Raw genomic sequence first — 57,671 nt, 5'->3', positions numbered from 1 at the left:
ATCGGTGTCTGCAAACATGATTGTACTACCGGCAATTATGATTTCAGCGTGCATGATCAGATCAGGCCGTTCATCCCGCATTTCCTTCATGCCCTCAGTCGCATTGAATACATTTCTGGTAAATTCAATAAATCCTTTGGCATCGTTTAACATCAGGTAGGTCATCACGCCTTGATGGTTTTCAGGTATCCTCATAACTAAAGTTCTTAATACATCATAAGTTAACCAATTGGCATGCAAAAAAGTCCCAAAAACGAAAAAAGCAGCCTCACAGCTGCTTCTTCAACCTAATAAAACATCTTACTTAATAAAAAGACTGGCAATTGCATTGACATCAGCCATAGTTAAAGTTTCATCGAAAGCCTCTGTGGCAACTTTTTCGGAATAACCGAGATTTCTGATGTTCACACCCCCTTGGGTAGTATTCTCTTCTCCTTTGTAAACGGCATCGACCTGTGGTACACCGCTGTCATTGCCACCGGTGATCCAGGGTTTCATTGCCGTTAACCCACCGCCAGCAGGTGCCCGGCGCATCTGACGAATATGTGAAGCATGCCGTGCTTCTACCGAATGAATCTGCAAAGCTGTTTGAAGTACCCCAGGACTGGACATCAAATTGCCGGCCTGCCCCTTGTAAGCCCTTACTCCAGTATCTTCCAAAGCCTGTGCGACAGCCAGGAAAGTCTTGTAGTCCGAAAATACATTTGGGAAAGTACCTTTAGCAGTATAATCAAAATCGGTCGCCGTGAAGACCACCGGCTTTTTACCCATACCTGCTATTGCACCTTTTAACAAGTTGGCATGTTGCCACTCATGTTCACGGATTGTGGCAATCGCGCCAACACCCGGGCCTGCAGGAATTAGCCCGTTGGTTGCTGAGCCAGTTTTATAAAAGAAGTACTCCAAGTATTCCAGGGTAAGCGCAAAATTCAATACTTGCTCCACAGCTACGGGCGCAGTCTGTCCGTAAGCTTTGTTGAACATGGAACCCAAGGAAAGGGGAATAGCTGCAGCCGCAACTTTTGCACCGAAGCCGTAGAACTGCTTCATTGCTGCACGGCGTGGACTCAGTCGTTCATAGATTTCACCATCTACTTTTTCTATCTCTGATAATAAATTTACAATATTCATGGTTGTTGGTTAAGAAGGTAAATTGTTTGCGTTAATTTCAGTTTTGATGTAGGTTTTTGCTATGGCAAGCACCTCTTTAGGACTTCGCGCTACATCAAGGCCAGTAGCATCTACAACTTCCATATTAGCAAAGCTGCCATTTTCGATCAGGTCACGTATCAATGCGGCATGCCTCGCTTCAACAGAAACAATCTTGCCGGCAAGGGTTAGATAATCGGGCGATTGGATCAATCTGCCAGCACCATTATAGGCCGATACACCCAGATCTTCAAAGGCTTTTGCAGTCCCAAGTACCGAGGTACGGTCGCTAAAGTTAATGGAGGAAAAATCTACTTCTAAGGCAGGGATTGCTTGATCACCTAAGGCCGCCTTGAAGAAATCACGATGGGCCAACTCATGGTCCCTGATGTCTGTTAAAAATACCTTCTCCGTTTCAGTCATCCCACCAAAGGGTGTTTTTACCACTGCCTCATAAAAGGCGGCCTCTAGCTGCTCCAGTGCATAAGCATAATTTAAAATGCCGATGTCGCCAGAGCCAAGGTCAACAGCCCCAGTTACCGGATCTACCATGCCATCGTTATCCTTCTTGCAGCCTGCCGCAGTTAATGCAACTGCAGCCATTCCTGCACCTGCATAGCGCAGAAAGGACCGGCGCTGAATCCCTGATTCTAAAATGTTTTGATTTTCCATCGTCTGATTTTTGATTGGTTATGCAGAGACTTACGCAGCAATCCTTAGCTCGGATTTTTGAAAAGGAATTTATTTTTAGAATATGGTTTTTCTTGTAAATGGCTGAAGATTTGCCACAACTTAAATCCATAACAAACATGCCATGAACCTTCTTGAAGCGCAATACAAACTTGTACAATCCTCCCGTGAGGTTTTGCTTAACTATTGTTGCAGTATAGAACAGGCTGACTTTATCAAAGAGCATACGACTTTCGGACCTGGAAGCATCCGAAATCTGCTGGTCCACATTGCAAACACTTACGAGCAATGGATCGGCATCGATGCGCTTGAAAAGGATATGCAACTAACCAGATACGAACCTGTTCATACAGCCGTTGATGCTATTGAACTTTTCCAGCATACCGATCAGCTGATGCAGGAATTTTTCAGGGTTATGGACAGCCGGATAATGGAGCCTAAGGAGCTACGATTCAATGACCAGACGAGGTTCATCGATGGACTAACATTTTTCAGTCACGTCATTACACATGAATTTCACCACAAAGGTCAGATCATGTCACTTTCAAGACATCTGGGCTATCTACCCGTTGACGCCGACATATTGCGTTAGCAACTGCTATTCCGCAAACAAGTACCCGCTAAGCGCCAGGCCGTTTGCGACACTCTTGAAATTGTCACCTGAATTCAGGTTTACCTGCGGAAAACGTTGTTTGAACAGTTTCTGAATGCTACCTACCATGGAGGTTCCGCCAGTTAAGAACAAACTGTCGATCCTGGCTGGATCGATATTATGCAGCTCCATAAAATGGTCCAGATATGCAGCAATCTGATTGACGTTTTTAGAAATGATCTCATCATAAAGCGCAAGCGAAATCTCCTCTTCAATGTTAATGTCCATCTGATGGTAACTGAAGCGAGAAGATTCTACAGCAGAAAGTTCAATTTTGGTTTGTTCAATTGACCTGAACACGGAATAACCCAGATTATTGTCAATAAGGGTAATCAGGTTCTTAAACATCCTGTCCTTGCCAGAGAAATAGTAATAATCTTCAATGTCTTTTCTAATTCTCGGACCATTGAAAAAGTTCATCTGTTCCCAGGAGCAGATGTTTGCAAACAACGATTTGGGAACCGTAAGACGCTTACCGGAAGTCGCTTCATATTCGGTGTACTTACCGAAGTACGGTGTACCACGCTCCCACATAAACGCAGCATCCAGACTATCACCACCAATGTAAATACCGCCAGTGGCCATCATGTCATTCTTACGATCTTTGCTACCCACCTTCTCCGGATCCAGTACAAGGTAGGTGAAATCCGTAGTACCGCCGCCAAGATCGGCAACAAGTACATGTTCTGCTTTTGTTAAGCTACGCTCATAAGCAAACGCTGCACCGATAGGCTCAAACTGGAAACGAACCTCCGAAAATCCGGCCAACTCAGCAGCTTTACTAAGCCGTGTTTGCGCCAGCGTATCCTTTTGAACGTTATGATCATCAAAGAAAACCGGCCTTCCAATGACCGCTTTACCGCAGTCCTCACCCACCAGCTTATCAGCCCGCGCTTTAAGCGCACTGATGATGATGGCTACAAGCTGTGATGCATTGTAACGTGTTTGCTGAATACGAGTTTCAATGAAACTACTGCGCGATAAGATTTGCTTTACTGACTTGATGAAGCGGCCTTTCATACCTTCGCTCAGGTAAGCGGAAATGGCTTCCTCGCCCACCACAAAGTTCGGACTGCCATCAGCCTTACGATGTTCAAAAAAGTATATCAGCGATGGAATGATGATCGTGTGCTCAATTGCTCCAGTTTCTTCGTTGTAAACTGCTAAGGCAGAATTGGTGGTTCCGAAATCAATTCCATACATATACTTTCCCATAACGCGCAGCCTTAAAATTTTCAGGGGGCGAAAGTATCAAAAATTATTGCGGTTCCCGCAGCGAATTGTCAGTGAACAGTTCGTTTTTCACTTCAGAAGATAATTGGATGAAACGTTCATACTGTTTTAAGGCATCTGCAATCACTTCCCTCTGGTTAAAATATTCAATGTTATAGCCAACTCTGTTGTCGCCGAAATAAGTCTTGGGGATATAGGTCTTATTTCCCTCAACTCCAGGAACATTATCTTCATTAACCAGAAATTCTGATATCAACTTTGACTCACTTCTTACCCCATAGGTAAAGTCCTCTATAAGATCGTGTTTAATGGTTAATGCGACATCTGTAGGTTTTTCATTAACGGTCACCGTGGCGGTGATCCCTTTGTTATTAAATTCCGTAGCAAGCTCCTGCAGTGCGACCAATACCGTCTCCCGCATAAACTTATCCACAGCATCCCGATTCTTAAAGGACAGAATTTTCTGCAGCCTTTCTTTCCAGAATTCTCCGGACCAGTTGTTGGCCGCATGCGAGTAAGACCTGGAATAATAAATATCATCTACAATTAATCCTTGAACAAGGCTGTAGCAGAACATGCATATCAGCAAGGAAAAAGGAAGGGCTGTAATAAGCGTCATGGTTTGCAGCGACTGTAGCCCACCTGCATTGAGTAATACTAAAGATAGAAGGGCCAATAAAATTCCCCAGAATACCATCTGCCATTTTGGAGACTTAACGGCATTATTCGTTGCAATGCTATTCATCACGAAAATCCCGGAATCTGCAGAGGTGACGAAAAAGACAAAGATGATAAAGATGGCAAGACCGCTACTCAAATTTGAAGCTGGAAGAAGGTCTAAGAATCTAAACAACATTTCATCTGTCTTATCTGCAATTCCGCTTAAAACACCCTTTGCAGTATTACGATCCAGCCAGGTTGCGCTATTCCCAAGCACGGTCATCCAGAGAAAATTGAAAGCTGTAGGAATAATTAGTACCGCACCGATAAACTCCCGGATGGTACGCCCACGGGAAATTTTAGCGATAAACAATCCTACAAAAGGTGACCATGAAATCCACCATGCCCAGTACAAGATGGTCCAATTGAAAAACCATGGCTGACTTTCAGGCTCGTAGGCATGCGTATTAAACGTGAGATTGAAAAATTGGGTAATGTAGTAGCCTATACCTTCGGAAAGTGAGCCCAGCAGGAAAACGGTAGGACCACAGATGAGGATAAAAAACAAGAACAGGATCGCAGCAACAATATTCAACTGGCTCAGGAACTTAACACCTTTATTTACCCCTGAGGTTGCGGAAAAGGTAGAGATGGCCATGATCACGGTTACGATGGCCACTTGGTACCGGAAGCCAGTTTCCTCCATTAAACCGAGTTCTACTAAGCCGGCATTTAGTTGCACGACCCCAAACCCGAGTGTAGTTGTAATACCAAAAAAGGTACTGCAAAGGGCAAAAGTATCGATCACATCACCAGAAGGACCATTGATCCTGTTCTTTAAAATGGGATAGAAGCAACTGCGAAGTGAAAGGGGCAACCTGTATCGATAGGTAAAATATGCCAGTGATAAACCTACCAGGCCGTAAATTGCCCAGGCATGGATCCCCCAATGGAAGAAGGTATAGAGTTGCGCATTTTTTGCGCGTCTGATCTCATCCAACCCCGAGAAAGTAGGGTCCGAGAAATGTGAAACTGGCTCCGCCACCCCAAAATACATCAGTCCGATGCCCATTCCAGCAGCAAAGAGCATGGACACCCAAGAGAAAAAGGAATACTCGGGTTCAGAATCATTATCCCCCAGGCGAATGGCACCATAGCGACTAAAAAACAAGAATATCAGAAACAGAACAAAGATCGTTACGGACCAAACATAAACCCAGTTCAGATTGATGAAAATCCAGTCCTGTACAATCCCTAAATATAAAGCAGCCTCCCGCGGAAAAATGCTGGAAATGAAGGTGATCGACAGTATGAAGATCAGGCTGGGAATTATGATGCCCTTTTTGAAAGTCGTATTCGAAAATAAACTACCGCTCCTATTTGTATTCATGTGCTTCCTCCTGTTGTAAGGCAAATATAACCTTTCTTTGCTGGGTTAGTTTTGAACCGAGATTTTGAACAACATTAACACCCATGTTTGCGGTATTTTAGCTAAATTAAAGAAACTACAATGCCATGAAAAGGAATACATTTATCACCTCCATCTTTACCCTGCTCGCGACACCAGGATGGACGACTCCACTACGCACAATAAAGGTCGCTTTAGACAAAGGCTTTAAGGTCTCTGCTGGTGAGGGACGAAAACATGGACATCTAAAGCTGAAAGGCGTCAATGCAAATGTGCTGGACGTTAAAATATCGGGTACTGATACCAAGGGCGACCTGGCTGTTTTTGAACAAACGTCACTCAGCCAGGGCCGTGGAACCCCATTACACGTACATCCTCTACAAGATGAGATATTCTATGTGGTTCAAGGTGCCTATCGCTTTAAGGTTGGTGAGGAGCAATTCGCATTGGCGGCTGGGGAGACGATTTTTCTGCCAAGACAAGTCCCACATGCCTGGATTCAGGATTCAGCAACGGGGAAAATGTTGGTTATCCTCCAGCCCGCTGGTAAACTTGAGGACTTCTTTGTCTCTATGGCAGGTCTTGATCATGAACCCACTGCCGAAGAGGTTAAACGTTTGTTTGCCGAAAATGAAATGCAGGTGGTCGGGCCTCCGCTAGAACCGCTGAATAAGTCTGTTTAGAAATCCAGGGTCATCTTCTTTTCAGACGCGCAGAGCTCCAGCGGAAAGACAGTTCCATCCAGCTTTATGAACTCTATTTTGTAGGATTGCTCACCATATAACGATATAAGGTACTGCGCTTTTTTGAACTTAATGTCCGGCTGCAACCCTTTGAAATTCGCAGGATTGATATCCTGTGTAGCCGTTATCGAGATCTGCATGGTATTCTCTATGGTCTGGTAAGTAACCTTGTAATATTCACCTGCAGAATAGTCTTCTTTTTTGCAGGCAATAATGATCACAGCAAATAGTAGGAGCGTTAATAGTCTTTTCATACCTGCTAATATAATTGATCTTTTTTTCTCGATGCAAAAATCAGTGTCATTTCCGCCCCTATCCTATTTGGCCCGTTAATATTTCTTAAATTCAGCTATTGTTTCACAGATCTTAGAAAGACATGCTTGAACTCGTAATTGATTCCCGGATAGCAGCCATCAGTGCTGAAATGAAGGTCAAACGAATCCTTCCTTTTCGGCTGCGCCGGATGATCGGCCCATTCATCTTTATGGATCATGCCGGTCCCGTAGAAAACATCGCTGCACAATCCTCCAGCCTTGATGTACTCCCGCACCCACATATTGGATTATCAACGGTGAGCTACCTGTTTGGTGGTGAGGTTACCCATCGCGACAGCCTTGGTATAGAGCAAATTATCCGTCCAGGAGAAGTAAACTGGATGACTGCCGGCAGCGGCATTGCACATTCGGAGCGATTTGAGAGTCCCGCAGCACTCGCCGGTGGTCTGGAAATGATACAAACCTGGGTAGCTTTACCTGAAAAAGACGAGGAGGCTGCGCCATCCTTTCTGAACTATAAACCAGCAGATCTGCCGGTATACACAGATAAAGGCGTTTGGATGCGACTAATTGCCGGAGACGCTTACGGTCTAAAAAGCAGCGTATATACCAACTCACCATTGTTTTACCTGCATGTGGTATTGCAGTCAGGTGCAACCTTTGCACTCCCTAAGGAACATTCCGAACGCGGATTCTACATTGTAAAAGGCAGCATTGAAATTGGGGCCTCAACCTATCATGCAGGACAAATGCTTGTTTTTACCAAAGGTGTAGATCCGGTTATACTGGCTAAACAAGATACAACCCTGATGCTGCTTGGAGGCGAACCTTTGGGAGAACGATTCATCTGGTGGAACTTTGTATCCTCGAGAAAGGAGCGCATTGAACAAGCTAAAGAAGATTGGAAGCAGGGCCGCTTTACCTTGCCGCCTACCGACGATCAGGAGTTTATTCCCCTACCTGATGACCGGTCCAGGCCGGCAGGCAGTTCACCTAAACCCGAGCCGCTATCTTAGCCCGCGGGTACCTGTATCATAGATCTGTGTAAGAGAATTTTACATAAGCAGAAATTCACTCAATAGATTACGTGAGGCCCAGGTGTACCGTTAATGTAATACAGATTTGTAGTTAAGTTTAAACCACAAGCATTTCTTTGCATTAAAATTTAGCAGCTAAATCATGAAAAATTCAATAAGCCCAGACCTTCAAAAATTCATCGACAAATTTGAGCCATCTAAATACAAATTAATCGAAAAAGGACTTGAGATAAGAGGAGTGCGGGACATGCACCGTAACCTCACGCAAGCTAAAGAACTGATCGCCCGGTTGGAGCTTAATTTAACAGTATTCCATGATGCCGAAATGCTAAGCTATGGCGGCTTTGAGGTACTTCCCCGTTCGCGGTAGCCTTTGCTCTGATGATCATACATTTTTATCACGCAAAGGCCGCGACCCCAGATTTAAAAACGCCCTATTACATTTAAAATCTTGATTTACGATTTAATTTGATTTACTTCGTTCATATTAACGTAGTATGAACGAAGGATTAAGATTAGCAGCACTGAGGGCATTCGGTCAACTTCGATTAGAAGACAACACGGAGCTTCAGGATGCCTTGCTTATCGCAAAAAGCATATTCGAGACCCCAGTTGCCGCACTTACGCTGTTCGATGAGGATAAACATACGATCAGGTTAAATATTGGACTTTCGAACACCAACCGCACTGACGTTATTTCTCTCTGCAACAACACCAGTGCTCGAAGGGAAATTTTTGTAGTAGAGGATACTCAAGATCACGAGCATTTCGCTCCACTATCCCAGTTACCGAATCAAGAAACCATTCGATTTTATGCTGGCTCTCCCCTCATCACCAAGGAAGGCCTATGTATTGGCACCTTGTGTGTTATGGATCACGTTCCGCATGAAAGGTCCGGCAAAGATGATCTTAGCTTAACGTTGCTTGCTAAACACGTCATTAGTATTTTGGAGGCCAAGCTAAATCTTAGCAGGCTGGATCGTAGTTTCGCAGAACTTGAGCAGGCCAGAGCAAATGCAATCAGCAATGAAATCAAGTTACGTGCACTCTTCGAAAGCCTTACCGATGTTTATGTCTTTCTGGGCATGTCCGGAGAAATCCTGGACTTCAATCAAGCTGCATACGACTATATCCTGAGATTCAAGGGAAAGAAGATGATGAGGGGAGGCCACACCGCAGATTATCTAAACGAAGTTGACAACGCCGCCTTTATGGCCAACTTCCGGTCCGCACTAAATGGTGAGCGTATAAGTCAGGAAATGCTGAGTAACCCGGAAATTGCAGAAAGGGTCTGGTGGGATAGCATATTCGAACCTGTACGTAATAAAGATGGACAAATGATGGGCGTGTCTTATATCGCCCGGAACATCAATAAAAGAAAATTGGACTCCGAAAGGATTCTGAAGCAAAACAAAATCCTCAAGAAGATCGCCCATATTCATGCACATGATTATCGCGCACCCGTTTGCGCCATCCTTGGAATTATGAACTTAATTGAAGGCGATGGTTATATCGCCTCAAAAGACTATTTGTTGATGCTTCAGAAGGCCGTCAAAGAACTTGACGAGAAAACTCAAAGCGTCATTAGCCTGATCTCCGACCTTTCCATGGTTAGCGATACCGAAAAGACCAAATAGCTACTTTGTGGCCGTCGTATCTGCGCTGACCGGCTCCACCCGGTGCAGAACCTTCGATTTGTGATTAGAAATTCTTACCCGGACCTTGGCCTCCCTGCCTGATGCATTAACCAGACTTGCAGAAGCCTCTGGTTCAATGATCGCCTTAACACTTGCTTTTGTAATCATCAAATTGTCCAGGCCTTTTCTTTCCAATGCCAGCGTATCGTTGGACTGGTTTTCAATGTCCAGGTTGAAGCCGGATTTGTCCTCCAAGGCAATCATCATCTTAGAATGCGCGGCTATGGTTTGATTGATGGTGAATGCTTTGGAATCCTTGTTCAAAACACCACATCCAAGGCCCAAAAGTGGCAACAATAAGATTATTATTCCTTTAACCGGGTTAATTTTTCCTTCCATAAAGCGAAAAATGAATTGAGAAAATATAAATTAAATATAAGATAACTTGTTGGCATGATTGTTCGTAAGTCGAGTCTTGTAAAATCTACAATTCTAAATATCATCTATGCTTCTTGCACAAAATATTCGCATCAGTCGGATTTTAAAAGATACTTGGCAGGTAGATCTAATTATGATCGTATCCTGCACCGTTGCTTACATGATCCGCGAACACCTCATCGCCAACAACTATGTTATCCCTGCAATTATACCTACCCTGTTGGGAACGGCCATTGCGTTCTTCATTGGTTTTAACAACAATCAGGCCTACGATCGTTGGTGGGAAGCACGAAGGATCTGGGGATCGCTCGTAAACGACTCCCGCTCTTATGCCCGTAGCCTCCTGAATTATGTGGATGGTGACGAAAAGACCATCAAGCGAATGATTTACCGGCATATTGCCTTTCTGTATGCCTTGAAGACAAACTTGCGAGGCGGAACCAATGATTGTAACGTGCGATATTTGAATGATGCCGACAGGCTCGCCATACAGGGTGCCAGCAACTTACACAATGCAATTTTGAATCTGCAATCCGCAGATCTTCAAAGGCTATCAAAAAATGGCCATATTGATGGCTTCCGATTTATGGAGATCAATGCCATGCTGGTCAGATTTTCAGATAGCATGGGCATGAGTGAGCGCATTAAAAACACCGTGTTTCCTACTACCTATTCGTATATGACCAAAGTTTTTATCTGGCTTTTCGTTGTGACCTTTACGCTGGTCATCAGCGAAAGCGCAGGTGTGGTGTCTATTTTCCTGGGCTGGCTAATTGGATTTGTGTTTGTCTCTACGCAGATAAACGGAATGAACCTGGTTAATCCATTTGTAAATAACTCCGCCAGCATACCGTTAAACCAAATCACAAGAGGTATAGAAATCAACCTCTTGGAAATGATGGGTGCAGAAGAGGTACCAGAGCCGGTGAAGCCAATCAATGACGAGTATGTGTTATAGCAGCACAAACACAATGCTGATCGCTTATCGAACAAAGGTCTCCAGGTATTCCCTTCCGGAAACCCAGGCGATCTCTTGATAGCGCCCATTTGCCAGCTCAGCATGCTGCGTTGAAAACATGGAATACATATACTGACTTTGCTGCCATTTAGCATAGAGTTCATATTCTCCTGCAGGATCGTTCGCTCTTTGTTTCTCTATGTAAGCTGCAAAATCCTCTAATGAAGACATCATAATCATACTGAAATCACTACCTGTAATTTCCTGAACCTGAGTACGCAGCTCATCAGGACTAATCTGAAAACTTGCAATCTGCAAATCCCTTGGAGCGCTGTCATCAAGTGCCACAGCTGCAGTAAATGCAGCTGTATTGTCCATTGTTGTGAAGTCCAGTTTCAAGTGAGCCTTATCACCCCAATACCCAATGCTTTTATCCTTGAGATTCAAAACCGGTGTATTATATTTAAGAATGTCTGCAAATGCGCCGTTGAATATAGAGGATGCCTGGATCCCTGTACTATCAAGATAACTTTTAAAGGTTCTTCTTAAGTCAAAATTCCTGTTGTCACCAGGTTCGAGAAAGTTGTAATCCGTGCAGAAGTCAGAGGGAATAAACCTGGGAACGCCAGCCTTTAATGCAGCATCAAGCACACGAGTTTGTAAATCGACAATCATCTCGGCTAGTCCTGCAAGTGCTGACACGACACAATTAATTCCCACACATGACTCCGCAATGTCATCAACTCTGCTCAGATCCCGGACTTCAACTTCAACGCCCAAGCGTCGAAGTGTTTCAAGCTTTTCCTGGTCCGAAGAAGGTCTAACAATAGCGCGTACAGACGCCCCTTTTTTAATCAATTCACTGCAAATCCTGCTGCCAAGGTTCCCCGTTGCACCGGCTACTAAAACGTTGCTCTTCATATTTTAACTGTAGATTATTTAATTATCTCCCTAAAAAGCTTAGGACTGCCCTAAGCACCTGTTCAGGTTGTTCCTCATATAAGTAGTGTCCGCTATCGGAGATTTCAATCAGCTTAAGGTCAGACGCAACTGCCGGCAGCCCCATCTTCATATAGTTGTAGCTGATATAACTTCCAATCGCCAAAACGGGCATGCTGAGCTGCTGATAGCTTTTGGAATCTAAAATATCTTGCCCGAAAGTTTGATACCAGCCATTAGATGCCCTGATGCTATCTGCATCATTGTAAGCAGCAGCATATACCTCACGATCAAAACCCGACATCTTGCGATCATCAATCATTACATAGTTAAACAACCAGTCTAGCAAATGCTGAAACCTACCTTCCAGTAATTTTTCAGGTAAGCCTTTTACCTGGTTAAATCCCATCCACCATGCATAAGGCCGTGCTGCATCCATCTTAGCTCCAAAACTCCCGGGAGCAGGTACCAGTGGCATGTACAACATTCCTTCACCCGGATGTGATCCATCTAATACAACAAGCTTTTCAGTGTGTTGCGGATAATTGAAGGCAAAACTCATGGCGATCATCCCGCCAATGTCGTGCCCCATGATGTGTATCTTGTCATACCCGAGTTGTTGTATAAGCCTTAAAATGTCTGTCGCCATTGTTTTCTTATCATACCCTTCCAATGGCTTTTCAGAGCCTCCCATGCCCCGGATATCTACAATGATAACGCGGAAGGTTTTTGCGAGTTCTGAAGCAATTGGATGGTAAGAATACCAGGTCTGCGGCCATCCTGGCAAACAAATCAGTGGCATACCGCTCCCGCCTTCCACATAATGTAAGCTAACACCATTAATAGTGGAATAGTTATTTTTAAAACCGGGAAAGTTTTTAATTAATTCATCGTCATCAAAAGTGTTCTGCGTCGGGATTGATTTCTCATTCGGGTGAGTCATAATTTATGTCTTAGATTAGGACTCAAATGTAGCTCGAACTGGAAGGCTTGATTCTACCATCTGGTAGATAATGCAACTCACTTAATATTTTTCCGGATTCGGCTTAAAGCATTTGGTGTAATGCCCAGGATGGCTGCGAGTTGTTTTACAGGGATCTTCTTCAGAAATTCAGGATTGCTCATAAATTCCATATACCGTTCTTCAGCAGAAAGCGTCTGGAAGTTGATGATCTGATCAATCATTCTCACTGCAGTTGCCTCCCATATCTTTCGCCCAAACTCCTCCCATGCGGAAATATGGGCGTAAAGAAAATCCATGTCTTTCTTATCGATGATCACCAGTTCAGAATCTTCAATGGTTTCTATATTGAACCGGGAGGCTCTTTGTGGGTTTAAACTGGAGATCTCTGTAAAAAACTCATTTTTAAAAGAGATCCATGTCGTATTTTCCCGTCCATCCTGTTCATAAAAGAACCGGATTCCACCGGCAGCAATGAAAAAATACTGGTTTGCAATCTGCCCCTTTCGGAGAATGAGTTTTCCTTTTGGAACCTTGCGGCTTACACATCTGGAAAGCACCAGATCCAGATCTGAGTCGTGGATGCTTACAACAGACCTGATAAGTGACACGAATGCCTCGCTACTTTGCTCCACGATATTACTTCCTCATGCTACTTCTGATCTTCTCCCGGTGCTGCTCGCCCCATAAGCTTAACTCATGTAGTACCTTTCTTAGTGTCGCACTGTGTTCAGTTGCTTCGTAGATGATTGTCACTGGTGTAGTTGAATATACCTTCCGTTCTACAAATTCATTAAGTTCAAGGTTTTTCAGCTCGTTCGCCAGGATCTTAGGCGAAATGCCTTTAAGCTCATGTTGAATTTCATTGAAGCGCTTTGGCCCGTCTATGAGGCTTAAGATCACTGGGAGCTTCCACTTGCCTCCCAGCACGTACAATGCGTCAAGCACGTTTTTCATGGAGCCGGCACATTCTTGCCGACCCAGTACCAATTGCTGCTCCTTAATCATCGTTTCCATACCCAAAGCTACGTACTTTCCTCTAAGTAAGCGCTTTCCTTTAGGTAAGTACTATCTTTTTAGTAGTAGCATAAAATACCTTTGGTGACAAGAATTGCGGATGCAACAGGGTCTTAATACCAGCGCGGCATCCGCTTTTAATCACTAAACATAAAGAAACATGAAACGAATTCTTCATTTAATTTCCAGCATCCAGGGGGCACAATCCTACAGCATCAAATTAGGAAAAGCGGTCGTCGAAAAGATCATGGAGAAACATCCAGGCAGCATCGTTGAAGAGGTAAATCTTAACGATCTGGAGCTTCCACATCTGAATCTCCGGATTCTTCAATCAATGTTTACCCCAGGTGAGCAGTTGACGCCGGAAAACCGGGAATCATTACGCTACTCGGACGAAGCCATCAAGCAATTGACGGCAGCGGACATCATCGTTATTGGCGCGCCGCTTTATAACTTCAGCATCCACACCGCCTTGAAGGCCTGGCTGGACCTTATTACAAGAGCCGGAATAACCTTCAGCTATAATGAAAGCGGCCCGGTCGGACTCGTTCAGGGCAAGAAAGTCTACATCGCGATGTCGTCTGGAGGTGTATATTCTGAAGGACCTGCTCAGCAGAACGACTTTGTAGCACCATACCTGAAATCATTCCTCGGCTTCCTGGGCATGAAGGAAGTTGATGTCTTCCGCGTTGAAGGTGTGAAGATCCCTGGCATTATGGAGCATGCTTTAGAAAAAGGCATCGCGAGCATTCAGGTGGACTAACAGCAAACTGGCAGGTACCACGGTCCTACACCAAGGGTATCTGCCAATTTTAAATGCGCATTATTCTTGCTCTATTTTTCTAAAGATCTTCTTCATTCCCTCGGGATCGATGCTTTTCATATCCACCAGCTTTAGCGATTTTACCATCTTTTGAGTACTTGTTTTGTAATGCAGGAAATGCGGTGTTTTTAAATGGGACAGGTAGGCATCCTTATTGGCATACATTTCAACGATGCGTATCTGATTAGGATGTACTTTTTGATACATTGGAAAGATTGCCAGTACACCAGGTTCAAGCTCAACCGATGCAGCAGCCTCAGCCTTCAGTATTGCGAGGTATTCCTCCAGGTATTGCGGAAATATCTCAATTTCAGCAATGCGTAACATCATGCGCGCATCCGTTTTCTTTTTATCTGGATTTACCTGTGCCCAAGAGGTCTTAAAGCTGCCCATCAACAGCATTAAAAAAACGAAATTTATAATCTTGTATTTACCCATCTGTGAGGTGTTATTCTATTTTTTGGACAAATCCTGGAGTTCTATATTCCTGAAGTCAATTGGCTGACCTTCACTTTGCAGGGCGATGTATCCACGCTTTAGCAACTTTCCATCCTGTTTAATAGCCGGATCGTAGCGGTTTACCACGTCACCACCAATCTGAGGTTTTGAATACTTCATAACCGTGTCGCCATTGATGATGTGGGTGATGAGCGAGTCGCCTAGCACAATCAGCTCGGCCTTCACCCACTGGTCGCCATCGTAGGTTTTTGATTTCGAATTTATGCAGTGCCGTTCGTCCAATTTCCCTTCATAAATGATTTTTGTGCCCGGGGAACACATGTTTCCCGTAGTGCGCGGTTTACCGTCGCCCAGTCCACCAAGGAACTGGAACTCCACAGATATTGGCCAATCTTGTTCCTTAGGCATGGTCCGCGGATCTTGCGAATGGAACATCACACCACTATTCCGCAAGGTATAATCGGGCGCACCCTTTTGCAGCTCCCCTACAAAACGGTACTCCAGCTTAAGATGGTAATAGGAATAAGGCACCTTGTAATACAGATGTCCAAATTGATCATTGAAGTCTCCATATTGATCATAGCGAACCTTTATGATCCCATCCTCGACCCTGAAGGTATTTCCAAAATTCTTGCCAACTTCATGGTGGTGGATCTTCACAAACCAGTCTTGAATGTCTTTACCATTGAAGAGCTGCACCCAATCTTGCCCCCCTCTGGAAGGCTTAACCGATTTGCAACTATCTAATGCTAGGAGCAGCAGGAATGAGAATTTTAATAAACGCATAGTCAAGGTTTAAGGCTTAACCGTAATTTACAAATATTATCCTGCCAGCGAAAAAAACATTATAGAAGGTCACTGTTCTTAATTCATAGTAATGGTTGTCACAGAACGTGGCGCCAAGCTGAACGCTCCACTAAACTTCTGCTCCGCTGATGGTCTCAGATTAGCATTTACGTCAGCTGTCGTCACGTAAGTACGGTAGCTTTTAATCCCTTTAAAGTTCTTCAACTCCGGGAGGATCGTCCTTGGCTGATCCGTGTAGTTTACCAGTACCATAACCAGCTTATCAGCTCCGCCACTGAAAGCAGAAACCATTACATCCTGAGCAACTTCAACGGCATCACGTCCATCATTCCTGCTCGTCGTTAGACGCGTCATACCAGGGCGCACGAACAGACTGTAGTTCCCCATAGCCCAAAGATTTTTGGTGATGCTAAATTCACCATCTGTATACTCCGGATTAGCCGGATCTAAAGCAAGCAGATAGTAACGCGTGTCCCATTCAGCACTGCCTGGTTCCCACACATTCCAAAGCTGCCATGCTGCAGCATTACCAACCGTGAGATCCTGATTGATGATTTTTGCCAGAAATAATGCACAATCCATCTGTGTACGTTTTGCTTTCGTCCCCTCCCTAAATCCATCCCCTAACATGGAGTATTCCGACTGCCAGTATTCAAGTCCATATTTGGCTGCAGTGTCTGCTAAATGCTTGCGCACCGCCACCATACTACTGTCTCCATTATCCGTAAAGTAGCTATGGCCCGCAATTATGCGAGGTACATGTTTGACGTTTTGAAGACTGTATTTACTTTGCTCCCCGAAAAATTCCTGAATCTGGTTTGAAGCAGCAGATGTTCCACTATATAGGTAGGTAAGCATGCCTGCCTCCGGGGTCAGGATTTGAGCGCTTAGCTGTTTCTTTTGCAGAGAGGCATCCAAGGCACCTACAACTTGATGTATATCGGCATTGCTCCAGGGACTACCTTCCTGGCTGGCCTCACCAGGTTTGTTAGACCAGTCCCATTGCGGTTCATTTACAGGACTGATGTATTTGAAGTGTAGCCCCTGCTGATCGAAGTGTTTGAGCACTTCCGTCAGGAAATCAGCATAGTCGTCGTACTTGTCGGGTTTCAGATTCGTGGTATAATCTTTTTCGGTTTTGAAACCAAGTCCGTTCTTTGTAAACTGGACCGGAGGCGTATTCGAAAAAGCAATCAGGTTTTCCACGCCATAGTCCTGTGCCTTCTTAACAAACCAGATGTAGCCAGACTGTTTGTTCCAGTCATAGGCTCCATCAGGTGCAAAAAAGGATTCCACCCGCTTACGAAAATCCTTAATGCCACTGCTGTCGCCCTGTTCTGCCGTACCACCACCGATGTTGAAGCGCCATGCGGATAAACCAATGCCTTTGAAGCTGCCATCGGCGGCCTGCGCTTTGCTAAAAAGCAATTCAGCCATTCTTTCGCGTTTTTCAAGCGGCCAGTATTTACCCACTCCCTCAGAAAACCAGCAGCCAGACGCACCAAAGTTGTGGATGGTTTGCGCCTTGTTATTGGCGTCGATGGAGATCACCAGGGTCTTATCCGACCGGCTTTGACCATTGGAGCCGAGGGAGAAAAGCAATAGCATGGAAAGCGATAAGTATAGGTTAAAGTTTTTCATCTATGGGGATTTTCAACACCCAATATAATTAAAAACCTCATACATGTAGATCAATATCCAGCAATCGTCTGTGGTAATTAACCTGTCCAAGATGATAATTTAAATGCGTGGCAAGATGGACCAGAAAGTACTCGGTGGTCATTTTGTAATCAAACACTTGATCAGGGTATTCATCGCTCAGTTGCGCTTCCGTGATGCTCGGTAGTACAGCATCAATCATTTGAATCGTACGATCTAATTCGTTGAGCAGTGCTACCCTTGGGACATTCCTCCGGGAGAACTCCTCAGGTCTGTTTCGAACATAACCTGTGTGCCCCAGAACAGCGCCAATATAGGTGTTCAGGTTGCCAAGAAGATGAAGACAAAGGTTGCCTGTGGCATTGGAGATATTATTATCTACACGCCACAGGTTTTCTTCATGATTGTACAAGCTGAGTTCCGCTTTAAGTTTCAGAAGATCCCGCTTGAATATCAAAGTCAAAGTATCAGTAAGCATCGCCATATTTCTGGTAAATTAACAATTGTTAAATCCTATTCAAACCCAAGGACCGGATGTGGCTGATAAAGTTCTTCCAATCTTTGAATATCCGCTGCTGATAATTCAACCGATAATGCTGCTACAGCATCTTCCAGGTGACCAGGCTTGCTTGCACCAATGATCGGTGCTGTTGTTACGGCAGACTTGCTCAGCAACCAGGCCAGTGCAACCTGTGCATTTGGCAAGTCCCTTCCATCGGCTACTTCAGTCAACCTTTCTACAATTGCAAAATCAGCGTCCGCGCCGTACAGTTTTTTGCCAAAAGCATCTGTTTTCGCACGTTCCGTTTCGTTCCGCTCCTTGTTTCTTTTACCGGTTTAACAGTCCACGTGCGAGGGGCGACTATGGTATTACTGCAAGCTTCTGATCTACGCAGAAAGGGATCATCTCGCGTTCCCCTTCACGGTAAATCAGGTTATAATATGGCTGCATGAATACACCAAATCTTACATGTTCCATAGCTGGTGTTGTTAATTCTTAATGTTTGTTAAACTTAACAACACCGGCAGGTATCCGTTTGAAAATTCTGCGAAAGCTTAGCAGCAATCGTCCGTTTAAATTGTGGGCATGCCCGAGGTTGGAATTTTTCAAAGGCGTCTGTATGTGTAGCCGCCATACAAACAGGCAGGGTTGTTGGTGCATATAATAAATCATTAGATTTGTAATAGAATGAAGAAAATAGGATTCTTATCATTTGGACACTGGTCCAACCACCCTGCTTATGCAACCCGAACTGCAAGTGACACCTTGCTACAGTCTATAGATCTTGCAGTCGCTGCCGAAGAAATTGGTATAGATGGCGCCTACTTCCGCGTCCATCACTTTGCAGCGCAGCTCGCATCACCCTTCCCTTTATTATCTGCAATCGGTGCAAAGACCAGTAAAATAGAGATTGGTACTGGTGTAATCGATATGCGGTATGAAAATCCCTTGTATATGGTAGAAGATGCCGGCGCAGCCGATTTGATCTCTGGTGGGCGCTTACAACTCGGGGTAAGCCGCGGTTCGCCCGAGCAGGTGATTGATGGCTGGCGTTATTTTGGTTATGAACCTGCAGCGGGACAAAGTGAAGCAGACATGGGCCGTGCAAAAGCACTGGAGTTTTTGGATAAGATATCTGGAAAGGGCTTCGCTAAGCCAAACCCGAATCCAATGTTCCCGAATCCACCGGGTTTGTTACGCCTGGAACCCCATTCAGAAGGATTGCGGGAACGCATCTGGTGGGGCGCGGCAACGAACGCCACGGCCATCTGGGCAGCAGAAAACGGCATGCACCTGCAGAGCTCCACGTTAAAATTTGATGAAAGTGGTAAACCTTTCCATATCCAGCAGGCCGAACAGATCAGGGCTTACAGAGAAGCCTGGAAGAAAGCAGGACATCAAAGGGAAGCCCGGGTGTCGGTGAGCCGTTCCATTTTTGCGCTGGTAACCGATGAGGACCGGTATTATTTTGGACAGCAAGGTAAAGGATCTGATCATTTTGGTTATATAGAACCTGGTACACATGCAGTCTTCGGAAAAAGCTACGCTGCCGAGCCTGATAAGCTGATCGAGGAACTTGCCAAAGATGAGGCGCTGCAAGAAGCAGACACCATCCTGTTAACCATCCCCAACACCATAGGCGTTGAATACAACATACATCTTTTGTCTTCAATATTGGAGCACGTGGCACCTGGACTGGGCTGGCGTTAATTGCCGTTTTGAATGCAGATTAAAACTGCTGTGGGTTCTTTTAGCCCATAGCAGTTTTAATCTGCATTCACTAAGAATCCTCTTCTTACAATACCTTTCAGGCACCCTTACGAAATCTGGAAAGTATAATTGCAGATCTAAATAGTTGAGAGGTATTATTTTGATGGGATCAAAGACTTTTCGGAATCCGATTTTAAGGAAGACCTGAAAAGCATAGAGATCCCTGTATTGGTATTACACGGTGAAGATGATCAGATCGTACCTTCCAAATTAAAGTCATAGAAAAGAGGTCGATATAATTGACCTCTTTTTTTATGATCGTCCGTGTTCAAACCTTGACCTTGCAGTACCAATACTTGCTGACGGAAAACTGCTCCTTTCTCCTTCAGCAGTTTATGCCCGATCATCGTATCGTAACAGGCAAGTTGCTACTATTGTGCTGCTATTTTAGTTGGTGCCTGGCCAAATAATTTTTTAAATGCAAAAGAAAAATGCGACAGATTTTCAAATCCAACCTGAAGATAGACCTCTGAAGGACGTTGATTTTTCTTCGAGATTAAATAGTGGGCTTGCTCCAGGCGCTTGTGCTGTAACCATTTCTCCGGTGTTGTTCCGAATATTCTGGTGAAATCCCGCTTAAATGTCGAAAGACTACGTCCGGTGAGCTTGGCAAAGGAGGAGACCGGAATATTGAATTTGTAGTTATGGTTCATGTAGGCCTCCAGGTCAATCTTATGGTGTTCCTGGAAATCAAACAGGAAATTGTTCAGGATACCACCCGTTTGAAGCAGCAGCTCAATAGCTTCAGAAGTCTTTAGTTCGGCAAGCTTAGCGCTGAGCTTTCCCGGATGATCAATGTAGGGAGTTAAGGAGTCAAAAAAACCTTTTAAAAACACATTTCCAGACAGGTTGATCATGGGTAAACCTTGATAAGCATCTTGTTTGAAAATATGATGCTCCCTGGCGTATTCATGTAGCGCTTTCTGGTCCAGAAACAGGCTAATTAACGCAATTGGCTCCCCATTTTCGCCCAGCGTTTTCTTTTTTCTAAACAGATGATTTCTCCGCATCAAACATATACCACCTGCTTTCATCACAAATGTCCCTTCATTGGTATAGTACTGCGCATCGCCGGAAAGCATTATCCCTAAGGCATGCTCAGGAAAGTAATGTTCCGTACTCATAATATTTTGCTCGCTACGGGAATACACAATGTTATGCTGAAGATTGATGAAATTTTCCAATTATTTTAGTTGAATTGAATGGTCGAATGAACTTAGCAAAATATCCTGAATAAAACCTTGCTCGTACTGTTGAAAACAACCCGGAAAGGGATCAAGATAGGTTATTCCTTTTAATCATTTTGTCTGGCTCATGATCAATTGATCAAACACCCTGTCAGACAAAATGCCCCGCAATAACAATAATGGTTTTGCCATATTACCGCCAGCATATCGAGTTCTCGGCTTGCTTACTTCAATCGCTTTTTTAAACAGTCTTGCAATCACGATGGGCTCCGCGTTATTGGCTTCTGTCCGTCTGAAGCTTTTCTCTGCCCCTTTTGCCATGTCTTTATATGCAGCGTTTCCCGAAACACGAACCAGGTTTTCTATAGCGATGTCGCCCCATTCTGATTTTACACCACCCGGTTCGATAACGATTACATCTATACCGAATGGCTTTACTTCCATCCGGAGGGAGTCACTTAATCCCTCAATAGCAAATTTGCTGGCATGATACCAACCACCCAAAGGCAAAGCAATCTTACCACCTACTGAGGAGATGTTTATGATCTTGCCGTAGCTGTTTTGCCGCATTTTTGGTAAAACCAATTGGGTCAAATGCATGGCACCAAACACGTTTACTTCCATCTGGTATTTTGCATCTTGTTTGCTTACCTCTTCAATGGCGCCTTCAGAACCGAAGCCTGCATTGTTTACGAGAATGTCGATGCCGCCGGCCTCCTGAAATATCTGTTCGAGACAAGCCTCCACACTTTTGTCTTCTGTAATATCTAATGCAATGGGTTTAATACCATAAGCTTTAAGCTCTGCCAATTTCTCAACCCTGCGGGCAGCACCATAAACATTATAGCCGTTTTCTGCTAAGTAAATTGCGGTTGCTCTACCAATTCCGGCCGAAGCACCTGTGATTAAAACTGTCTTTTTCATCTTTGCGAATTTTGTATTACAAAGCTATCCCGTTCACAGTTGCTGTGTTTTGTTGAAAGGACCAAATTCTTTTGTTGAAAGGCTTAATGCTTATAACGAGCAGAATTGGTCGAGCATAATGAAGCGCAAAGAATGGATTAATATCGTTTGAAGATAAGCCTTTAGGAAGGTTTAAACCGATTATTATCTACCTTTAGGTTAAACAAACAGCAATATGAAAATTACATGTATTGTCACAATCCTCGCGCTGCTATCAATAGCTTCAAAAGCGCAAACGCAGGGAATAAACAAAAACTATAATGCACAATTGGCTAAGGCGCTGAATGCAGATGATTATGGGATGAAGAAATATGTACTCGTTATCCTAAAAACCGGGAGCAAATCAGACCTGCCGAAAGCAACCAGGGACAGCATTTTCCGGGGCCATATGGCAAATATCAACCGGTTGGCTGATGCCGGCAAATTGATCGTTGCTGGCCCGCTGGACAAAAATGCGCTAAACTATAGGGGTATTTTCATATTCGATGTAGAAGAGATCGAGCAAGCTAAGGCACTGGTCGAAACAGACCCTGTAATAAAAAGTAACCTGATGGCTGCTGAATATCTCAGCTGGTACGGCTCAGCCGCACTGAAAGAAACCCTGAAAATCCATAGTACCATTGAAAAAGTAAAGCCTTAACCGTAGCTAAGGGACGGCGCGACGATGGCAAGGATTCAGATGAAACAATATCGCTTGAAGATGAGCCTTCAGGTGTCAGTTCCGGTTGAACGATCGCCTGAATGCTAAAGGTGAAACATCGGTTTTCGCCTTAAACAGTTTGTTAAACGATTGCGGATGCCCGAAGCCTAAGGCATAAGCAACTTCACTAACCGACAAGGTTGTGGTTGATAGCTTTTCTTTAGCTTTCTCGATGACCTTATCCTGGATAAATTGCTGCGTATTCTGTCCGGTCAATGAACGAAGCAAGTCGCTTAAGTAACTTGGGGAAATATTTAGTCGTTCAGACAGGTAATGTACTGTTGGAATGCCGGATTTCAGCGTTTGCTCCGTATCAAAATACTCGTTTAGAACATCTTCAAGTTTTTGTAGCAAAGTATTGTTCACCACTTTTCTGGTGATAAACTGCCGTTTGTAGAAACGGTTTGCATAATTAAGCAATAACTCGATTTGGGATATGATCACATCCTGGCTAAAGTCATCTATCCTGCTATTCAATTCAACTTCAATATTCTTGAAAATGGAGAGGATTATTTCGCGTTCAGTATCTGAAAGATGTAAGCCTTCATTGGCCGAGTAGGAGAAAAAGCCATATTGCCTGATCTTTTTTGCCAAGGGATAGTTCCATAGGAAGTCGCGGTGGATCAACAAGGTGTACCTGGAACATACCTCCCCATCACTGCTGCTATCATGACCAATAATCTGGTTTGGCGCGGCAAACAATAATCCACCTTCATTGAAATCATAGTACGCCTGCCCATATTTAAGTTTACCGCTGAGGCTTGGCTTGTAAGAAATCTTGTAAAACTTCAATACGTGCGTCCGGGGCAACTTTGAAGTAACCACTTGGCTGCTCGCAGCATCTATCAGGCTGATAAGTGGATGGGCAGGTGCCGGTAAACCAGCTATAGCGTGTATATCAGAGAGTGAATCCATTCCAGCTGGCACTTCTTTTTTCATGATACATTAATTTAGTTCGATGTTACAGCCAGACATACGATATTCCTGAAATTGTATTAGGCCGTACAACGAAGATCCGTCGATTAAAATTAACAAATTGAACTGGCTAATGCATTCCATCAGCCAGCACAATCAGGTTTTTACAGGAAGATTATTTTGTGCTACCTTGAGCCTTCGCAGAGATGGCATCCCATTCCTCCCATACTGCTATCCTTTCTGCATAGGCTTTACGTACAGCTGGCAGGTTATGACTACCTAAATTAAGGCGCAAAGGTGGATTTTCTGAATCCACAACAGCAAAGATTGCTTCCGGCGTTGCATTAGGATCACCCCGTTCCGCTTGAACAAGTCCCTGGAAGAACTCTTCCTTAAAGGCCTTGTAGACATCCATCCCTCCAGCAAATTGTAAAGATTCCTGGCTGCCGAATTCAGTTGCATAAGCACCCGGTTCAATGATGGTCACTTTGATGCCAAAAGCTTGGACTTCTGCTGCCAGACTCTCATAAATAGCTTCGAAAGCCCATTTAGAAGAGCAATAATAACCAATTACGGGTACGGTTACATGGCCGAGATTACTCGATGTCCCAAGGATATGTCCCCCACCCTGCTTACGCAATAAAGGCATTGCGGCCTGGATCACCGATACAGGTCCAAGAATGTTCGTCTCATACAAGTTCCTGATGTCATCTGCAGTCGCTTCTTCTATCGTTCCGATCAATGAATAGCCAGCATTATTCAGCACAATGTCTAACCTACCGAAATGTGCATGCGCTTGCTCGACCGCAGCTTTAACCTGTTCCTTATCGGTTACGTCCAGCGCTAAAGTTAAGACGCTGTCTCCGTATTTTTCCTTCAGATGAGCAATGCTTTCTAGCCGGCGTGCTGTCGCTGCTACTTTGTCCCCGCGCTCGAGTGCTGCCTCGGTCCAAACTTTTCCGAATCCCCGGGAACTGCCGGTGATGAACCAAACTTTTGTTTTGCTTGAATTAGAATCTTGTTGTGCCATTGTCTTTGTTTTTTGTTTACAACACAAACTTCGATAAAGCACACACCGGAAATGTTGCCTAATTGAGGACATCTGTAGCCGGATGAAGAAAATCCTTTTTTGTCATTTGAACATTGGTCCAATCATCCTTCGCCCATTTACTTTTCTAGGTTCTATAATTTGGATTTACACAGTGAGGCTCATTGAGGAGCATTATATATCACCTTGGTACCTGGCGAACACTTGTTACCGGTGGGCTCAACTTACTAATTCCCATTCAGTGTTTTGCGGCTCCTCCACAAAGCGGTGCTCCAAGCATTCACATCAAATTATGTTTTATAGCGTACAATACAAGGCCTATCCTGCTCTTGGCATTCAACTTTTCCAGTAGATTGTCCCGGTAACTATCAACGGTTCTTGGGCTGACACACATGATGTCCGCAATCTCTTTATATGTTCGATCAGTGCACAAGTGGCGTAAGAATTGTCGTTCCCGTTCACTTAGATCACCTTTAATCTTTTGGCCATACTGAACGTCTCCCATTTTGTTAATGGAACTTATTAACCTACTACTAACCATATCATTGAAATAGTATCCTTTCGTAATAACAGCATTGAGCGCCTGCTTCAATTCCTGGGGTCGACAGTTTTTTAACAAATAACCCTTTGCACCACATTTCAGCATTCGAATTACAGCAAATTCATCGTCCATCACGGTTAGTGCGATAACTCTCGAATTGGGGTAGTGTATTTTAAGCCAGTTCGCAGTACTATAACCATCCATTTCAGGCATCGTAATGTCCATCAAAATGATGTCCGGGCAAGTCTCCTCATTTAGTTTATCAATCAACTGCCTGCCATCGTCTGATTCGAAAAGCACTTTGTAGTTGGGAAACGAGTTAATCAGCGATGCTAATCCTTCCCGAACCAAGATATGATCATCAACTAAGCTAATGGTATACATACTGGTGAATTTATAAAGAATTGAACAGTTTAGTAAAGTAAGAAGGCGATTTCGGTACCGTTACCTGGGCTACTTATGACTTTAACTTCAGTATTGATCATAGATGCACGTTTATGTAGGTTTTGGTGTCCAATACCGTTGTTCTGATTTTCTCCGATTTCAAATCCCTTTCCATTGTCACCGATCACGATGCTAAAACCATCTACAATTTTAGCCAGTCGAACATATACATGATTCGCCTCTGCATGCTTGATGATATTGTTTAGTACTTCTTGTGCCATTCGATAAAGAATTATTGTTTTTTCCGCATTCGGTTCCCGAAAGTCAACACCCACATGCATATCTACACTAAACTTGCCCGACTTCTCCAAATGGTGAAGTTCAACTTCTAAAGCTTCCTTTAACCCGACCTTCAATATTTGCTCCGGATTCAGGATTTTACTTAGCGTTCTTAGATCGTTGATGGCCTTCTCAACTAAGTTTGTTGTTGAATCAAGCCGGTCTACATCGGGCGATTTCAACAGGTTTAAATTAAGTGCAACTAAACTTAAGATTTGACCAATATTATCGTGTATTTCATGACTGATGTTCCGTAGCGTTTGTTCCTGTATCTCTAGTTGTGACTTCAATAGTTCCTCGGCAAACTGTATTTTCATCATTTCCTGCTCTCGTTCCAATAGCCGTTTCCTCTTTATAAAGGTTAGAAAAATCAATAAAGCAAATACAACAAGTACCACAATGATCAAGATTGCAAGCACAATTGCTACAACGATATCTCTTTGGAATTTTTCCATAATAGAAAGGACACACACAAGCAGCTATAAAGTATTGGGCTTAAAACCCTCGGTATAATATGATACAGGTATAGGTTAAAAATCCTTAGTTCGTTCTCTTTAATATAGCCATGAAGGGAAAAGCAGATCGACACTGCACTATAGAAAATGAGCAAGCCGGATGCCATCCATAAGCCACTATCCCAAGCTTTCATTTGCACTAAATCACTCGATGTAATATATTGATAAAAGAAGGTACAAGAGAAATAAACTTGCATCAATCCTCCGGATGCAATTAGGTAATAAAAGTAAGAATATTCAGCATCATCGTTGAAGCGGCAAAGGATGCAAATCAAACAGTAAATTGCTGCTAAGCGAATGAATATTCTTCGCTGCTTTTTGCTGGTTGCGTAGTTATAAAATATAAACGCGTAAAAGCAATGTGTTAGAGGATTTAGAATGGAGTAAAGCAAAACCGTATTGCTTGCATACCAGGCAATGATTTCGCTCAAGATCAGAATCACCAAAAAAGGAATGAAATAAACCATAAAAGTATTCTTAAGCCTTGGATAGCTAATAAAAGCTATCGTGAGGCTTAAGAATTCGAAACAGATATGGATCATTTCTAATATCATGGCTTAAGGCTGCCGAGATTGTAGGCCGGCATTGGTTTTTTTGTCTTTGGCACTAGTACCAAGCAATTGTCCCTATATGCTCTTAGAATTACTGTCAGACGAGATGATCTAAGGCCTAGTCTACCTTGCTCAGAGTGGCTGATGTAGTTGTTTTTTACAGCATAGTCTAAGGCCTCTTCCGTATAAAGCCCAAAACACACCCTGACTTCCGCCTTTTTCTTCAGACCACCAACTTTTTTCAGCCAATTCTTTAATTCTTTACCTTTAAATGCTACGGCTTCTGTAAAAGTGTCTTCTAATGTAGTCCTGTCAAGATTTCCCCTTTCGTAATACCAGTTTTCAAATCCAGTTATGCAATGGTCGGCGAAAACTTCGTCAACTTCACAATCCAGAATAGAACCGATTAACTCTTGCTCAGCATCAAAAACGTTAGTCCACGAAGTTGAATCAGCCCGTAAATCTCCCTCGGGTTTCTCTAGAGCAAGTTCCTTTTGATTGTCTTTGCTGCTGCCATTGATGGTGTTACCAGTTGCTAACATCATCACTAATGGTGTCAGGTTTTTTTGTTTTGATTTCATGCTTTTTTTTATTTAATGGTTGGTTGTTATTAAAGATAATCAACCCACCAGACATAAGGGAGACTACACAGAAAATTATATGTATAAAAAGTTAAAAATCAGTGTTTTAACGGATAGACCACCGTTAAAACACTGATTCAAGATTCCGTTGTTAGACCCCCATGTCTCCCCTTACTCCAGGGTAATTTTGGTCTGAATCAAATGCATGATTCACTAAACCATCAATTATGAAAACAAAACGATTATCGGCCCGGCCTCCAATGGTTGTCCTTGCCTGTTTTTTAATGTCAATTACCTTCTCCGTAAGGGCTCAAAATGAACCTGGAGCTTATCCGAGGAACTCCATCAAAATCAACCTATCGTCGCTAGCACTAAAGAACTACAATTTCACCTATGAACGTTCGATCGCACGAAAAATCACGGTGGTTGGTGGCTATCGCTTTATGCCGACATCTAATTTGGGTGGACTTTCAGCAGTGAGGAAGATTCTGGATAAAATCGATGATAGTGATATTGCTGATGATTTAAACAGCATTTCTGCTTCCAATAAAACCTACACCGGGGAAATTAGATTTTATAAAGGTAAACGCGACGGCAATGTAGGACTTTATACAGCCTTGTATGCTAGGTACGCCAAGTTCAACATTGATTATGATTACGACTATTCAACTGATTCCAGAACCTACAATATTCCGCTTCGAAGTGAGCTAAAGGGTTTCGGGGGCGGCATCATGTTCGGTGCCCAATGGCGGATTGCTAAAAGGTTGAACTTCGACTGGTACATCATCGGTGCCCACTACGGTTCTTTGAAAGGGAAAATTAATGGTTCAACAGATTTAAGTTCAATGACCAATGAGGAACGGGCAAACTTGAAAGATGATTTAGAGAGCGACCTTTCCATTGGAGATAAAAGTCTGGTAGAGGTAGATGTTCAGACAAATGGTGTCAAAGGTAAACCTTCTGCCCCTTTTCTGGGGGTTCGCGGACTTGGGTTCAATCTCGGATTTACGTTCTAACTCCACGAAAAGCAATCAAGAGATGCTGTCAATCGTGGAACCTTATTCAATTATTAAAAACCTTTCATTCTCAAAAAAATACAATCATGAAAAATATATTGTTTTTACTACTAGCCCTTAGCATACTATGCGGCTGTAAAAAAGATGGCAAAACTCCAGGTGTTCCTGACGAACCTATCGTTAATGATACCTTAGCGGTAAACTACTATAAACCATCTGTTACAACGGAAACCGATGTACCACAGTTTACAATCAAGAATAATAAGGTGCAGTTTACAGCACTCGGTTCAAACGAAAACGGTCGTCATAAAAAAATTAACCAGATCTATATTTCAGATGCTGATAGTAAAACGGAATGGGTTAGTCTATTGAATGGCCTTAATCAACCGGAGTTCTTTTATGCTGTAAATACCGATACACAAGAAAAGCTGCCTGAGCTCTATTGGATGGAACATAAAGACGGCGGCACGGTAATACTTAGGTACTACAAGTATGATTGGACTAACAGGCTTGGTACGCTGGTTTATGAAGCAGAAGTAGATGTAAACAATGAAGTCCGGGTTTTATTCGACAACACCGTTAACGCATCTGCCCCGAATACTACATCGTCGCTACGGACTTCTAGAAGCGCTGGAACTGCTGTGCGTTCTGGCGAAAAATCTGCTTTTTCTCCGAAGTCCTTTCCGAGTCCGGTACTGGCATTTGAAAGGTTCAGCAGCACAGATGATGATACATCCGTTGATGTCGATATCAATGATTTTATGGCCGAATTAAAAGAGTTAAAGGAGCAAGGCATAAAGGCGTCATGTACTGTAAGTTCACTCCTGAATACGCCAGATCGCGGTTTGGTATGCAAACTAGCGGACGTGCTCGACCGTTACGTTAACGCGCAATTGTTTAACGAAGTAGCCCGCCTCGATGAACAGCAGAGGAGCAGCGATCTATTCGACTTCCAGGGTGATGATACAGACTATAGTGTACAAAGCTTTATCGATTTTGAAGGTCTATCCAATCTCGGTGAGAGGCATTTCAATTCGATCAGATCAGCTATCCCTGATATCGGATCGTTCAGAGATTGGTTCACATCATTGCTAGCAACTTCAAATGCAACGGTCGATGATCTGGATGATTTAAGTGATTCAAATGGCGTAATTCAGGTTGGATTGAGCTGGGATACCGACCAGACTGATATTGACTTGCATGTAACAGATCCAAGTGGAGAAGAGATATTCTTTAGCCATCCAAATTCCGCCTCTGGTGGCTATCTAGATCGTGATGACACAGACGGCTTTGGACCAGAGAACATCTATTGGATCAATGATATCCCAGACGGCACCTATAAAGTTCATGTGGTTTACTATGGACCTTCAACTGGCCCAGCTACCAATTACACAGTCAAAGTGATCAATGGATTAGGTGTTTCAAGGAACTTTACTGGAAGCTTAGGTTTTGATGTTCGGAATGCCGTTCCTGTTACCTCATTCACCAAACGCGGCAATCAGCTTACATTCAATTAGTCTAGCCTTATCAGAATTTTATTACTTAAGCTTACAGTTGAAAAAATCAAAAGAACTGTCTCGATGATCATTGTTACTTAATGTATGATCGTTGAGATAGTTTTTTAGACTTTTTAGCTCTTTACCAAGGCATCCGGAAAAGAAGACTTCTTCAACTTCGAGCCAGATTAAAGTTTAGAAAATAGAAAACGCTCTTGTCGACAATTTTATCATAGAAAGAATGTAATCATTAAATTGCCGAATAGTCCAACTAAGCCTATGAATAACTTCAAAAAAAAAGCAGCCCATCTGGACTGCTTTCAAAAACTGGGGTGGAATATGGGGCTCGAACCCACGACCCTCGGTACCACAAACCGATGCTCTAACCAACTGAGCTAAAACCACCATGTTTTACGATGACAAAAGTACGATTTATAATATTGGAAGCAAATTTATTTAAACTTTCTCCCTCAACTTTCTGATAACCCAATCAACATCAAACAATTAAATTTCAGCCATTGGCTGGAATATGGTGCTCTAACCCAACCAGCAGATACGAATAACGACTAAAACGTCCATTAATCCACACCAGTATCCGTTTTCAAACCAGAAAACTTACCTTTGCCCCTTCTATGATCGAAATCTTCACAGATGGCGCAGCAAGCGGAAACCCCGGACCAGGTGGTTACGGTGTAATCCTGCGCTCCGGAAAACACTACAAGGAATTAAGCGGCGGCTTCCGCATGACCACTAACAACCGCATGGAACTACTCGCCGTGATTGAAGGCCTAAAAGCCATCAAGACACCAGGCGCACAAGTGATGGTCACCTCTGACTCCAAGTACGTGATCGATTCTATAGAAAAGAAGTGGGTATTCGGCTGGGCAAAAACCGGCTTCAAAGGCAAAAAGAATAAAGACCTTTGGATGCAGTTCCTCAACATATACAAGCTTCATCAGGTTGCCTTTACCTGGATCAAAGGGCATAACCTGCACCCGGAAAACGAACGCTGCGACCAGCTGGCAGTCGCAGCATCAAAAAACCGTGCAGCATGGCAGATTGACGCTGCCTTCGAAGCGGAGCGCAACGCCTCTACCCTACTTTAAACACGCTTAACCTACTTTAACTTTCAGACCGCTTACTGCCTTGTCCTCTGCAAGGAATCCTTCCACCATCTCCACCATTTCTTTAGAGCCGATGTAAATGGAGGTGCGCTGGTGCAGATCCTTCGGTTCAATGTCCACGATCCGGCGGAAACCGTCTGAGGCCTTTCCTCCAGCTTGCTCCACAATGAAAGCCATCGGATTGCATTCATACATCAACCGCAGCTTTCCATCCTGCGAACAGGTCGTCGTTGGATAGATGTAAATACCCCCCTTAATCAAATTCCGGTGGATGTCGGCCACCATAGAGCCGATGTATCTTGCAGTATAAGGCCGGTTGGTTGCCTGATCTGTACTTTGTGCATAATGCAGGTATTTCTTTACCCCCTCAGGGAAGTTCATATAGTTCCCTTCATTGATGGAGTAGATCTTACCATTGGCAGGAATCTTCATGTCCGGGTGCGAGAGGCAAAATTCCCCGATTGAAGGGTCCAGCGTAAAGCCGTTTACCCCCTTACCGGTGGTGTACACCAGCATCGTTGATGATCCGTAAACAACATAGCCCGCAGCAACCTGCTCCGTGCCCCTTTGCAGTACGTCCGCAAGCGTGGCCTTACCCTCAACAGATTTCCGCCTTAGCACAGAAAAAACGGTACCTACCCCCACGTTACAGTCGATGTTCGAGGAACCATCAAGTGGGTCGATACAAACAATGTATTTAGCATCCACCGATACCGGTGAATCAATAGCAATAAACTCATCCTCTTCTTCAGATCCAACAATGCAGCATTCGCCGCCGCAGGTCAGGGCCGCAATGAACTGGGTATTCGCAAACACATCCAGCTTCTTCTGCTCCTCCCCCTGGACGTTCACAGACCCGACGTCGCCCAGAATATCCACCAGTCCGGCTTTATTCACCTCCCGGTTTACAATTTTAGCTGCAATTCCAATGTCGCGCAGCAACCTGGATAATTCCCCTTTTGCATACGGGAAGTCGGCCTGTTTTTCAAGAATGAACTGGCCCAATGTTTTAATGCCTGCCATGATACTTAGTGTAAAGTGTACGTTATCTTTTACCTAACTCTATTACTTCTAAGTTATCAATTTTGTCGAAAGAAATGCTAAAACGAACTAATGTTCTTACTTTATGCCAGCCCGATTTACCTGCTGATCCGGGATTTATATGCAGACAGTTGATTTTTGGATCGAACATAACCTTCAATATGTGCGAATGTCCAGTAATGAATAGCTTTGGTGGCTTAGTGTAAATTTCTGGCCTTACTTGTTGCGCATATTTTCCCGGATAACCACCAATATGCGTCATCCAGATATCCATATCTTCACACATGAACCGGTTATGCTCCGGGAACTCCAGGCGGATGTCCTTGTCATCAATATTCCCCCATACACCTCTTAATGGTTTGAAAGCCGCTAATGGGGCTGCTACATCTGCACCAAAATCGCCCGCATGCCAGACCTCATCACATTCCTCGAAATGTTTAAATACTGCTTCATCCAGATACCCGTGGGTATCAGATATCAATCCAATTCGCTTCAAAATAGTAGATTTAAAATGCCAGAAAAAAGTCCTTCAGCAAACTTATGTAAGCATCCGTGTACACGCCCTGCGCAGCGTAAATATAGAAATCATCATGCACCGGCGCCACATTAGCGAAACTGAAACAAATCACCTGCCGGATCTCTGGTTTACTTTCATCGGAATGCACATGGATGATCCGCTTTGGAAACAACTTGTACAATACCGCCTGTACCACCAGTTCCTCGGCTTGTTTAACGGGTAAGATCAGCCAGCATTCACCAGAAGGTTTTAGTAGCATGGAAACCTTCCGGATCAAACCATTGAAAAAATCTTCATCGGCATGGCGCGCCAGTCGCTTTCGTGCTTCGGGATTTTTTAGATCGTTTACAAAAAATGGTGGATTGGAAATGATCAAATCATATCCAAAATCACTTTCATAGCTTAAGATGTCCCCGGTATGAACACTGAGCCTTGAAGCAAAGGGCGATGAAGCGAAATTCCTGGCAGCTGTAGCAGCGGCAGCAGGATCAATCTCTATGGCATCCACAGCAGCAGCAGGAAGTCGCTGTGCAAGCATCATGGCGATCACACCAGTTCCGGTGCCAACGTCCAGTACACGCGAGGCCGCATCAGCAGTAACGATCCCGCCAATCAGTACACCGTCAGTATTGATCTTCATCGCACAGCCGGTCTGATCGACCTCAAAAGCTTTAAAACGGAACACATTGCCCATCGCTAACGTTCGTAGATCTCCAGCGGCAGCTTGTCCGGATCGGTAAAGAAGGTGAAGCGTTTGCCGGTGTACTCGTCCACACGGATCGGTTCAGTAACCGCACCCCGGGCGTTTAAAGTTGCAACCACAGCATCCAGGTCATTGACCTCGAAACACAAATGCCTTAAGCCAACGGCTTCCGGACCGGAAGCCCGCAATGGTGGGTTCTCAAATGAAAAAAGCTCGATCTGGTAGTGACTATTCACCGCCAGATCAAGCTTGTAAGATTTCCTAGCTTCCCGGTAGACTTCCTGTACCACCGTTAATCCAAGGGTATTCACGTAGAAATCTTTGCTCCGGGTATAGTCGGAGCAAATGATCGCTACATGGTGTATTTTATTAAACATGGCTTATGCGCCTAAGATGTTGTGCAATACGTTTAAGTGTACTTGTTTTGCCTCTAACACGGTTCCGAAGCTTTCTTCGTCAACAACCAACGCACCATCAGTTACGGTACCCAATAAGCTGAACTCCGTTTCTGAAGCGGCAAGCAATTCTACAAATGCTTCCTGCTGGTCAGAAGATAGGGATACCACTACGCGGCCTTGTGCTTCACCGAACAGGAAGGCGTCCTTACGGATCGACTCATCGCTGCTGATGTTGAAACCAAGGTTATTTGGCATTGAAGATTCCAATAGCGAGATGTATAAACCACCGTCTGCCACGTCATGCGCAGATTTGATCAGCTTTTGAATAATCAGCTGCTTAACCACCTGCTGCATCGCATACTCTTCTTCCAGGTTGAAATAAGGCGCTGGAGATGCTTTTACTTTCACGTAAGAAGCCAGGTATTGTGAGGATGCAATATCGTTTTTAGAGGCACCGATCAGGTAGATCAGATCACCCGCCTGTTTGAAATCTAAAGTGGTTAAAGTCTCTTTGTTATCCAGGATACCCAACATACCGATGGTTGGGGTCGGAAATACCGGTCCGTCGTCGGTCGACTGGTTATAGAAAGATACGTTACCACCAGTGATCGGCGTTTCGAATCTTGTTGCTGCAGTGCTCATACCTTTGATCGCTGATGCGAACTGCCAGAATACTTCCGGTACATAAGGGTTACCGAAGTTCAGACAGTTGGTGATCGCCACTGGCTCCCCACCTGCACAGGTAATATTTCTCGCTGCTTCTGCTACCGCGATGGCACAACCGGTTTCCGGATCTGCGTTTACGTAACGTGAGTTACAGTCTACCGTTAAAGCAATAGCCTTATCGGTTCCTTTTACCGAAACTACAGCGGCATCACTCGGACGGTTGGTGGTCATATTTGCTGTACCTACCATCGAGTCGTACTGATCGGTTACCCATCTCTTCGAAGCAATGTTCGGATGTGAAACCAGGTGATCAGCGATGGCTTTCAGGTTTTGTGGTACCGCAACGGAATCAATGTTGAATTTCTTGTATTCCTGGAAATAAGCCGGCTCTTTGTATTCACGGTCATATACCGGTGCACCGCCACCCAATACCAGGTCGTCTGCAGGTACATCCGCTACCAGTTCGCCATTCATGTAATACTCCAGACGTTGCGTGTCGGTTACTTCACCGATCTGCACCGCGTGAAGATCCCATTTATCAAATACCGCTTCCACTTCCGCTTCACGGCCTTTTTCAACCACGATCAGCATACGCTCCTGAGATTCTGATAACAGGATCTCAAAAGGTTTCATGTTTTCCTGACGGGTTGGAACTTTATCTAAATCAATGCGCATACCGTGTTCACCTTTTGCACTCATCTCTGAGTTCGAACAGATGATACCAGCGGCACCCATATCCTGCATACCGATAACGGCACCAGTTTGAATCACTTCTAAGGTTGCTTCCAATAACAGTTTTTCCTGGAACGGATCACCTACCTGAACGGCAGGAAGGTCGTTCACCGAATCTTCTGTAATATTTTTTGATGCAAAGGCTGCACCATGGATACCATCTTTACCGGTAGCCGAACCAACGATATATACCGGGTTACCTACACCATAAGATGTCGCAGAAACGGTTTCACCAACTTTCACGATACCCGCAGACATGGCGTTTACCAATGGGTTAACGTGGAAGCTCTCATCGAAGAACAACTCACCGCCTACGGTAGGGATCCCGAAAGCATTTCCGTAATCACCGATACCTTTTACCACGCCTTTCATCAGCCATTGTGTCTTCGGGTGATTTGGATCACCGAAGCGTAGCGAGTTCAACTGTGCAATTGGTCTTGCACCCATAGTGAAGATATCACGGTTGATACCACCCACCCCGGTTGCTGCACCTTGATAAGGCTCCAATGCAGAAGGGTGATTGTGCGACTCAATTTTAAACACGCAGGCAATGCCATCACCAAGATCAACCATACCGGCATTCTCCTCTCCTGCTTTGGCCAGCATACGCGGACCGTCTTTAGGGAGTTTCTTTAGCCAGTTGATGGAGTTCTTGTAAGAGCAGTGCTCGCTCCACATCACAGAAAAGATACTTAGTTCTGTAAAATTAGGTGTACGACCCAGGATCGCTATAATTCTATCATACTCTTCTGGTAAAAGACCAAGGTCCTTGGCGGTTTCTAATGTTGTCAGCTGTGTATTTTCCACTATAATGTATGTTTAAGGATTATGGCAAAGGTAAAAAAATCCTGTAAACAGCGGTAAAAAATAAGCCGCTCCGTTCTGAGTGGCTTAGGCTGCATTATTCTGCAAGCTTGTACCGGAATCCGGCGAGCATCAGGTCGAATTGCCCTGTCGGCGGCGGCTGGCTGACGCTGCCAAGATGGAATACAATCCTGATTTCATTAAAGGGCATTTCAGTTTCAATACCTCTGAGCATGGCGCCACCGGCGGATCCCAGTTCCGGACCAAGAATACCGCCCGCCGGTGCCAGATAACTGGTTAAGGCGTTAGGAATTACTTTATTGAGTGCTGTATTGAAATAACTAACGGTGATCGCGTACTTCGTACCTTTATAGGGTGAGTTGAATTCAAAGCCGACGCCTTTGACCATTTTCGACAGTTTGATAGTAAATGCATAATCCGTGTTGATCGTGATAAATGGAGGATAGGGATCCGCAACACGTGGTTTCAACGCCCATAGTTCTGACTTATCTTTACTTAAGCTGCCCCTGTTCTCGAACCGGAATGCGATATCTTGATTGCAGACCGAATCTAACAACTCACCATGTTTATATTTCTTCAGACTCAGCGGCCGTAACTTCAGATAATTCGCATTCGCCTGAGTGTAAATCGTCAAACTATCTTCATAGTAATAAAGTTCGCCTTCACCCCGATCAATATAGCCGAAGTTGTTTGGATCCAGCGGATGGGCCGCAGTTGTCTGTGGCTTTAATTCCGAAACTTCATCCTTATTACAGGAATTCAATGTTACAAGTAGGCCTACTGCAACAAAGGGGATTATGAACGATCCTTTCATAACATATCTGGTTACCTATAAACAAGTTAACGATTCATTTGATCACTTCTACCCCATCGCACCTACTGTACCCTAAAATGAGACCTGTGCAAAGAACCGGGAAAGACATGGGTAATCCTGTGCAGCAACACACCTGAAACACAGCAAACACACGTATTCCGTGGGTGAGGTGTGGGCGAGGTGTGCTTCAGGTGTGTCTAAGGTCTGCTTAAAATACGATCTTAACTAAGAATAAACTTCATCCTAAACCTGCTTTTTTACAGATGTTGTATTGTAACAAAAAATAGACATCGCGCAGAAATCAGGCATCTTTCCGGTAAAAACCTTAAAAATTTGAGCGCATTTATATATTTTTTCAAAAATCATGGAGATTTTTCACGCAAAACAGAGAAAAAAGATAAAAATCTTCTATTTTTGGACAAATTCTAAAAAACCAATGAAAAGTTTAAGATCATTTGCATTAAACGAAGCACAATCCCGCGTATATCCAGAGGTTAAAGCACCATCAACAAAGATTTCTGACTTTTTTGGATCAAACGTTTTTGATCAGAAAAAAATGAAAGCTTACTTGTCTAAAGAAGTTTATGGCAAGTTGATTTCGGCTGTTGAACAAGGCACACTGATTAGCCAGGACGACGCAAACCATATTGCTACGGCAATGAAAACATGGGCAATGTCTAAAGGTGTAACGCATTACACCCATTGGTTCCAGCCATTAACCGGCACCACTGCAGAGAAACATGACTCCTTTTTTGAGCCAAGCAGCGAAGGTCCGGTAGAGAATTTTGCCGGTAGCGCATTGGTTCAGCAAGAGCCTGATGCTTCCAGCTTCCCGAACGGTGGTATCCGTAATACTTTTGAAGCACGTGGTTATACCGCATGGGATCCTTCTTCCCCAGCCTTCATCATGGAAAGCCCTTCTGGAAAAACACTTTGTATCCCAACCGTTTTCGTTTCTTATACTGGCGAAGCTTTAGATTTTAAAGCGCCACTTTTAAAAGCGGTAAATGCAATTGATAAAGCTGCAGTTGATGTTTGTCAGTATTTCGACAAAAGCATCACTAAAGTAAATGCTTCTTTAGGTATCGAACAGGAATACTTCCTGGTAGATCTAGCCTTATATAATGCAAGACCGGATCTTGTTATGACTGGCAGAGCTTTATTCGGTCACATGTCTGCAAAAGGTCAGCAGCTGGAGGATCATTACTTCGGTTCTATCCCGGAGCGTGTACACGCTTTCATGGTAGATTTCGAGAATGAATCTTTGAAATTGGGTATTCCTTTGAAAACCCGCCATAATGAGGTTGCACCAATGCAGTTTGAGTGTGCACCGATCTATGAAGAGATCAACCTTGCCATTGACCACAACCAGTTATTGATGGATGTGATGGAGAAAGTTGCTTTGAGACACAACTTCAAAGTGCTTTTACATGAGAAACCTTATGCAGGCATCAATGGATCAGGTAAACACAACAACTGGTCATTGATCACCGATACTGGTAAAAATCTATTGGCACCTGGTAAAACGCCTAAAAATAACCTGATGTTCCTTGCTTTCTTCGTAAACACGATCAAAGCGGTGCACGAACATGCAGATCTTTTAAGAGCAAGTATCGCTTCGGTAAGCAACGATCACCGTTTAGGTGCAAACGAAGCGCCACCGGCGATCATCTCCATCTTCCTTGGTCAGCAGTTGAACGAGGTACTTGATGAGATCGAGCACAGCCGCATCAGCAAAAAGATCAAAGAAGATAACGCACTATGGTTGGGTATTCCGAAGATCCCGCAGATCTTATTAGACAATACCGACCGTAACCGTACCTCACCTTTCGCCTTCACTGGTAACAAGTTTGAGCTGCGTGCGGTAGGTTCTTCGGCGAACTCTTCTGCACCAATGACCGTATTGAACGCGATCGTTGCAGATCAGTTGGTGAAGTTTAAAGTTGATGTTGACCGTCTGATCAAAAAAGGCGAGAAAAAAGACATCGCTTTATTAACCGTGATCAAACGTTACATCAAAGAATCTAAAGATATCCGTTTCGAAGGTAATGGTTATGGTAAAGAGTGGGAAGAAGAAGCAGAACGTCGCGGTTTAGCAAACATCAAAACCACACCTAAAGCATTAGACGCTTATGTAAGCGAGAAAAGTGTTGAGCTATTCACCAAAACCAACATCTTCAGTAAAAGAGAGCTTGATGCACGTCACGAGATCCTTTTGGAAAGCTATTACAAAAAGCTTCAGATCGAGGCAAGGGTTTATGGTGAAGTTGCAAACAGCATGATCATCCCGGCTTGTATCGCTTACCAGAATACCCTGATCGAAAATGCTAAAGGACTAAAAGAACTTGGCCTGAACGAGGAAGCGCTATCTACACCAGTAGAGATCATCAACAAACTTTCACAACACCTTAGAATTGTGAAAAACAACGTTGATGCCATGCTGGAAGAACGTAAAGTAACCAACAACATTGAAGATACCCGTGAGAAAGCGATCGCTTACGATGAGAAAGTGAAGTCTTACTTCTTCAACATCCGTTATCACTCTGATAAATTGGAGCAAATTGTTGATGATAATGTATGGCCTTTACCAAAATTGAGAGAGCTGCTATTTTCAAAATAATTAATCCTTCTTTTACAAACCCTTCAGCCTTGCTGAGGGGTTTTTTATTTCTAAAACACCCTACTTTAAGCGCTTTCTATATCTTTGCAACAACATGAGTGATAACAGGTATAACCAACGTGGCGTTTCTGCCTCAAAAGAAGATGTGCATAATGCCATCAAAAATATTGACAAAGGAATTTTCCCTCAGGCATTTTGTAAGATCATCCCCGACATCCTGGGAAATGATGAAGCGTACTGCAACATTATGCATGCCGATGGTGCAGGTACCAAATCTGCCCTGGCCTATGTGTACTGGAAAGAAACCGGCGACCTGTCGGTTTGGAAAGGCATTGCACAGGATGCCATCATCATGAACCTGGATGATCTGATCTGCGTTGGTGCAACAGAAAACATCCTTTTATCCTCAACGATTGGCCGTAACAAAAACCTGATCCCAGGTGAAGTGATCGCGGCAATAATCAACGGTACGGAAGAAATTTTAGCCGAACTGCGTGAGCAAGGCATCTCCATCTACTCTACCGGTGGCGAAACCGCTGATGTGGGCGACCTGGTAAGAACCATTATCGTGGATTCGACCGTGACCTGCAGAATGAAACGCAACGAGGTGATCAGCAACCACAACATCCAGCCGGGTGATGTGATCGTAGGCTTGTCTTCGAGCGGCAAAGCAAGTTATGAATCAGAATACAACGGCGGCATGGGTTCTAACGGACTAACCTCCGCAAGACATGATGTTTTCCATAAGGCCATTGCTTCGGCTTACCCGGAAAGCTTTGACCCTGCAGTACCTTTTGACCTGGTATTCTCCGGAAGTAAAGCTTTAACAGACGAGATCGCTGTTGATGAAAACACCACCGTGACTGCTGGTAAATTGGTGTTATCTCCTACCCGCAGCTATGCACCGGTGATCAAGAAGGTTCTGGAAAGCTATAGAAGCCAGATCCATGGATTGGTACACTGCAGCGGTGGTGCACAGACTAAGGTCCTGCATTTCATCAATGAGGATGTACATGTAATTAAAGACAACCTGTTCCCGGTGCCGCCATTATTCCAGTTGATCCAGGAGCAATCCGGTACGAGCTGGGAAGAAATGTACAAGGTATTTAACATGGGTCACCGTATGGAACTGTATGTTCCGGAGGCAATTGCTGCAGACATCATCGAGATTTCTCAAAGCTTTAACATCGACGCACAGATCGTGGGTCGTGTAGAAGCTGGTGATAAGAAGCAGGTGACGATACAAAGTGAAAAAGGTACTTTCCAGTACTTTTAACTATATTCCATGACGCAGAAAGCCCCGTTGATCGGGGCTTTCTGCGTTATGACTAATTCTGGTTTTATTATTTGCCTTGCTTCTTCAGGTCATCATTCACCACTTCCATGAGCTCCTTGCTCCAGTCTTCAGTTTTGAATTCGATGTCTGGCGCAACACCTTTACCCTCGAGCGACTTCCCTTCATTGGTCGTGATCTGGCAGGTCGGAACATACATCATGTAGCGGCCATTGCTGATCATGTTCACCGGGTTACCCCCACCGCCGGTGTTTTTGCCGATGATGGTTGCTCGGTCCAGTTCTTTCATCATGAATGCAAAGTATTCAGCTGCAGAGAAGGTGTTGCCGGAAGTAACCACATAGATCGGCTTATCACCGAGATTTGGCTTATCTGACAATGGTGCTACAGGCGGTTCACTGCGGCGCCATTCCTCCTCACCTTTACACTTCTTGATCAGCAGGGTCTCAAATCGTTTGTCTTGTGGTTTAAACAAATAATGATAAAGGAAAGTGGAGATTTCACCATTTCCACCGCCGTTGCGGCTGATGTCGATCACCACCGCACGGGTGTTCCGCATCAGGTTCAAGGCACTCTCCGCCGTTTTATAGGCCTCCGGCCCGGCGATACACTCATCCCAGCGGATATACCCGATGTTTCCGTTGCGTACCGCGACCTCCCGGAAGCCGAAGTTCCGCTCTTCTGGTGTAGTAACACTCAGGTTAGGTACCCTTTCTGATACTTGTCCACGGTCTACACCGATGTAAAAGTGTTTGTCGTTTGTCTTCTTGCGGAAATATTTCACCAGCTCACCTGTGAATTTCGAAAGGGTATCGATCTTATCGAGGTGGCCTTCTTTATAAAACATCCGGTTGAGATCGTCCGTCATCTCTTTTCCAACCTTCGGATCGAAGTAGAACTTATCGAGTCCCTCCAGGGCAAGCTTAAAAATTTCTTCTTTTTCTGCTTTGGAAAGCAGGGCTTTACCGCTGATATATGGTGCGGAAAGCTGACGCATACGGCTTAGCACCTGCTCCATACCGCTGCTGCCCAGCGCAGTTTTCAGGGCTTCATCTTCCTTAACGCGGTTGATCGCTAAGAAACCCCGATCAATAGCCTGGTTCAGCAGCTTCAGTGCTTTTGCTTTTTCATCCGCTTGTGCATAGGTTCTTGCATAGTTGTAAAGTACTTCCTTATCTTTTTCGGCGCGTCCGGCGCCAAGTTTATCTATGGCGACTGCGGCGCCTTTGAAGTTGCCCACACTGGCAAGTTCAGACGGTGTTTTCTTATTTTGCTGTCCCGGGTGAGGTCCGGATTGCGCGTTTGAATAGTAAGGTAAGCTGATCAGGCTCAATCCTGCCAGATAAAGAAAATTTTTTAATTGCATTTTTGGTCGGTTAACAGAAAAATATTGGCTGAATATAGCAGCGGGAAACCACATTTACAATCTGCAAACCCCTGCAGTAAAGCAGATCCTTTCAGGGCTAATCTGCCTTTGTTCCAAACACATATGGGTTCTATGGCACAAGTGTATGCTTACGAACAAAGGTTCCGCCGTTTGCCTCCTGGAACATAAATTATTTGCTTAGCATCGGATAAATTATTATTAATTTATTAGCAATAAATTATTTAAAGAAATTTGGAATATGGATAGTATATACCTATAATTGAATAACGCTTTCATCTGTTTAACTAGCCAAAGAGTTAAAAGAACCCGGGAATTACGTGCCGCTCGATAGATAAGATCCATTAATCGACATCTCAAACCAATTTGATACAAGAATATAGCTAATAAGTATATTAATATAAACACTTAGTAAATCGGTTTAGTAATTCACCTTTAAAACGAAGCATCCTTCTTACGCTCTAAAATCGGCAAGCAACACCAACAGCTCCTTCCCGTATTTCGTACAGCACCTGGTGCCCCGCGCACCTACATCAATTCTAACCAATAATAAACTTTATGAAAATCAAACATTTACTCTGTACAGGTATCCCTGTGCTCATGTTAATGGGCAACCAGGCCTTTGCAAATGGGACTTCTGCATACAGCGCCAGTCTCAAAGCTGCAAGTATCACCTTTTCCAAAAGTAATATCCAACAGATCCGTGTCAGCGGTACGGTCCTGGACGAATCGGGCAGACCACTCGCAGGTGTTGGGATTAAGAGTGCCTCCGGTAAAACTACAGTAACCGACGGCGCTGGTAAATTCACCATTGAAGCGACAAGTGCTTCAGAAACCCTCACTTTTTCTTACATCGGGTATAACCCGCAGACACGTGCTGCAGGTAACGGCGCATCCGCGATCACCATCCGTATGGCCCCAGCTGAGGGCGAGAACCTCCAGGATGTCGTGGTAGTCGGTTACGGTACCCGTCGTAAGTCGGACGTAACTGGCGCCGTGGGTTCCGTACGTCAGGAACAGTTGGAAGAACGTCCCGCCGCTTCCCTGAACCAGGCACTGGCGGGCCGAATCGCCGGTGTGCAGGTAAATACGAACTCCGGTCGCCCTGGTGGACAGACCAACGTTCGTGTTCGTGGATTTAGCTCCATCAACAGCTCCAACAATCCGCTGTATGTCATTGATGGTGTGATCCTTCCGGTAGGCTCGCAAACACAAAACAGTAACGCCATTGACTTCTTGAACCCTGGAGATATCGCTTCCGTAGAGGTGCTTAAAGATGCATCTTCCATCGCGATCTATGGTGCACGTGGCGCGAATGGTGTGATCCTGATCACCACCAAAAAAGGTAGTTCTGCGGGGAGTAGAATCACCTACGATGCAGAATTCAGCGTACCAACGATTGGTCCGAACCGGGTGGAAATGCTGAATGCAAGAGAATACCTCGACACCGAAAATCTGGCTTATGCAAATGCACAAACCTATGACCCTGCAGGTTGGGCAGCAGGAAACTATGTTGATCCAAGGATCAAACGTCTGAGCCTTCCAAATTTGTTCGATGCACAGGGCAATCCTTTGTACGACACCGACTGGTTCAAAGAGGCCACCCAAAATAAGCTCTCTCATAATCATCAACTCGGCCTTACCGGAGGTAACCAGGAAACCACTTACGGGATCTTTTTAAACCTTCGTGAAGACAATGGTTTACTGCTTAACTCCTATCTAAAACGCTATTCAGGAAGGTTCAATGTAGAGAGCCAAATGAAAACCTGGCTTAAAGTGGGCGGTAGCTTGACCTATACCAATCAGGATGAAAACCTGGTCGACATCGGTACGGGTGGATTAAACTCGGTAAGGATGATCACTGAAAGTTTCCCATTCCTGCCAGTCAAGTACGCTGATGGAACCTGGGCAGATAACCAGAATTATCCGGGCGCTGAAGGTGGTTCGAACCCGGTCCACATCCTGACTGACAGGAAGTATATGCTGCAAACACAAACTGCCCTTGGTAACGTTTTTGCCAACATTAACATTGCTGAAGGATTGGAATTCAGGAGTATCCTCGGTGCCAACGTGGTAACGCGTGGACGTAACGAATACAATGGACGATCGCTCTACGGTATTGCCTTTGATCAACGTGGCACGGCCTATCTGGATAATAACCGCGAAAGCTACTGGTCGTTGGAAAATTATTTCACTTACAACAAGAAGATTGGAGACGATCACGTGATCAATGCAACCTTAGGTGCTTCCTGGTATCAAACCAGTATCTTTGGATTTAATGCAAGCGGCGAGAATTTTTCGACTGACTTTTTTGGTCCAAACAACTTAGGCGCTGCTGGTAAACCTAACCCGGGAGGTTCCCGCCGTTCAGAGTTTACATTCAACTCCTATTTCGCCAGGGTGAACTATACCTTGAAAGATAAGTATCTTTTCACGGTTACTGCTCGTGCCGATGGATCTTCTAAATTTGGAACCCAACAACAATATGCATTATTCCCATCCGGTGCTTTCGCCTGGAGAGTTTCAGAGGAAGATTTTCTTAAAGGAAGTAACACAATCTCCAATTTGAAGTTGCGCGCCAGCTATGGTGTGACCGGAAACTCTGAGATTCCAGCATATTCTTCGAAAGGTCTACTGGGTACCTATTCAGCCATATTCAACAATACAAGATTTGGTGGTATTGGAACCAACAGGTTAGGCAACAATGAACTCGCATGGGAGTCTACTGCACAATCAGATATCGGGATTGAACTTGGTTTATTCCAGAACCGCATTAATCTGGAAGCTGATGTTTATTATAGAAAAACAACCGACATGCTGCTTGACGCACCTGTTCCAAGAACCAGTGGACATCCGAGTGTTTTCCGGAACATCGGTAAGATGGAGAACAAAGGTTTAGAATTAGGTATCAGCACCGTAAACTTTAACTCTGAAGACTTCACCTGGAATACAACCTTCAACATTTCATTTAACAAGAACAAAGTACTTGAGCTTGCTACACCTGCAGATATCTTCGGTGTGGGTAACCCAGGTTTTACGAACGAAACCGGTATTATCCGCGTTGGCGAACCAGTTGGATCATTCTGGGGTTTAACCCGTCTAGGTACCTGGAGCGAGGCAGAGCGTGCTGAAGCGGCAAGATATACCTATCGCGGTGGTAAACCGTTGTTGCCGGGTGACGTGAAATATTTAGACCGCAATGGTGATTTCGCCATCAATGATGAAGACCGAAGCATCATTGGAAATGGTAGCCCTAAAGGCTGGGGTGCTTTCATTAACAATTTCCGCTACAAAAACTGGGAACTACTGGTTGACCTTCAATACTCCTACGGGAACGATGTAATGGATATGAGCACACACTCCGCGGAAGACCGCGTTGGTATTGCCAACAGCTACAAGAGCGTGCTTAATGCCTGGACCCCACAAAACCAGAATACGCCTATTGCTGCGATCCGCGATACCCGTGCAGGCTACGTAACCAACGTTGATACTCGCTGGATACAAGATGGATCATTTATCCGTGGTAGAAATGCATTGATTGGCTACTCCTTCCCAGCTGAGGTTGCTCAGAAATTGAAGTTAAGCCGATTGAGGGTTTATGCCAGTGCACAAAACTTCTTTCTGATTACTAAATACAGGGGTAATGATCCAGAGGTTACGACTTATGGAAACGTGTTTTCACAAGGTCAAACTTTCTTTGATTATCCTAAGCCAACAACCTTCCTTTTAGGTCTTAACATCGGTTTATAGTAATATTATCCATTTCAAATAGAATGATCATGAAATACAATTTTAAACATATATCCACGCTTGTCCTGCTTGCCATGATGGTATTCGGCACAGGCTGTAAAAAGTTTCTTGAAGAAACGGATCCTTCCAACTTAACACCTGACACCTATTACACCATACCGGAGCATGCTGAAGCTGCCTTAGCGGCCGCCTATGCGCAAACACGTTTCATTGGGAGTGGCGCGGGTATCTTTGTGGCTAACTTCTCCATGCTGGAGGTTGTAACCGGCACCGCAAAAACAGAGACAGGACAGAACTCTGACCTGAATAACCTAATCGGCTTACAGTACAACGGCGACAACTTACTGGTTCGTAACTGGTGGAATGGGCTGTATAGCGTTATTGCCCAAACGAACCTGGTTCTGGAAAGAGTACCGGCAATTACACCAATGGATGAGACGCGTAAAGCCCAAATCCTCGGCGAAGCACGTTTCCTTCGTGCCTGGGCTTATTTCTACCTGGTACGTTTATACGGCGATGTACCTTTGATCACTAAGCCACAGACTACCGAGTCAGAAGATTTTCTTCCAACAAGAAAACCGATTGAAGAAGGTTACGCACTGATCGTGGACGATCTAACACAAGCTGAAGCTGCTGGCTTGCCTTGGCTGGATGCTAGTGGTCGAGCAAGTCGCGCAGCAGTAAAGTCTTTACTGTCAAAGGTATACCTTACCATGGCCGGGCAGCCGCTGAATAAAGGTACAGAATACTACCGCCTTGCTGCTGATGCGGCAAAAGACGTTATAGACAATTCTGGGGCTACGCTATTTGCCTCTTACGCTGACTTGCATAGCCTTGCGCAAGAGAACAAAGGTGAGCATATCTTTCAGATTCAGTACCTGGCTACCGTTGCTGGTAACCCGATGCAGCAATTGCTTTTGCCAAACTTTAAAAACGTTTCGGCATACAGTGATGAGGTCGGCTCTACGGTACCAACTGCACAATTTTACAACTCTTATGAGCCAAATGACTTACGGGCTAAAGATCGTGAGGGCTTCTTTTACACTTCGTACTATGACGGTGGCGATGGTGCGTTGAAAGCATTGAATGCGCCCTACATTTTCAAACACTTTGACGTGGTTGCAAATGGTACTGCCGGTACAAAAGGTACCACTCAGGCAGATCTGAACTGGCCGCAGATCCGTTATGCAGACGTTTTGCTAGTCTACGCTGAAGCGCAAAACCGTGCCGATGGTTCGCCAAACACACAGGCCTATGAAGCACTGAATTCCATCAGACGTCGTGCGCAGATTCCTGTACTTTCGGGATTGTCCCAAACACAGTTTGAGGAAGCAGTTTGGAGAGAGCGCTGGCATGAGCTGTGCTACGAAGGCGTGACCTGGTTTGACATGGTACGTTTGAGAAAAGCATACAACGAAGCAACTAATGGATTTGATGATTTCGTAGGACATAGGTTTCCCGACAACCCAACGATCGTGCTTGCCGAGAAACATTTGTTATTCCCGCTGCCTACTGCAGAGATGCGTAACAACCCGAACTTAACTCCACAGAACCCAGGATACTAAAGCCCTGGATAGTGCTGCTAAAAACATGAACAATTAAGGGTTCGAACTAATGCTCTTGACCACAATACCTGGGTCATTTATGATCCAGGTATTACTTTAGACTTCGCTTATCAATACCCCTTATCATTTAAAACAACCTCAAAAAAGAAAGGCCGGTCAAATTGACCGGCCTTTCTTTTAAAATATTTACTTGACTAAATACTAGTTGAAGTTGTAACGTACTCCGAACTGCATGTAATAAGTAGAAGTAAAGCTTTGTGTTGTACCGAATGTAGATCTTACCACATCACCACCAGAAGTGTTTAATCTGAAAGTAGGTGCAGTAGTTGCACTGATATCAGACACGTTCGTTGGAACTAAGATGTTCGCTTGGTTAACGAAGTTATAAGTACCCCAATTACGGTTTAACAAGTTACCAAAGTTGAAGATATCCGCAGTGAACTGGAAGGAGTTTTTAGTTCCACCTACGTTTTTGAACACCTCTTGTACCAATCTGAAGTCGAACTGGTTTCTCCATGGAGAAGTTGCACCGTTACGCTCTGCGTACTGACCTCTACGTTTTGATAAATACTCATCCTGATCGATGTAAGCCTGGAAAATTTCGTTCTGCTCTGCTGGGGTATACGTTCTACCGCTTACCGTTAAAGGAACGAAAGTAATTTCAGATGCATCTCTAGGCACGTAGATCAAGTCATTGTTCTGACCATCGCGGTTGAAGTCAGTGGAGTAAGTGTAAGAGAACCTACCCTGCTGAGAACCTTGATAGAATAAAGAGAATGAAGTAGCAAGGTTACCTAACCATTCTTTACGGTAAGAAACGTTTGCAATTACACGGTCAGGTGTTAAGTTGCTTGAGTAGCTTAAAGTTGGAACGTTTGAGTTTCCAGCAGTTTGTGGAATACCCCAAAGGTTCAACAACTGGTCACCACTTTGATCACCGTAGTTACGTTGGTCAGATTTGGTATAAGCAACCATTAATCCAAGGCCATTACCAAAGTTTTTGGTTAACTGTGCAGTTGCCATCCAGTTGTAACCACCTTTAGCGTTGGTCATCTCAATTACGTTGTTGAAGGAGTTACCGTTTGGATCAATTACACCTGCAGAAGTCGTATTTACAAATTGTCTGTCATTAGGTCTTGCACCAAAGAAAGGTCTGTTATCTGCTGAATTCGGGTTGTTCAACTGAACCGGATCTTTCAGGTTTACGTTCTTAGCAACAGCAACGTTAAGATCTTTACCATAAATACCTTCTACGGTTGCAATCACGCCAAGTGGTAGTTTGAAATCTACCGCTAAACTTGATTTCCAAGTCTGCGGGAATTTAAGATCTGATGAAAGTGCGCTGATTGTTCCAGGCATCGTTAAACCAGCCTCTGCTTTTGGAGCGGTTAAGTTTGGTGCCGGGTTTGGACTGAAATCAGGAACATTCTCGCCAGTATAGTTTTGCGTGTACTGTAGTAAACCTGCATCACCTGACTGTGAAACGATCCATACAAATGGAATACGGCCAGTGAAGATACCAGTACCACCACGTAGTTGTAGTGAACGGTCGCCATTTACATCCCAGTTAAAACCGAAACGAGGAGAATAAGTCATTCTAGATTCAGGTAGTGCACCAGTATTAATGGTTTTACCTCCAGCGAATGATTGTTGAGCTACCAATGGATGTGTTCTGATCTCAGATACATCTGGGTAAGTAGCCTGTTCGAAACGGATACCTCCGGTCAATTTCAAACGATCAGATACGTTGAACTCATCCTGTAAGTATGCAGAGTATTGTGCAAACTTAAAGCTTGGGAAAGCCTGAGAACCGTCAGCAGTTAATGGGTAAGTAATGGAGTATTGCAACGCTTTGTCGCCTCTTTTGAATGCTTCCCACGATTCAAAAGTGTAGAAACCAGTACCAAAACGTTGGAAACCATTTTTAGTGGTACTGAATTCAGCTTGCAAACCAACAGTAACGTTGTGTTTACCTAGAGCGATGTTTAGATCATCACTATAAGTATAAGTTTCAACATCTCTCAGGTTACCATAAGTAAATGGCTCATATCCGAAGGTTGTTAAAACATTACCAGCGCTTGATGCCGTACGTGATCCATCAAGGATATCTACAAGTGGAAATAATGCACTTTCAGAGCTTCTTGGATCGTTCTGGTGCGAATAAGTTGCACGTGCGATGTTGGTGAATCTGCTTCCAAAAGTAGAGTTTAACTCTGCTACTGCGGAGTATAAGTTTGCGTTAGTAAAGTAGTTTGAATTCGAGAACGGTAAACCAGCATTCTGGTTGTTACCAGATCTGTTGTTACCATAGCTTAGGTTTCCAGATACACCTGAACCAGAAACTGAAGTACTTGCAGAACTTGGTGTAGAACTTTCAACCTGGTTGTAACGTACACTGAAACGGTGGTTGTTGCTGATGTTCCAGTCTAACCTTGCAAATAACTTTTCATTTTCACTGACGTTGCTATAGCCCTGGTAGATACCTGGATCATATCCATAAGTATTTAACAAGTATGATTTTACCTCATCCATGAAAGACGCAGTCGTTCTGGTAACAGTAGAAATCGATCCATAAGGAAGTGCATTGGTAGCAGCGATCCTTGAAGTACCTGGCTGTATCGTTTTTTGTTTTTCAGCGTTCACAAAAAAGAACAATTTGTCTTTAATGATCGGACCACCTAAGCTAAAGCCATAGTTCTTCTCATCGAAGCTTTGAACTTGTGCATCAGGAATCCTGAAATCTTTAATACGTTTCCCTTGTTGCTCTTCACCACGCATGGTAAAGAAGGCATTTCCGAAGAAAGTGTTTGTACCTGAACGGGTTACCGCGTTAACAGCACCACCGGTAAATCCTGATTGACGAACGTCGTAAGGGGTTACGTTTACCGAGATTTGCTCTAATGCATCAATGGAGATTGGAGATCCGTTCGCTGGAACGTTCTGACCAATACCAAATTGGTTGTTAAAGTTGGCACCATCCACGCTAAAGTTGTTTGAACGGTAGTTACCACCACCAATTCCGTTGTTGCTACCAGCTTGTGGTGTTAAACGGGTTAAGTCGTTTACACTTCTGCTAATGGTTGGAAGGTTTTGGATCTGAGCTCTGGTAACAACGGTCGAAGAACCGCTTTTGTTAGAGTTCATGATGGCATTTGGCTGATTACCAACTACTCTTACTTCCGCAAGTTGAGCAGCATCATCAGCAATAACAACGTTCAGAACGTAAGGCTCACCTAATTTCAGGTAAATGTTCTCGAACTTCTTTGTGCTGTAGCCTACGTAGCTAACCTCAATAGTATAAGGTCCACCTACACGAGCATTCGCGATGGAAAAACGACCGTCATTGTTCGTGGTCAAGCCATAAACAGATCCGGTTGGCACGTGAATTGCCTTGACACTTGCCCCTGGCAGGGCCTGTGTGGCGTCTTTCACCGTACCTGTTATCGAAGATGTGGTCACCTGCGCTTGCGCAACTGTGCAGAAACCTACAAAAGCGATAACAATTACTACAATCCGAGATAGTAAAGATTTCATCATACTTTTTTTTAAAATAAGTGTGTGTTTTTGTGTTAATTGTGATAAAACGCCGCAAAGGTAATTATTTATTTATCACGCATTTAGTTTCGCATGTTAATTTTATATTAACTAAACGCTTTTTTTCAATAAGAGCTTAATTTTTCAACATTCCTTCTCAAAATACTCTACAGAAATTGAATTATTATAGATTCTGTTTATGTAAACAGAAAACTCCTGGCGCAGGAGGCACTTGCATCTTTCGCCTGTACTTTATCACCGCAGAAATCCAGAATCAGCACTTCAAGGTGCCTTCATTGGTTAAAGGAGCTTTTTGCTTGTATATAAAAGGTTCCAGTCACCCTTCTTTTCTGTAACATCTGTATTCAAAATCACAATTCATCGCAGAACCAGATGGGCTTCGCCAATTCCTAAAGTATTTTTTCTAATTTTGCGAGGTACTAAGTATTATTCCTTTATTTTAAGATATGAACTACGATGTGATTATAATAGGCAGCGGTCCGGGTGGATATGTTGCTGCGATCAGAGCTTCTCAATTAGGTTTAAAAACTGCCATTGTAGAGCGTGAATCTTTAGGTGGGATCTGCCTTAACTGGGGATGTATTCCAACTAAAGCGCTTTTAAAAAGTGCACAGGTTTTTGAATACATCAATCATGCTGCCGACTATGGCATTAAAACAGCACCTGCAGAAGCTGACTTCGGCGCAGTAATCAAACGCAGCCGTGGTGTTGCTGATGGTATGAGCAAAGGTGTTCAGTTCCTGATGAAGAAAAATAAAATTGAAGTGATCATGGGAACCGCTAAGGTTAAGCCGAACAACAAAGTTGAAGTTCGTGCTGCTGATGGTTCTCAGAAAGAGATCACTGCTCCTCATATTATCGTTGCTACCGGAAGCAGATCAAGAGAATTGCCTAACCTTAAACAGGATGGTAAAAAGATCATTGGCTACAGACAAGCGATGAACCTGCCACAGCAGCCTAAATCGATGGTTGTTGTTGGATCTGGCGCGATCGGCGTTGAGTTCGCTTATTTCTATGCGACTATGGGTACCAAGGTGACCATCGTTGAATTCCTGGACAACATCGTTCCGGTTGAAGACGAAGATGTTTCAAAACAGTTATTGCGCAACTTCAAAAAAGCTGGCATCAATGTGATGACCTCTTCTACTGTGGAGTCTGTAGATACTTCAGGCGCTGGCTGCAAAGTACAGGTTAAAACTGCTAGCGGAACAGAAGTGCTTGAGGCGGATATCGTATTATCTGCTGTAGGTATTGTTGCTAACCTGGAAAACATTGGTCTGGAAGAAACCGGTATCAAAACTGAAAAAGGTAAGATCGTTGTTGATGAGTTCTACCGTACCGGCGTAAAAGGATACTATGCTATTGGTGACGTGGTAATTGGTCAGGCCTTGGCACACGTTGCTTCTGCAGAAGGAATCATCTGTGTAGAGAAAATTGCTGGTCACCATCCAGAGCCTTTAGATTACAATAACATCCCAGGATGTACTTACTGCACACCTGAAATTGCTTCGGTAGGTTATACAGAGAAAGCTGCAAAAGCTGCAGGTTACGAACTTAAAGTTGGTAAATTCCCATTCTCTGCATCTGGTAAAGCAAGTGCTGCCGGTGCAAAAGATGGTTTTGTTAAAGTGATCTATGATGCAAAATACGGTGAGTTGTTAGGAGCACACTTAATTGGTGCGAACGTAACGGAAATGATCGCAGAGATCGTGGTTGCAAGAAAACTAGAAACCACGGGTCATGAGATCCTGAAAGCTGTTCACCCACACCCGACCATGAGCGAAGCCATTATGGAAGCTACCGCTGATGCTTACGGTGAAGTGATCCATTTGTAGAATTCCTGAACGAACAATAAATATTTGTTAAAACCCCCGGCCTAAACCGGGGGTTTTCTATTTTTACAACAAATCATAAGCAAATATGAAGTTACATACCATTGAAACCGGATTATTCAAACTTGACGGCGGCGCCATGTTCGGCGTAGTACCGAAGACCATCTGGCAAAAGACCAATCCTGCGGACGACAACAACCTTTGCACCTGGGCCATGCGTTGCCTGCTGATTGAAGATGGTGACCGGCTGACGCTTATCGATACCGGTATTGGCGATAAACAGGACAGCAAGTTCCTGGGACATTATCACCTGCATGGCGAGGACAGCATGGACAAGTCGCTTGCGGCACTTGGATTTAACCGATCAGACATCACGGACGTATTCCTCACCCACCTGCACTTCGACCATTGTGGCGGTGCCATTGTGCGTGATGGCGACAAGCTGAAGCCTGCCTTTGAACTCGCGACTTACTGGAGCAATGAAAAGCACTGGGACTGGGCCGTACATCCGAATGACCGGGAGAAAGCGTCTTTCTTGAAGGAAAACATCCTGCCGATCCAGGAAAGCGGACAACTGCAGTTCGTTCCCGATGAAGAGGGTCGAACGTTTCAGGATAATGTAAAGATCAGATTCGCCTATGGCCATACGGACGCCATGATGTTACCACAGATCAGTTATAAAGGACGTACGATTGTCTACATGGCAGACCTGCTGCCTTCGGTAGGACATCTTCCAATTCCCTATGTCATGGCATATGACATGTTTCCCTTGAAAACACTTGTAGAGAAAAAAGCATTTTTAGAGGAGGCTGTTGCGAATAACTATATTCTTTTTCTGGAACATGATGGTATTAATGAATGCTGTACCTTGCAGGAAACACAGAAAGGTGTGCGAGCCAAAGAAATCTTCAAACTTTCTGATCTTTAGACGATAGTGTAAAGTTCGCACAATGAAATGAGATTTTTTACGTTGGGGGCGGCTGTTGTACGATGCGGCTGCAATGAACTTCTGTATGCTTTTCAAAACAATCTTGGAATAATTTTTGTTGTTTACTGGACACACATAAATCAGGTGCAAAGTGTAACGTTTACAGGAATTTAAGTTTTAAAATGCCCAGAATTTTCATACTTTTGCACGTTCATACTACATAATAAGGCAGTAACGCACATAAATGAGACAACTCAAGATAACGCAATCCATAACCAACCGTGAGAGTCAATCCCTTGACAAATATCTTCACGAAATTGGTAAAGTAGATTTAATCACGGCAGAAGAAGAGGTAATTTTAGCAAGAAAAATACGCGAAGGTGATCAGGCGGCTTTAGAGAGACTAACTAAAACCAACTTGCGTTTCGTGGTTTCTGTGGCTAAGCAATATCAGAATCAGGGTTTAACTTTAGGTGACCTGATCAATGAAGGAAACCTTGGTTTGATTAAAGCGGCGAAACGTTTTGACGAGACTAAAGGATTTAAGTTCATCTCTTATGCTGTTTGGTGGATCCGCCAATCTATTCTGCAAGCGATTGCAGAGCAAAGCCGTATTGTACGTCTCCCATTAAACCAGGTAGGTTCCCTGAGTAAGATCAGTAAAGCTTTTTCAAAACTGGAGCAGGAATACGAACGTGAGCCTTCACCAGAAGAACTTGCCGATATCCTTGAAACAACCGTAGAGAAAATCTCCGATACCTTAAGTAACTCTGGTCGCCACGTATCCATGGATGCGCCCTTTGTACAGGGAGAAGAAAATACACTTCTTGACGTATTGGAAAACCATGAGCCAAATACAGACAGCAGTCTGATCAACGAATCACTTTCTGAAGAAATTAAAAGGTCTTTATCCACCCTTACGGAACGTGAGCGCGAGATAATCGTATTGTTCTTCGGTTTAAGCACCAATCACCCACTTTCACTTGAAGAGATCGGTGAGAAGTTTAACTTAACCCGTGAACGTGTACGTCAGATCAAAGACAAAGCGCTACAGCGTCTTCGTCACACCTCGAGAAGTAAAATCCTGAAGTCCTACTTAGGATAGTTTTAGCCCATACCCGGATCAGCCTACGCTGATCTTTTTTATAAAGATCCTTTTCTAACCAGAAAACGTTGCCAGACATTTACCTATAACAAGGGCGCTCATCTAAGCGCCCTTTTGCATTTACAGGTAAATTAAAAATGTGATAGTACAGGCTTGGTCTGCATGATATCCTCTATCCTGTTCAGGACTTCCGGCGTTAACAAGGGTACTACATCCAGGGCTGTGAGGTTCTCCTTAAGTTGTCCGGCTTTAGAGGCACCCAGGATCACGGTGCTGACATTCGGATTGGTCAGGCACCAGGCCAGTGACAACCTTGCCAAGGGCACACCCAGCTCGTCTGCCAGGCCCTGCAGCTGCTGTGCTTTCGCCAGGTTCTGCTCGGCAAGTACAGACTGCTTTAACCATTCCATGCCTTTAAGATCCATACGGGTGTTTTTTACATCACCCTGTGTATACTTCCCGGATAATAACCCGGATGCTAGTGGCGACCAGATCGTTGTACCCAGTCCGTGTTCTTTAAACAACAAGAAATAATCCTTTTCCACCTTGGTACGCTCCAGCAGGTTGTATTGCGGCTGTTCCATGGTCGGGCCGATCAGGTGATATTGTTTAGCAATACTGATGGCCTCCATGATCTCTGATGCACTCCATTCCGAAGTACCCCAGTACAGTATCTTACCTTGCTGCAGCAAGGTGTTCATGGCCAGCACCGTTTCTTCAATGGGCGTGTTCTTATCCGGACGGTGACAGAAGTAAAGATCCAGGTAATCTACCTGCAGTCGCTTCAACGCGGCGTTACATGCCTCGATGACGTGTTTTCTGGAGAGTCCTATTCTATTCGGACCTTTGTTCTCTGTTCCGAAGTAAACTTTACTAGATACCAGGAAAGATTCGCGTTCCCAGCCATGCGCCTTGATGATCTTCCCCATCACCTCTTCAGACTTACCTTCCGCATAACCTTCTGCATTATCAAAGAAGTTGACACCAGCATCGTATGCAAGACCCATAAGTTCATCAGCGACCTGGTCTGAGATCTGATTTCCGAATGTCAGCCAGCTTCCGAGAGACAGTGCGCTAAGCTGTAAACCGGATTTTCCTAATCTTCTATATTCCATATAATTAAATTTTGTTACTCGATATTACTGCAAAAGAACATACCGGTTTGCATTAAGTTTTTGTTGAGGTGCGGCGGTAAATCATAAAAATGTAATATATTAGAACAAAAGGCGATTGTAAACCATTACATTTCCAGATAACACATCAACACATAAATGAAATTCAGATTATTTATACCACTAGCATTACTTATGAGTTGCCAGACGGTGAAGAAGGTAGAAGAGGTAAAAGGCACCAATAACTTGCTTGAAGATGTTAAGACCTTGTCCTCTGAAGCATACCAGGGCAGAAAAACCGGAACGGAAGGTGCCGCCATGGCGCGTGCCTATTTAAAAAAGCGCATCGCAGCACTTGGATTGAGCAGTTTCCCTGCACTATCCGACTTTGAACAAAGCTTCAAAGCCAAGGAACGCAACGGCAGCAGTGTAGAGGCAAAAAATGTCGTGGCTTACCTACCAGGCAAATCATCAAAGATCATCGTAATCTCGGGGCACTATGATCATCTTGGCGTGATTAATAATGAAGTCTATAATGGCGCGGATGACAATGCCTCTGGTGTCGCTGCCATGTTAAACATCGCTGCGCATTATAAAAAGGAAAAGCCTAACCATACGCTGGTATTTGCCTTCTTTGATGCCGGTGAACTGGACTGGCAAGGATCCAACTACTTTGTTAATCACGCACCATTTGACATGAGCCGGGTGATTTTAAATGTAAACCTTGACATGATCAGCCATAATGAGAAGTATGAGCTATATGCGGCCGGAACATTCAGACATCCGCAATTGCGGAAGTACCTCACGCATACCCAGCCCAAGGTTAAAATTATGCTGGGACACGATAATCCGGAATTTACCGTAGACGACTGGACCAATCAAAGTGATCAGGGTGCTTTCAATGACAAGGGCATACCTTTTCTTTACTTTGGTGTAGAGGACCATAAAGACTATCACCGGGCAAGTGACGAATTTGAGAACATTCATCAGGAGTTCTTTATTGATGCCTCTGAGGCGATATTAGAGATCGTAGACAACCTGGATAAGGATAGGGATATCCAGTCGATGTTCAGGCAGAAGTTACAGATGAAAAAGCAGTAGTGTTTCCTGCTGCATCAGATTTTCTATCAATAAAAAAGCCAGGCAAGCCTGGCTTTTTGTTATTGCTGCGTTGATTTGACGTTCAAACCAAGCCTACTTTATCTTTTGTCTTGTTTCGATCATCCCCACGAAGGTGTTCGGATTTTTAAGTTTTTCTGTCATTGACGGGGAAAGGTTCAGCGTTACGCCGTTGCGGCCTTTTACACTCATACTCGCTTGGGTATTTGTAACCCTGCCCGGAGCAAGAATCTCCAGCGCTCTGGCGATGTAATTTTCACTTGCATCATCAAAATCACGCTTGGCATCATCAACCGTGCTGCTTACATCAGGTTTCATCCCGGCATAATACTCGCCTTCATCTCTGGAGTTCAGTGTTTCGAACATGGAGAAATAGACATCATAGCGGTTCTCTATGGTTACGGGAAAGAAGCCTACTGGTTTTCCATAAGTGGTTTCCCCTACTAGCTTCACATTTACATAGGGCTTCAGTGCGTTTATCGTTAACTCACTTGCAGAAGCGGTGTTACCGGTTACAATAAAAACGATATTCTT

53 protein-coding genes and 1 tRNA gene (2 of these 54 running past the window's edge) are annotated in these 57,671 nt (G+C 44.2%); 20 read left to right on the top strand and 34 right to left on the bottom strand.

Annotated features, from left to right (window positions below; translation table 11 throughout):
• From AC5WJX_RS01640 to AC5WJX_RS01630, 3 genes are all read right to left on the bottom strand, one after another.
• On the bottom strand, positions 1 to 195 hold the 5' portion of the coding sequence (locus tag AC5WJX_RS01640) for a VOC family protein (RefSeq protein WP_494483084.1). 186 nt of this gene lie to the left of the window's left edge; only the first 195 of its 381 coding nucleotides appear in the window; the start codon lies at positions 193 to 195; the stop codon falls past the left edge of the window.
• Between the two features lie 105 nt (positions 196 to 300).
• A complete protein-coding gene (locus tag AC5WJX_RS01635) occupies positions 301 to 1,131 on the bottom strand; it encodes a ferritin-like domain-containing protein (RefSeq protein ID WP_494483083.1) in 831 nt (276 codons plus the stop codon).
• Between the two features lie 9 nt (positions 1,132 to 1,140).
• The gene (locus AC5WJX_RS01630) at positions 1,141 to 1,821 is read right to left on the bottom strand and encodes a ferritin-like domain-containing protein (RefSeq protein ID WP_494483082.1); all 681 of its coding nucleotides are present in this window, start codon (positions 1,819 to 1,821) and stop codon (positions 1,141 to 1,143) included.
• 142 nt (positions 1,822 to 1,963) lie between these two features.
• Between AC5WJX_RS01630 and AC5WJX_RS01625 the strand changes: the two genes are divergently transcribed.
• Complete coding sequence (locus AC5WJX_RS01625; protein WP_494483081.1) at positions 1,964 to 2,431, top strand: DinB family protein; 468 nt, start codon at positions 1,964 to 1,966, stop codon at positions 2,429 to 2,431.
• 6 nt (positions 2,432 to 2,437) lie between these two features.
• On the opposite strand, the gene AC5WJX_RS01620 is transcribed toward AC5WJX_RS01625, so the two are convergent.
• Both AC5WJX_RS01620 and AC5WJX_RS01615 read right to left on the bottom strand, forming a co-directional pair.
• Positions 2,438 to 3,706: an Hsp70 family protein gene (locus tag AC5WJX_RS01620; RefSeq protein WP_494483080.1), complete on the bottom strand. Its 1,269-nt coding sequence runs from the start codon at positions 3,704 to 3,706 to the stop codon at positions 2,438 to 2,440.
• A gap of 43 nt (positions 3,707 to 3,749) precedes the next feature.
• A complete protein-coding gene (locus tag AC5WJX_RS01615; RefSeq protein ID WP_494483079.1) occupies positions 3,750 to 5,774 on the bottom strand; it encodes a BCCT family transporter in 2,025 nt (674 codons plus the stop codon).
• A gap of 125 nt (positions 5,775 to 5,899) precedes the next feature.
• On the opposite strand from AC5WJX_RS01615, the gene AC5WJX_RS01610 reads away from it, so the two are divergent.
• On the top strand, positions 5,900 to 6,475 hold the full coding sequence (locus AC5WJX_RS01610) for a cupin domain-containing protein (protein WP_494483078.1): 576 nt from the start codon (positions 5,900 to 5,902) through the stop codon (positions 6,473 to 6,475).
• Here AC5WJX_RS01610 and AC5WJX_RS01605 read toward each other — a convergent pair.
• Positions 6,472 to 6,789, bottom strand: coding sequence for a hypothetical protein (locus tag AC5WJX_RS01605; RefSeq protein WP_494483077.1), 318 nt, complete (start codon positions 6,787 to 6,789; stop codon positions 6,472 to 6,474). The genes AC5WJX_RS01610 and AC5WJX_RS01605 overlap by 4 nt on opposite strands.
• Positions 6,790 to 6,911: 122 nt before the next feature.
• Between AC5WJX_RS01605 and AC5WJX_RS01600 the strand changes: the two genes are divergently transcribed.
• From AC5WJX_RS01600 to AC5WJX_RS01590, 3 genes are all read left to right on the top strand, one after another.
• Positions 6,912 to 7,826 carry a pirin family protein gene (locus tag AC5WJX_RS01600; RefSeq protein WP_494483076.1) on the top strand — a complete coding sequence of 305 codons (915 nt, stop codon included), beginning with the start codon at positions 6,912 to 6,914 and terminating at the stop codon, positions 7,824 to 7,826.
• A gap of 163 nt (positions 7,827 to 7,989) precedes the next feature.
• Entirely contained in the window at positions 7,990 to 8,217 is a 228-nt protein-coding gene (locus tag AC5WJX_RS01595) for a hypothetical protein (protein WP_494483075.1), read from the top strand.
• A gap of 127 nt (positions 8,218 to 8,344) precedes the next feature.
• A complete protein-coding gene (locus AC5WJX_RS01590; RefSeq protein ID WP_494483074.1) occupies positions 8,345 to 9,484 on the top strand; it encodes a PAS domain-containing protein in 1,140 nt (379 codons plus the stop codon).
• Here the strand turns inward: AC5WJX_RS01590 and AC5WJX_RS01585 are convergent, their stop codons facing one another.
• On the bottom strand, positions 9,485 to 9,883 hold the full coding sequence (locus AC5WJX_RS01585; RefSeq protein ID WP_494483073.1) for a hypothetical protein: 399 nt from the start codon (positions 9,881 to 9,883) through the stop codon (positions 9,485 to 9,487).
• A gap of 106 nt (positions 9,884 to 9,989) precedes the next feature.
• Between AC5WJX_RS01585 and AC5WJX_RS01580 the strand changes: the two genes are divergently transcribed.
• A complete protein-coding gene (locus AC5WJX_RS01580) occupies positions 9,990 to 10,880 on the top strand; it encodes a bestrophin family protein (protein WP_494483072.1) in 891 nt (296 codons plus the stop codon).
• A gap of 24 nt (positions 10,881 to 10,904) precedes the next feature.
• On the opposite strand, the gene AC5WJX_RS01575 is transcribed toward AC5WJX_RS01580, so the two are convergent.
• The 4 genes from AC5WJX_RS01575 to AC5WJX_RS01560 form a co-directional block, all read right to left on the bottom strand.
• Positions 10,905 to 11,801 carry an NmrA family NAD(P)-binding protein gene (locus AC5WJX_RS01575; RefSeq protein ID WP_494483071.1) on the bottom strand — a complete coding sequence of 299 codons (897 nt, stop codon included), beginning with the start codon at positions 11,799 to 11,801 and terminating at the stop codon, positions 10,905 to 10,907.
• 22 nt (positions 11,802 to 11,823) lie between these two features.
• Positions 11,824 to 12,762, bottom strand: coding sequence for an alpha/beta fold hydrolase (locus AC5WJX_RS01570; protein ID WP_494483070.1), 939 nt, complete (start codon positions 12,760 to 12,762; stop codon positions 11,824 to 11,826).
• A 77-nt stretch (positions 12,763 to 12,839) separates the two neighbouring features.
• Positions 12,840 to 13,415, bottom strand: a complete 576-nt coding sequence (locus AC5WJX_RS01565) for a Crp/Fnr family transcriptional regulator (RefSeq protein WP_494483069.1) — start codon at positions 13,413 to 13,415, stop codon at positions 12,840 to 12,842.
• A gap of 4 nt (positions 13,416 to 13,419) precedes the next feature.
• Positions 13,420 to 13,797 carry a winged helix-turn-helix transcriptional regulator gene (locus AC5WJX_RS01560; RefSeq protein ID WP_440429797.1) on the bottom strand — a complete coding sequence of 126 codons (378 nt, stop codon included), beginning with the start codon at positions 13,795 to 13,797 and terminating at the stop codon, positions 13,420 to 13,422.
• Between the two features lie 160 nt (positions 13,798 to 13,957).
• Between AC5WJX_RS01560 and AC5WJX_RS01555 the strand changes: the two genes are divergently transcribed.
• Positions 13,958 to 14,560: an FMN-dependent NADH-azoreductase gene (locus tag AC5WJX_RS01555; RefSeq protein WP_440429798.1), complete on the top strand. Its 603-nt coding sequence runs from the start codon at positions 13,958 to 13,960 to the stop codon at positions 14,558 to 14,560.
• Positions 14,561 to 14,620: 60 nt separating this feature from the next.
• On the opposite strand, the gene AC5WJX_RS01550 is transcribed toward AC5WJX_RS01555, so the two are convergent.
• The 5 genes from AC5WJX_RS01550 to AC5WJX_RS01530 all read right to left on the bottom strand — a co-directional run bounded on the left by AC5WJX_RS01550 (position 14,621) and on the right by AC5WJX_RS01530 (position 18,316).
• Positions 14,621 to 15,013, bottom strand: coding sequence for a putative quinol monooxygenase (locus AC5WJX_RS01550; protein ID WP_494483068.1), 393 nt, complete (start codon positions 15,011 to 15,013; stop codon positions 14,621 to 14,623).
• Between the two features lie 60 nt (positions 15,014 to 15,073).
• A complete protein-coding gene (locus tag AC5WJX_RS01545; protein ID WP_494483067.1) occupies positions 15,074 to 15,865 on the bottom strand; it encodes a 3-keto-disaccharide hydrolase in 792 nt (263 codons plus the stop codon).
• Between the two features lie 78 nt (positions 15,866 to 15,943).
• Positions 15,944 to 17,527 carry a glycoside hydrolase gene (locus AC5WJX_RS01540; RefSeq protein ID WP_494483066.1) on the bottom strand — a complete coding sequence of 528 codons (1,584 nt, stop codon included), beginning with the start codon at positions 17,525 to 17,527 and terminating at the stop codon, positions 15,944 to 15,946.
• Positions 17,528 to 17,564: 37 nt separating this feature from the next.
• Positions 17,565 to 18,029 (bottom strand): DinB family protein, encoded by a 465-nt coding sequence (locus AC5WJX_RS01535; protein ID WP_494483065.1) that lies wholly within the window; start codon positions 18,027 to 18,029, stop codon positions 17,565 to 17,567.
• Positions 18,030 to 18,058: 29 nt separating this feature from the next.
• Positions 18,059 to 18,316, bottom strand: coding sequence for an aldo/keto reductase (locus AC5WJX_RS01530; RefSeq protein WP_494483096.1), 258 nt, complete (start codon positions 18,314 to 18,316; stop codon positions 18,059 to 18,061).
• A gap of 418 nt (positions 18,317 to 18,734) precedes the next feature.
• Between AC5WJX_RS01530 and AC5WJX_RS01525 the strand changes: the two genes are divergently transcribed.
• A complete protein-coding gene (locus AC5WJX_RS01525) occupies positions 18,735 to 19,757 on the top strand; it encodes an LLM class flavin-dependent oxidoreductase (protein WP_494483064.1) in 1,023 nt (340 codons plus the stop codon).
• A 431-nt stretch (positions 19,758 to 20,188) separates the two neighbouring features.
• On the opposite strand, the gene AC5WJX_RS01520 is transcribed toward AC5WJX_RS01525, so the two are convergent.
• The gene (locus AC5WJX_RS01520) at positions 20,189 to 20,941 is read right to left on the bottom strand and encodes an AraC family transcriptional regulator (RefSeq protein ID WP_494483063.1); all 753 of its coding nucleotides are present in this window, start codon (positions 20,939 to 20,941) and stop codon (positions 20,189 to 20,191) included.
• 174 nt (positions 20,942 to 21,115) lie between these two features.
• The gene (locus AC5WJX_RS01515; RefSeq protein ID WP_494483062.1) at positions 21,116 to 21,928 is read right to left on the bottom strand and encodes an oxidoreductase; all 813 of its coding nucleotides are present in this window, start codon (positions 21,926 to 21,928) and stop codon (positions 21,116 to 21,118) included.
• A 214-nt stretch (positions 21,929 to 22,142) separates the two neighbouring features.
• Here AC5WJX_RS01515 and AC5WJX_RS01510 point away from each other — a divergent pair, with 214 nt between their 5' ends.
• Entirely contained in the window at positions 22,143 to 22,607 is a 465-nt protein-coding gene (locus AC5WJX_RS01510; protein ID WP_494483061.1) for a YciI family protein, read from the top strand.
• Between the two features lie 75 nt (positions 22,608 to 22,682).
• Here the strand turns inward: AC5WJX_RS01510 and AC5WJX_RS01505 are convergent, their stop codons facing one another.
• The 5 genes from AC5WJX_RS01505 to AC5WJX_RS01485 all read right to left on the bottom strand — a co-directional run bounded on the left by AC5WJX_RS01505 (position 22,683) and on the right by AC5WJX_RS01485 (position 27,541).
• The gene (locus AC5WJX_RS01505) at positions 22,683 to 23,606 is read right to left on the bottom strand and encodes a helix-turn-helix domain-containing protein (RefSeq protein ID WP_494483060.1); all 924 of its coding nucleotides are present in this window, start codon (positions 23,604 to 23,606) and stop codon (positions 22,683 to 22,685) included.
• 151 nt (positions 23,607 to 23,757) lie between these two features.
• The gene (locus tag AC5WJX_RS01500) at positions 23,758 to 24,612 is read right to left on the bottom strand and encodes an SDR family NAD(P)-dependent oxidoreductase (protein ID WP_494483059.1); all 855 of its coding nucleotides are present in this window, start codon (positions 24,610 to 24,612) and stop codon (positions 23,758 to 23,760) included.
• A 298-nt stretch (positions 24,613 to 24,910) separates the two neighbouring features.
• Positions 24,911 to 25,555, bottom strand: coding sequence for a response regulator (locus AC5WJX_RS01495; protein WP_494483058.1), 645 nt, complete (start codon positions 25,553 to 25,555; stop codon positions 24,911 to 24,913).
• Positions 25,556 to 25,584: 29 nt separating this feature from the next.
• Positions 25,585 to 26,349, bottom strand: coding sequence for a sensor histidine kinase (locus tag AC5WJX_RS01490; protein ID WP_494483057.1), 765 nt, complete (start codon positions 26,347 to 26,349; stop codon positions 25,585 to 25,587).
• A 610-nt stretch (positions 26,350 to 26,959) separates the two neighbouring features.
• Positions 26,960 to 27,541 carry a hypothetical protein gene (locus tag AC5WJX_RS01485; RefSeq protein WP_494483056.1) on the bottom strand — a complete coding sequence of 194 codons (582 nt, stop codon included), beginning with the start codon at positions 27,539 to 27,541 and terminating at the stop codon, positions 26,960 to 26,962.
• Positions 27,542 to 27,768: 227 nt separating this feature from the next.
• Between AC5WJX_RS01485 and AC5WJX_RS01480 the strand changes: the two genes are divergently transcribed.
• Together AC5WJX_RS01480 and AC5WJX_RS01475 are read left to right on the top strand one after the other, a co-directional pair.
• Entirely contained in the window at positions 27,769 to 28,557 is a 789-nt protein-coding gene (locus AC5WJX_RS01480) for a DUF3575 domain-containing protein (protein WP_494483055.1), read from the top strand.
• Positions 28,558 to 28,643: 86 nt separating this feature from the next.
• Entirely contained in the window at positions 28,644 to 30,074 is a 1,431-nt protein-coding gene (locus tag AC5WJX_RS01475) for a YfaP family protein (RefSeq protein ID WP_494483054.1), read from the top strand.
• Positions 30,075 to 30,381: 307 nt separating this feature from the next.
• Here AC5WJX_RS01475 and AC5WJX_RS01470 read toward each other — a convergent pair.
• Positions 30,382 to 30,458 (bottom strand) — tRNA-His (locus AC5WJX_RS01470).
• Between the two features lie 227 nt (positions 30,459 to 30,685).
• Between AC5WJX_RS01470 and rnhA the strand changes: the two genes are divergently transcribed.
• On the top strand, positions 30,686 to 31,159 hold the full coding sequence (rnhA, locus tag AC5WJX_RS01465; protein ID WP_494483053.1) for a ribonuclease HI: 474 nt from the start codon (positions 30,686 to 30,688) through the stop codon (positions 31,157 to 31,159).
• 6 nt (positions 31,160 to 31,165) lie between these two features.
• On the opposite strand, the gene fbp is transcribed toward rnhA, so the two are convergent.
• The 6 genes from fbp to AC5WJX_RS01435 form a co-directional block, all read right to left on the bottom strand.
• Complete coding sequence (gene fbp / locus AC5WJX_RS01460) at positions 31,166 to 32,200, bottom strand: class 1 fructose-bisphosphatase (RefSeq protein WP_494483052.1); 1,035 nt, start codon at positions 32,198 to 32,200, stop codon at positions 31,166 to 31,168.
• 22 nt (positions 32,201 to 32,222) lie between these two features.
• A complete protein-coding gene (locus AC5WJX_RS01455) occupies positions 32,223 to 32,714 on the bottom strand; it encodes a metallophosphoesterase family protein (protein WP_494483051.1) in 492 nt (163 codons plus the stop codon).
• A gap of 10 nt (positions 32,715 to 32,724) precedes the next feature.
• The gene (locus AC5WJX_RS01450; RefSeq protein ID WP_494483050.1) at positions 32,725 to 33,429 is read right to left on the bottom strand and encodes a tRNA1(Val) (adenine(37)-N6)-methyltransferase; all 705 of its coding nucleotides are present in this window, start codon (positions 33,427 to 33,429) and stop codon (positions 32,725 to 32,727) included.
• A gap of 2 nt (positions 33,430 to 33,431) precedes the next feature.
• Positions 33,432 to 33,815: an SMU1112c/YaeR family gloxylase I-like metalloprotein gene (gene gloA2, locus AC5WJX_RS01445; RefSeq protein ID WP_494483049.1), complete on the bottom strand. Its 384-nt coding sequence runs from the start codon at positions 33,813 to 33,815 to the stop codon at positions 33,432 to 33,434.
• A gap of 3 nt (positions 33,816 to 33,818) precedes the next feature.
• Entirely contained in the window at positions 33,819 to 36,041 is a 2,223-nt protein-coding gene (purL, locus tag AC5WJX_RS01440) for a phosphoribosylformylglycinamidine synthase subunit PurL (RefSeq protein WP_494483048.1), read from the bottom strand.
• Between the two features lie 94 nt (positions 36,042 to 36,135).
• On the bottom strand, positions 36,136 to 36,873 hold the full coding sequence (locus AC5WJX_RS01435) for a hypothetical protein (RefSeq protein WP_494483047.1): 738 nt from the start codon (positions 36,871 to 36,873) through the stop codon (positions 36,136 to 36,138).
• A gap of 436 nt (positions 36,874 to 37,309) precedes the next feature.
• On the opposite strand from AC5WJX_RS01435, the gene AC5WJX_RS01430 reads away from it, so the two are divergent.
• Together AC5WJX_RS01430 and AC5WJX_RS01425 are read left to right on the top strand one after the other, a co-directional pair.
• Complete coding sequence (locus tag AC5WJX_RS01430; protein WP_494483046.1) at positions 37,310 to 39,493, top strand: glutamine synthetase III family protein; 2,184 nt, start codon at positions 37,310 to 37,312, stop codon at positions 39,491 to 39,493.
• Positions 39,494 to 39,587: 94 nt separating this feature from the next.
• Positions 39,588 to 40,769 (top strand): AIR synthase related protein, encoded by a 1,182-nt coding sequence (locus tag AC5WJX_RS01425; RefSeq protein WP_494483045.1) that lies wholly within the window; start codon positions 39,588 to 39,590, stop codon positions 40,767 to 40,769.
• A gap of 67 nt (positions 40,770 to 40,836) precedes the next feature.
• On the opposite strand, the gene AC5WJX_RS01420 is transcribed toward AC5WJX_RS01425, so the two are convergent.
• The gene (locus AC5WJX_RS01420; RefSeq protein ID WP_494483044.1) at positions 40,837 to 42,153 is read right to left on the bottom strand and encodes a S41 family peptidase; all 1,317 of its coding nucleotides are present in this window, start codon (positions 42,151 to 42,153) and stop codon (positions 40,837 to 40,839) included.
• Between the two features lie 576 nt (positions 42,154 to 42,729).
• On the opposite strand from AC5WJX_RS01420, the gene AC5WJX_RS01415 reads away from it, so the two are divergent.
• Positions 42,730 to 45,921 (top strand): SusC/RagA family TonB-linked outer membrane protein, encoded by a 3,192-nt coding sequence (locus AC5WJX_RS01415; RefSeq protein ID WP_494483043.1) that lies wholly within the window; start codon positions 42,730 to 42,732, stop codon positions 45,919 to 45,921.
• A 29-nt stretch (positions 45,922 to 45,950) separates the two neighbouring features.
• Positions 45,951 to 47,486 (top strand): RagB/SusD family nutrient uptake outer membrane protein, encoded by a 1,536-nt coding sequence (locus AC5WJX_RS01410; protein ID WP_440429862.1) that lies wholly within the window; start codon positions 45,951 to 45,953, stop codon positions 47,484 to 47,486.
• Positions 47,487 to 47,687: 201 nt separating this feature from the next.
• Here the strand turns inward: AC5WJX_RS01410 and AC5WJX_RS01405 are convergent, their stop codons facing one another.
• Entirely contained in the window at positions 47,688 to 51,023 is a 3,336-nt protein-coding gene (locus AC5WJX_RS01405; RefSeq protein ID WP_494483042.1) for a TonB-dependent receptor, read from the bottom strand.
• Between the two features lie 464 nt (positions 51,024 to 51,487).
• On the opposite strand from AC5WJX_RS01405, the gene lpdA reads away from it, so the two are divergent.
• The 3 genes from lpdA to AC5WJX_RS01390 all read left to right on the top strand — a co-directional run bounded on the left by lpdA (position 51,488) and on the right by AC5WJX_RS01390 (position 54,906).
• Positions 51,488 to 52,876 (top strand): dihydrolipoyl dehydrogenase, encoded by a 1,389-nt coding sequence (lpdA, locus tag AC5WJX_RS01400; RefSeq protein ID WP_494483041.1) that lies wholly within the window; start codon positions 51,488 to 51,490, stop codon positions 52,874 to 52,876.
• A gap of 85 nt (positions 52,877 to 52,961) precedes the next feature.
• Positions 52,962 to 53,801 carry an MBL fold metallo-hydrolase gene (locus tag AC5WJX_RS01395; RefSeq protein ID WP_494483040.1) on the top strand — a complete coding sequence of 280 codons (840 nt, stop codon included), beginning with the start codon at positions 52,962 to 52,964 and terminating at the stop codon, positions 53,799 to 53,801.
• Between the two features lie 244 nt (positions 53,802 to 54,045).
• Positions 54,046 to 54,906, top strand: coding sequence for a sigma-70 family RNA polymerase sigma factor (locus AC5WJX_RS01390; protein WP_188625209.1), 861 nt, complete (start codon positions 54,046 to 54,048; stop codon positions 54,904 to 54,906).
• Positions 54,907 to 55,037: 131 nt separating this feature from the next.
• Here the strand turns inward: AC5WJX_RS01390 and AC5WJX_RS01385 are convergent, their stop codons facing one another.
• Positions 55,038 to 56,021 (bottom strand): potassium channel beta subunit family protein, encoded by a 984-nt coding sequence (locus AC5WJX_RS01385; RefSeq protein WP_494483039.1) that lies wholly within the window; start codon positions 56,019 to 56,021, stop codon positions 55,038 to 55,040.
• A 156-nt stretch (positions 56,022 to 56,177) separates the two neighbouring features.
• Between AC5WJX_RS01385 and AC5WJX_RS01380 the strand changes: the two genes are divergently transcribed.
• Complete coding sequence (locus tag AC5WJX_RS01380) at positions 56,178 to 57,119, top strand: M28 family peptidase (protein WP_494483038.1); 942 nt, start codon at positions 56,178 to 56,180, stop codon at positions 57,117 to 57,119.
• Positions 57,120 to 57,212: 93 nt separating this feature from the next.
• Here the strand turns inward: AC5WJX_RS01380 and AC5WJX_RS01375 are convergent, their stop codons facing one another.
• Positions 57,213 to 57,671 carry the final stretch of a S41 family peptidase gene (locus AC5WJX_RS01375; RefSeq protein ID WP_494483037.1) on the bottom strand. The gene runs 1,179 nt beyond the window's last position, so 459 of the gene's 1,638 nt are visible here — the last part of the coding sequence; the start codon falls outside the window, past its right edge; it ends in the stop codon at positions 57,213 to 57,215.

Source organism: Pedobacter sp. NEAU-ZC8, assembly GCF_059278965.1.
The sequence above is the reverse complement of the archived record's forward strand: the minus strand, read 5'-3'. Positions and strand labels throughout refer to the sequence as shown.

What these genes read in the sequence shown, in the direction of transcription:
- AC5WJX_RS01635 (WP_494483083.1), bottom strand. Translation starts at nt 1,131, where the DNA reads ATGAATATTGTAAATTTATTATCAGAGATAGAAAAAGTAGATGGTGAA.
- AC5WJX_RS01630 (WP_494483082.1), bottom strand. Translation starts at nt 1,821, where the DNA reads ATGGAAAATCAAAACATTTTAGAATCAGGGATTCAGCGCCGGTCCTTT.
- AC5WJX_RS01625 (WP_494483081.1), top strand. Translation starts at nt 1,964, where the DNA reads ATGAACCTTCTTGAAGCGCAATACAAACTTGTACAATCCTCCCGTGAG.
- AC5WJX_RS01620 (WP_494483080.1), bottom strand. Translation starts at nt 3,706, where the DNA reads ATGGGAAAGTATATGTATGGAATTGATTTCGGAACCACCAATTCTGCC.
- AC5WJX_RS01615 (WP_494483079.1), bottom strand. Translation starts at nt 5,774, where the DNA reads ATGAATACAAATAGGAGCGGTAGTTTATTTTCGAATACGACTTTCAAA.
- AC5WJX_RS01610 (WP_494483078.1), top strand. Translation starts at nt 5,900, where the DNA reads ATGAAAAGGAATACATTTATCACCTCCATCTTTACCCTGCTCGCGACA.
- AC5WJX_RS01605 (WP_494483077.1), bottom strand. Translation starts at nt 6,789, where the DNA reads ATGAAAAGACTATTAACGCTCCTACTATTTGCTGTGATCATTATTGCC.
- AC5WJX_RS01600 (WP_494483076.1), top strand. Translation starts at nt 6,912, where the DNA reads ATGCTTGAACTCGTAATTGATTCCCGGATAGCAGCCATCAGTGCTGAA.
- AC5WJX_RS01595 (WP_494483075.1), top strand. Translation starts at nt 7,990, where the DNA reads ATGAAAAATTCAATAAGCCCAGACCTTCAAAAATTCATCGACAAATTT.
- AC5WJX_RS01590 (WP_494483074.1), top strand. Translation starts at nt 8,345, where the DNA reads ATGAACGAAGGATTAAGATTAGCAGCACTGAGGGCATTCGGTCAACTT.
- AC5WJX_RS01585 (WP_494483073.1), bottom strand. Translation starts at nt 9,883, where the DNA reads ATGGAAGGAAAAATTAACCCGGTTAAAGGAATAATAATCTTATTGTTG.
- AC5WJX_RS01580 (WP_494483072.1), top strand. Translation starts at nt 9,990, where the DNA reads ATGCTTCTTGCACAAAATATTCGCATCAGTCGGATTTTAAAAGATACT.
- AC5WJX_RS01575 (WP_494483071.1), bottom strand. Translation starts at nt 11,801, where the DNA reads ATGAAGAGCAACGTTTTAGTAGCCGGTGCAACGGGGAACCTTGGCAGC.
- AC5WJX_RS01570 (WP_494483070.1), bottom strand. Translation starts at nt 12,762, where the DNA reads ATGACTCACCCGAATGAGAAATCAATCCCGACGCAGAACACTTTTGAT.
- AC5WJX_RS01560 (WP_440429797.1), bottom strand. Translation starts at nt 13,797, where the DNA reads ATGGAAACGATGATTAAGGAGCAGCAATTGGTACTGGGTCGGCAAGAA.
- AC5WJX_RS01555 (WP_440429798.1), top strand. Translation starts at nt 13,958, where the DNA reads ATGAAACGAATTCTTCATTTAATTTCCAGCATCCAGGGGGCACAATCC.
- AC5WJX_RS01550 (WP_494483068.1), bottom strand. Translation starts at nt 15,013, where the DNA reads ATGGGCAGCTTTAAGACCTCTTGGGCACAGGTAAATCCAGATAAAAAG.
- AC5WJX_RS01545 (WP_494483067.1), bottom strand. Translation starts at nt 15,865, where the DNA reads ATGCGTTTATTAAAATTCTCATTCCTGCTGCTCCTAGCATTAGATAGT.
- AC5WJX_RS01540 (WP_494483066.1), bottom strand. Translation starts at nt 17,527, where the DNA reads ATGAAAAACTTTAACCTATACTTATCGCTTTCCATGCTATTGCTTTTC.
- AC5WJX_RS01535 (WP_494483065.1), bottom strand. Translation starts at nt 18,029, where the DNA reads ATGGCGATGCTTACTGATACTTTGACTTTGATATTCAAGCGGGATCTT.
- AC5WJX_RS01525 (WP_494483064.1), top strand. Translation starts at nt 18,735, where the DNA reads ATGAAGAAAATAGGATTCTTATCATTTGGACACTGGTCCAACCACCCT.
- AC5WJX_RS01520 (WP_494483063.1), bottom strand. Translation starts at nt 20,941, where the DNA reads ATGAGTACGGAACATTACTTTCCTGAGCATGCCTTAGGGATAATGCTT.
- AC5WJX_RS01515 (WP_494483062.1), bottom strand. Translation starts at nt 21,928, where the DNA reads ATGAAAAAGACAGTTTTAATCACAGGTGCTTCGGCCGGAATTGGTAGA.
- AC5WJX_RS01510 (WP_494483061.1), top strand. Translation starts at nt 22,143, where the DNA reads ATGAAAATTACATGTATTGTCACAATCCTCGCGCTGCTATCAATAGCT.
- AC5WJX_RS01505 (WP_494483060.1), bottom strand. Translation starts at nt 23,606, where the DNA reads ATGAAAAAAGAAGTGCCAGCTGGAATGGATTCACTCTCTGATATACAC.
- AC5WJX_RS01500 (WP_494483059.1), bottom strand. Translation starts at nt 24,612, where the DNA reads ATGGCACAACAAGATTCTAATTCAAGCAAAACAAAAGTTTGGTTCATC.
- AC5WJX_RS01495 (WP_494483058.1), bottom strand. Translation starts at nt 25,555, where the DNA reads ATGTATACCATTAGCTTAGTTGATGATCATATCTTGGTTCGGGAAGGA.
- AC5WJX_RS01490 (WP_494483057.1), bottom strand. Translation starts at nt 26,349, where the DNA reads ATGGAAAAATTCCAAAGAGATATCGTTGTAGCAATTGTGCTTGCAATC.
- AC5WJX_RS01485 (WP_494483056.1), bottom strand. Translation starts at nt 27,541, where the DNA reads ATGAAATCAAAACAAAAAAACCTGACACCATTAGTGATGATGTTAGCA.
- AC5WJX_RS01480 (WP_494483055.1), top strand. Translation starts at nt 27,769, where the DNA reads ATGAAAACAAAACGATTATCGGCCCGGCCTCCAATGGTTGTCCTTGCC.
- AC5WJX_RS01475 (WP_494483054.1), top strand. Translation starts at nt 28,644, where the DNA reads ATGAAAAATATATTGTTTTTACTACTAGCCCTTAGCATACTATGCGGC.
- rnhA (WP_494483053.1), top strand. Translation starts at nt 30,686, where the DNA reads ATGATCGAAATCTTCACAGATGGCGCAGCAAGCGGAAACCCCGGACCA.
- fbp (WP_494483052.1), bottom strand. Translation starts at nt 32,200, where the DNA reads ATGGCAGGCATTAAAACATTGGGCCAGTTCATTCTTGAAAAACAGGCC.
- AC5WJX_RS01450 (WP_494483050.1), bottom strand. Translation starts at nt 33,429, where the DNA reads ATGGGCAATGTGTTCCGTTTTAAAGCTTTTGAGGTCGATCAGACCGGC.
- gloA2 (WP_494483049.1), bottom strand. Translation starts at nt 33,815, where the DNA reads ATGTTTAATAAAATACACCATGTAGCGATCATTTGCTCCGACTATACC.
- AC5WJX_RS01435 (WP_494483047.1), bottom strand. Translation starts at nt 36,873, where the DNA reads ATGAAAGGATCGTTCATAATCCCCTTTGTTGCAGTAGGCCTACTTGTA.
- AC5WJX_RS01430 (WP_494483046.1), top strand. Translation starts at nt 37,310, where the DNA reads ATGAAAAGTTTAAGATCATTTGCATTAAACGAAGCACAATCCCGCGTA.
- AC5WJX_RS01425 (WP_494483045.1), top strand. Translation starts at nt 39,588, where the DNA reads ATGAGTGATAACAGGTATAACCAACGTGGCGTTTCTGCCTCAAAAGAA.
- AC5WJX_RS01420 (WP_494483044.1), bottom strand. Translation starts at nt 42,153, where the DNA reads ATGCAATTAAAAAATTTTCTTTATCTGGCAGGATTGAGCCTGATCAGC.
- AC5WJX_RS01415 (WP_494483043.1), top strand. Translation starts at nt 42,730, where the DNA reads ATGAAAATCAAACATTTACTCTGTACAGGTATCCCTGTGCTCATGTTA.
- AC5WJX_RS01410 (WP_440429862.1), top strand. Translation starts at nt 45,951, where the DNA reads ATGAAATACAATTTTAAACATATATCCACGCTTGTCCTGCTTGCCATG.
- AC5WJX_RS01405 (WP_494483042.1), bottom strand. Translation starts at nt 51,023, where the DNA reads ATGATGAAATCTTTACTATCTCGGATTGTAGTAATTGTTATCGCTTTT.
- lpdA (WP_494483041.1), top strand. Translation starts at nt 51,488, where the DNA reads ATGAACTACGATGTGATTATAATAGGCAGCGGTCCGGGTGGATATGTT.
- AC5WJX_RS01395 (WP_494483040.1), top strand. Translation starts at nt 52,962, where the DNA reads ATGAAGTTACATACCATTGAAACCGGATTATTCAAACTTGACGGCGGC.
- AC5WJX_RS01390 (WP_188625209.1), top strand. Translation starts at nt 54,046, where the DNA reads ATGAGACAACTCAAGATAACGCAATCCATAACCAACCGTGAGAGTCAA.
- AC5WJX_RS01385 (WP_494483039.1), bottom strand. Translation starts at nt 56,021, where the DNA reads ATGGAATATAGAAGATTAGGAAAATCCGGTTTACAGCTTAGCGCACTG.
- AC5WJX_RS01380 (WP_494483038.1), top strand. Translation starts at nt 56,178, where the DNA reads ATGAAATTCAGATTATTTATACCACTAGCATTACTTATGAGTTGCCAG.